This is a genomic window from Clostridium sp. OM05-6BH, from assembly GCF_003481635.1.
Classification (GTDB): Bacteria; Bacillota; Clostridia; order Lachnospirales; family Lachnospiraceae; genus Butyribacter.
In genome coordinates, this window is sequence record NZ_QULH01000011.1 from 40,295 (window position 1) to 90,023 (window position 49,729).

49 protein-coding genes and 2 pseudogenes are annotated in these 49,729 nt (G+C 38.6%); 5 read left to right on the forward strand and 46 right to left on the reverse strand.

Annotation, left to right across the window (positions count from 1 at the left end):
* Positions 1–233: 233 nt before the first annotated feature.
* Both DXB73_RS09900 and DXB73_RS09905 read right to left on the reverse strand, forming a co-directional pair.
* Positions 234–572: a hypothetical protein gene (locus tag DXB73_RS09900; protein WP_022025203.1), complete on the reverse strand. Its 339-nt coding sequence runs from the start codon at positions 570–572 to the stop codon at positions 234–236.
* Between the two features lie 33 nt (positions 573–605).
* The gene (locus DXB73_RS09905; RefSeq protein ID WP_022025204.1) at positions 606–875 is read right to left on the reverse strand and encodes an FYDLN acid domain-containing protein; all 270 of its coding nucleotides are present in this window, start codon (positions 873–875) and stop codon (positions 606–608) included.
* Between the two features lie 305 nt (positions 876–1,180).
* Between DXB73_RS09905 and DXB73_RS09910 the strand changes: the two genes are divergently transcribed.
* Together DXB73_RS09910 and DXB73_RS09915 are read left to right on the forward strand one after the other, a co-directional pair.
* Positions 1,181–1,495: a helix-turn-helix transcriptional regulator gene (locus DXB73_RS09910; protein ID WP_022024634.1), complete on the forward strand. Its 315-nt coding sequence runs from the start codon at positions 1,181–1,183 to the stop codon at positions 1,493–1,495.
* Between the two features lie 71 nt (positions 1,496–1,566).
* Entirely contained in the window at positions 1,567–2,232 is a 666-nt protein-coding gene (locus tag DXB73_RS09915; RefSeq protein ID WP_118691007.1) for a DUF4230 domain-containing protein, read from the forward strand.
* A gap of 179 nt (positions 2,233–2,411) precedes the next feature.
* On the opposite strand, the gene DXB73_RS09920 is transcribed toward DXB73_RS09915, so the two are convergent.
* From DXB73_RS09920 to DXB73_RS10005, 17 genes are all read right to left on the reverse strand, one after another.
* The gene (locus DXB73_RS09920) at positions 2,412–2,885 is read right to left on the reverse strand and encodes a hypothetical protein (RefSeq protein WP_022024637.1); all 474 of its coding nucleotides are present in this window, start codon (positions 2,883–2,885) and stop codon (positions 2,412–2,414) included.
* 7 nt (positions 2,886–2,892) lie between these two features.
* On the reverse strand, positions 2,893–3,972 hold the full coding sequence (locus DXB73_RS09925; RefSeq protein ID WP_118691008.1) for a serine/threonine-protein kinase: 1,080 nt from the start codon (positions 3,970–3,972) through the stop codon (positions 2,893–2,895).
* Between the two features lie 89 nt (positions 3,973–4,061).
* Complete coding sequence (locus DXB73_RS09930) at positions 4,062–5,003, reverse strand: hypothetical protein (RefSeq protein ID WP_118691009.1); 942 nt, start codon at positions 5,001–5,003, stop codon at positions 4,062–4,064.
* Positions 5,004–5,029: 26 nt separating this feature from the next.
* The gene (locus DXB73_RS09935) at positions 5,030–5,431 is read right to left on the reverse strand and encodes a (deoxy)nucleoside triphosphate pyrophosphohydrolase (protein ID WP_118691010.1); all 402 of its coding nucleotides are present in this window, start codon (positions 5,429–5,431) and stop codon (positions 5,030–5,032) included.
* A 19-nt stretch (positions 5,432–5,450) separates the two neighbouring features.
* Complete coding sequence (locus tag DXB73_RS09940; RefSeq protein WP_182448300.1) at positions 5,451–6,653, reverse strand: DUF3427 domain-containing protein; 1,203 nt, start codon at positions 6,651–6,653, stop codon at positions 5,451–5,453.
* 447 nt (positions 6,654–7,100) lie between these two features.
* Positions 7,101–9,014 (reverse strand): CotH kinase family protein, encoded by a 1,914-nt coding sequence (locus DXB73_RS09950; RefSeq protein ID WP_118691012.1) that lies wholly within the window; start codon positions 9,012–9,014, stop codon positions 7,101–7,103.
* Positions 9,015–9,820: 806 nt separating this feature from the next.
* Positions 9,821–12,427: a family 43 glycosylhydrolase gene (locus DXB73_RS09960; RefSeq protein WP_243104027.1), complete on the reverse strand. Its 2,607-nt coding sequence runs from the start codon at positions 12,425–12,427 to the stop codon at positions 9,821–9,823.
* Positions 12,428–12,558: 131 nt separating this feature from the next.
* On the reverse strand, positions 12,559–13,428 hold the full coding sequence (locus DXB73_RS09965) for an AraC family transcriptional regulator (protein ID WP_118691013.1): 870 nt from the start codon (positions 13,426–13,428) through the stop codon (positions 12,559–12,561).
* Between the two features lie 103 nt (positions 13,429–13,531).
* The gene (locus DXB73_RS09970) at positions 13,532–13,783 is read right to left on the reverse strand and encodes an integrase core domain-containing protein (protein WP_243104030.1); all 252 of its coding nucleotides are present in this window, start codon (positions 13,781–13,783) and stop codon (positions 13,532–13,534) included.
* A 101-nt stretch (positions 13,784–13,884) separates the two neighbouring features.
* A complete protein-coding gene (locus tag DXB73_RS09975; RefSeq protein ID WP_118691014.1) occupies positions 13,885–14,163 on the reverse strand; it encodes a transposase in 279 nt (92 codons plus the stop codon).
* Between the two features lie 97 nt (positions 14,164–14,260).
* Positions 14,261–14,428 (reverse strand): hypothetical protein, encoded by a 168-nt coding sequence (locus tag DXB73_RS09980; protein WP_243104033.1) that lies wholly within the window; start codon positions 14,426–14,428, stop codon positions 14,261–14,263.
* Between the two features lie 50 nt (positions 14,429–14,478).
* Positions 14,479–14,625, reverse strand: a complete 147-nt coding sequence (locus DXB73_RS14560; RefSeq protein WP_182448301.1) for a hypothetical protein — start codon at positions 14,623–14,625, stop codon at positions 14,479–14,481.
* Positions 14,626–14,634: 9 nt separating this feature from the next.
* Entirely contained in the window at positions 14,635–15,486 is an 852-nt protein-coding gene (locus DXB73_RS09985) for an HAD family hydrolase (protein WP_347559533.1), read from the reverse strand.
* Between the two features lie 338 nt (positions 15,487–15,824).
* The gene (locus DXB73_RS09990; RefSeq protein WP_118691016.1) at positions 15,825–16,427 is read right to left on the reverse strand and encodes a HEPN domain-containing protein; all 603 of its coding nucleotides are present in this window, start codon (positions 16,425–16,427) and stop codon (positions 15,825–15,827) included.
* Positions 16,428–17,453 (reverse strand): ParA family protein, encoded by a 1,026-nt coding sequence (locus DXB73_RS09995; protein WP_118691017.1) that lies wholly within the window; start codon positions 17,451–17,453, stop codon positions 16,428–16,430. It abuts the gene before it with no gap.
* A gap of 99 nt (positions 17,454–17,552) precedes the next feature.
* Positions 17,553–17,888, reverse strand: coding sequence for a hypothetical protein (locus tag DXB73_RS10000; RefSeq protein WP_118691018.1), 336 nt, complete (start codon positions 17,886–17,888; stop codon positions 17,553–17,555).
* A 41-nt stretch (positions 17,889–17,929) separates the two neighbouring features.
* Positions 17,930–18,265: a helix-turn-helix domain-containing protein gene (locus DXB73_RS10005; protein ID WP_118691019.1), complete on the reverse strand. Its 336-nt coding sequence runs from the start codon at positions 18,263–18,265 to the stop codon at positions 17,930–17,932.
* A gap of 94 nt (positions 18,266–18,359) precedes the next feature.
* On the opposite strand from DXB73_RS10005, the pseudogene istA reads away from it, so the two are divergent.
* Positions 18,360–18,974, forward strand: a pseudogene (gene istA, locus DXB73_RS10010) (IS21 family transposase); the annotation flags it as partial.
* A 68-nt stretch (positions 18,975–19,042) separates the two neighbouring features.
* Here istA and DXB73_RS10015 read toward each other — a convergent pair.
* The 18 genes and pseudogenes from DXB73_RS10015 to DXB73_RS10110 form a co-directional block, all read right to left on the reverse strand.
* Positions 19,043–20,286 (reverse strand): annotated as a pseudogene (locus DXB73_RS10015) (IS256 family transposase).
* A 115-nt stretch (positions 20,287–20,401) separates the two neighbouring features.
* Positions 20,402–23,140 (reverse strand): ATP-dependent RecD-like DNA helicase, encoded by a 2,739-nt coding sequence (locus DXB73_RS14695; protein ID WP_207665555.1) that lies wholly within the window; start codon positions 23,138–23,140, stop codon positions 20,402–20,404.
* Positions 23,141–23,503: 363 nt separating this feature from the next.
* Positions 23,504–23,701 carry a helix-turn-helix domain-containing protein gene (locus DXB73_RS10025; RefSeq protein ID WP_182448303.1) on the reverse strand — a complete coding sequence of 66 codons (198 nt, stop codon included), beginning with the start codon at positions 23,699–23,701 and terminating at the stop codon, positions 23,504–23,506.
* The gene (locus DXB73_RS10030; RefSeq protein ID WP_118691023.1) at positions 23,682–24,179 is read right to left on the reverse strand and encodes an ATP-binding protein; all 498 of its coding nucleotides are present in this window, start codon (positions 24,177–24,179) and stop codon (positions 23,682–23,684) included. The genes DXB73_RS10025 and DXB73_RS10030 overlap by 20 nt, the downstream gene beginning before the upstream one ends.
* A gap of 209 nt (positions 24,180–24,388) precedes the next feature.
* The gene (locus tag DXB73_RS15175) at positions 24,389–25,144 is read right to left on the reverse strand and encodes an NUDIX domain-containing protein (RefSeq protein ID WP_347559534.1); all 756 of its coding nucleotides are present in this window, start codon (positions 25,142–25,144) and stop codon (positions 24,389–24,391) included.
* Positions 25,144–25,776, reverse strand: a complete 633-nt coding sequence (locus DXB73_RS10045) for an HD domain-containing protein (protein WP_118691024.1) — start codon at positions 25,774–25,776, stop codon at positions 25,144–25,146. The genes DXB73_RS15175 and DXB73_RS10045 overlap by 1 nt, the downstream gene beginning before the upstream one ends.
* A 316-nt stretch (positions 25,777–26,092) precedes the next feature.
* Positions 26,093–28,060: an ATP-binding protein gene (locus DXB73_RS10050; RefSeq protein ID WP_118691025.1), complete on the reverse strand. Its 1,968-nt coding sequence runs from the start codon at positions 28,058–28,060 to the stop codon at positions 26,093–26,095.
* A gap of 60 nt (positions 28,061–28,120) precedes the next feature.
* On the reverse strand, positions 28,121–30,325 hold the full coding sequence (locus DXB73_RS10055; protein WP_118691026.1) for a hypothetical protein: 2,205 nt from the start codon (positions 30,323–30,325) through the stop codon (positions 28,121–28,123).
* Positions 30,326–30,349: 24 nt separating this feature from the next.
* Positions 30,350–31,255, reverse strand: a complete 906-nt coding sequence (locus tag DXB73_RS10060) for a DpnII family type II restriction endonuclease (RefSeq protein ID WP_118691027.1) — start codon at positions 31,253–31,255, stop codon at positions 30,350–30,352.
* 1 nt (position 31,256) lies between these two features.
* Positions 31,257–31,970 carry an NgoBV family restriction endonuclease gene (locus DXB73_RS10065; protein WP_182448304.1) on the reverse strand — a complete coding sequence of 238 codons (714 nt, stop codon included), beginning with the start codon at positions 31,968–31,970 and terminating at the stop codon, positions 31,257–31,259.
* Between the two features lie 82 nt (positions 31,971–32,052).
* Positions 32,053–33,519 carry a DNA (cytosine-5-)-methyltransferase gene (gene dcm, locus DXB73_RS10070; RefSeq protein ID WP_118691029.1) on the reverse strand — a complete coding sequence of 489 codons (1,467 nt, stop codon included), beginning with the start codon at positions 33,517–33,519 and terminating at the stop codon, positions 32,053–32,055.
* Positions 33,520–33,607: 88 nt separating this feature from the next.
* The gene (locus DXB73_RS10075; RefSeq protein ID WP_182448305.1) at positions 33,608–34,051 is read right to left on the reverse strand and encodes a TnpV protein; all 444 of its coding nucleotides are present in this window, start codon (positions 34,049–34,051) and stop codon (positions 33,608–33,610) included.
* An 82-nt stretch (positions 34,052–34,133) separates the two neighbouring features.
* Entirely contained in the window at positions 34,134–35,552 is a 1,419-nt protein-coding gene (locus DXB73_RS10080) for a plasmid recombination protein (RefSeq protein WP_182448306.1), read from the reverse strand.
* A gap of 566 nt (positions 35,553–36,118) precedes the next feature.
* Positions 36,119–36,301, reverse strand: a complete 183-nt coding sequence (locus DXB73_RS10090; protein ID WP_243104038.1) for a DNA ligase — start codon at positions 36,299–36,301, stop codon at positions 36,119–36,121.
* 314 nt (positions 36,302–36,615) lie between these two features.
* Complete coding sequence (locus DXB73_RS10095) at positions 36,616–37,830, reverse strand: AAA family ATPase (protein ID WP_118691033.1); 1,215 nt, start codon at positions 37,828–37,830, stop codon at positions 36,616–36,618.
* Positions 37,827–38,150: a mobilization protein gene (locus DXB73_RS10100; RefSeq protein WP_118507865.1), complete on the reverse strand. Its 324-nt coding sequence runs from the start codon at positions 38,148–38,150 to the stop codon at positions 37,827–37,829. Before DXB73_RS10100 ends, DXB73_RS10095 begins: the two co-directional genes overlap by 4 nt.
* Before the next feature lie 38 nt (positions 38,151–38,188).
* Entirely contained in the window at positions 38,189–39,340 is a 1,152-nt protein-coding gene (locus DXB73_RS10105; protein ID WP_118691034.1) for a site-specific integrase, read from the reverse strand.
* A gap of 48 nt (positions 39,341–39,388) precedes the next feature.
* Positions 39,389–39,574 (reverse strand): DNA-binding protein, encoded by a 186-nt coding sequence (locus DXB73_RS10110; protein ID WP_118507866.1) that lies wholly within the window; start codon positions 39,572–39,574, stop codon positions 39,389–39,391.
* Positions 39,575–39,814: 240 nt separating this feature from the next.
* Between DXB73_RS10110 and DXB73_RS10115 the strand changes: the two genes are divergently transcribed.
* Positions 39,815–40,276: a helix-turn-helix transcriptional regulator gene (locus DXB73_RS10115; protein WP_118691035.1), complete on the forward strand. Its 462-nt coding sequence runs from the start codon at positions 39,815–39,817 to the stop codon at positions 40,274–40,276.
* Between the two features lie 550 nt (positions 40,277–40,826).
* Here the strand turns inward: DXB73_RS10115 and guaA are convergent.
* From guaA to DXB73_RS10145, 6 genes are all read right to left on the reverse strand, one after another.
* Complete coding sequence (gene guaA, locus DXB73_RS10120; protein ID WP_118691036.1) at positions 40,827–42,401, reverse strand: glutamine-hydrolyzing GMP synthase; 1,575 nt, start codon at positions 42,399–42,401, stop codon at positions 40,827–40,829.
* Positions 42,402–42,482: 81 nt separating this feature from the next.
* A complete protein-coding gene (locus tag DXB73_RS10125; protein WP_118691037.1) occupies positions 42,483–43,724 on the reverse strand; it encodes a HAMP domain-containing sensor histidine kinase in 1,242 nt (413 codons plus the stop codon).
* 45 nt (positions 43,725–43,769) lie between these two features.
* Positions 43,770–44,657 (reverse strand): response regulator transcription factor, encoded by an 888-nt coding sequence (locus DXB73_RS10130; RefSeq protein ID WP_118691038.1) that lies wholly within the window; start codon positions 44,655–44,657, stop codon positions 43,770–43,772.
* Position 44,658: 1 nt separating this feature from the next.
* Entirely contained in the window at positions 44,659–45,267 is a 609-nt protein-coding gene (locus DXB73_RS10135; protein ID WP_118691039.1) for a GTP pyrophosphokinase family protein, read from the reverse strand.
* A gap of 147 nt (positions 45,268–45,414) precedes the next feature.
* Complete coding sequence (locus DXB73_RS10140; protein ID WP_118691040.1) at positions 45,415–46,209, reverse strand: HD domain-containing protein; 795 nt, start codon at positions 46,207–46,209, stop codon at positions 45,415–45,417.
* A 671-nt stretch (positions 46,210–46,880) separates the two neighbouring features.
* Positions 46,881–47,240, reverse strand: coding sequence for a phage integrase N-terminal SAM-like domain-containing protein (locus tag DXB73_RS10145; protein ID WP_118691041.1), 360 nt, complete (start codon positions 47,238–47,240; stop codon positions 46,881–46,883).
* A gap of 202 nt (positions 47,241–47,442) precedes the next feature.
* On the opposite strand from DXB73_RS10145, the gene DXB73_RS10155 reads away from it, so the two are divergent.
* Complete coding sequence (locus DXB73_RS10155) at positions 47,443–47,661, forward strand: hypothetical protein (protein ID WP_118691042.1); 219 nt, start codon at positions 47,443–47,445, stop codon at positions 47,659–47,661.
* On the opposite strand, the gene DXB73_RS10160 is transcribed toward DXB73_RS10155, so the two are convergent.
* From DXB73_RS10160 to DXB73_RS10170, 3 genes are all read right to left on the reverse strand, one after another.
* Positions 47,636–47,920, reverse strand: a complete 285-nt coding sequence (locus DXB73_RS10160; protein WP_243104044.1) for a restriction endonuclease subunit S — start codon at positions 47,918–47,920, stop codon at positions 47,636–47,638. The two genes, DXB73_RS10155 and DXB73_RS10160, sit on opposite strands and share 26 nt — an antisense overlap.
* Positions 47,921–48,320: 400 nt before the next feature.
* Positions 48,321–48,713, reverse strand: a complete 393-nt coding sequence (locus DXB73_RS10165; RefSeq protein ID WP_022024328.1) for a hypothetical protein — start codon at positions 48,711–48,713, stop codon at positions 48,321–48,323.
* 203 nt (positions 48,714–48,916) lie between these two features.
* Positions 48,917–49,597 carry a TIGR00266 family protein gene (locus tag DXB73_RS10170; RefSeq protein WP_118691048.1) on the reverse strand — a complete coding sequence of 227 codons (681 nt, stop codon included), beginning with the start codon at positions 49,595–49,597 and terminating at the stop codon, positions 48,917–48,919.
* Positions 49,598–49,729: the final 132 nt, after the last annotated feature.

The following is a 49,729-nucleotide window of genomic DNA, read 5'->3' on the forward strand; positions in this document are numbered from 1 at the left end:
AAGAGCAAAACCAGCGTTTTGCTCTACAAGAATTGCTTTAGCAATTCTTGGCGATATCACGCTACATAACAGCAATTTTCTATCAACCAAAAACGAAAATGCGGCAAGGCAATTACTATAGTTCTCTGATGGCAGAAATCGCTCTTTGGTGGCTGCAAAATGCTATAAAGTCATTGACATAATAAGTAATATGTGGTTGTGCAATAACTTCCAGTATGGAAAGTTTGAGTAACTTATAATTGTATCAATACAGCATCAACATCATCCCACAACTGCTGCCACTGACTTGCACTCAGCCAAATAAAAAACTTCATAAAACACTTCCAATACGGATAGTCTTTATCACCTTGCAGCATTTCCACCATCTGCATCATTTCATCATAACGCGTAGCAAACTCTGTTGCATTTCCGGTTCGACGTTTCCACATCGTATAGTGAAACCGCAACGAACATAATGCTGACAAAGAACGACCCTTCTCCTGTCCGATCAATGCTGCATCATCACGCCATGCATCATTCTGTCCCAAAAAGCGTACACACTCCTCAAACCAAGCATCCAACATTGTTGTCATTTCATCTTCTCCATCTTCATACACTATAACTGCTTATATCCAGTTATAGTCTCCACCTGTCAACGCAAGGCTCAATAACTGATCATACTTTTCAATCTCTTCCTCGCCCTCCAGCATTTTGACCAGCTTAGCATCTTCTGAAATCACTGGCATTTCCTCATCCGGTCCAATTTCCATATCCGGCTCTTCCCCACAATACGGACATACAAGACTTGGACCTACCTTAATATCCAAAAATCGACTGCCACATTTTTCACAAGTATATAATCCACAACGGTGTGTTCCATCTGGTACATAAAACATTTCTGTCACTCCTGTCTATAATCTTATCATTGCAATCTTCCCAGTGATCACCTCACTTATAGGTTGATTGTTACTGTTAATGATAAACCGAAGTAGTGTAAAATGCAAATATACATATCTTGTGTTTGATTCATGTATTTGTGAATTATATATGTTCATATGCAGATCGCCACTATTTTGGTGTGGATGTTTCTTGCAAAATGGGTTGATAATTATAAAAAGATTACGTAGAGTAATCAAAAAGTAATTTGAAATATACCACAAGGTTTTATATCATAAATACAGTGCAAAGGAGTGAAATAAAAATGGGAATGAGCTTAGGTCAATTCATTTCAATTCGTCGAAAAAGGATGTTGATGACGCAAGAAGAATTGGCAAAGAAAACTAATGTCTCCAAGTCAGCAATTGCCAAATGGGAAACAGACGGGGGGATTCCAGATCGTGACAATCTGTATAAACTTGCTAATATACTGGGAGTAACTGTCAATGACATGCATCAAATTATACGAAGCATGAAATATAAAGATATTGATCTTACGGTAAATATCACCCCGGATATTATTGAAATTCTCGAATCATATGGATATAAAGTAATTCGTCCAAACGAGCGAGAAGAGTGATTATTCCATTGTCATTCTAATGACATTATACAGCAACAATATATATGTAACACAATACACGGAGGCATGAAATGCAAGAAACACAATTACAGCAAAAAGAGATACTAGCAGAAAAAAAGGAGAACATTTCGAAAAAAAGTATGCACAAAAAAATAATATTGATATCCTTCATTTCAATCCTAGGCATTTTCTTGCTAATCGTCGGGTTCTATGTTGGAAGTAAATACAGTCTTCGAGACAGTTCCGATCCTGTCAAGCTATCCTTCGAAAACATTGGAAAATTAGCAACGCAATCTGCCCACGAAACCATGATTAATGAAATCAATGATTCCCGTAAATTTTGGGGTACCAATATACAGATACCATTCACACAAAATAAATACATCTATACATATAATGTCACTGTAGATGCCGGCTATGATTTTAGAAAAATTAAAGCTCCGAAGTATGTAGGTGAAAAAATAATTATAGAACTACCTAAAGCGGAAATATTAAATGCCAAAGTCGACCATTCTTCATTAAAAGTATATGAAGAAGACAAAAATTGTTTTACACCTCTTACTTTGGACAAAATAAATACACAAGAGAAAAAAATGCAAGAAAATGCCAAACAAAATGCTATTGATAATGGTATATATGATCTTGCATATGCTAATGCCAAAAAAGTAATCACTAATTTTGTACATTCTTTTAAGGAATATAAAGATTGTAATATTGAAGTAAGGGAGGCGAACTGATGTTTGATAACATCAAAACAGTTATTAGAATTGTACTTGGGATCATTATTATTGCTGTTATTCTTTTCTACCTTGGTCTCTTTGTTACTGCCTGACAGGACACTCTGATGTTATCGTACTTACAGAGTATGGTGTATTCCGTTACTTAAAACTGAATGCACCAATTGCCAGCTATTAAATCAACCATCCGCAGACAATTTAAGCAGCCCATTTTTTACAAGCATATCATCAATATCACCCAGATCATATTTGCGATTATTAATTGCCACAATAATGCATGCATCTCGTTTATCCTTGGCATATAACGGTTTCATCCCATACAACTTAAGTGCAGTATTTATTTCATTCAATTGAAATCGTCCCGCCACACAAAATCGAATGATCAAATCTCGATTTTTCGTATGCTTCTCCATATTGAGTATTTTTTCTCCATACGACTCTGACACTCCTGCAAAGGAATAAATATCTTTATAATATAATTTGGAATGACAAAATGCGAGATTTTTCTTATCAATAACATCTTTCATATAATATGTAAACGCCTTCGAAGTTTCTGCAATATAATATCGATTTTCTTTATAATATTTATCCATGCAATCTGGCGTGGTATTTCTTAGCTGAGCATCCAGTTCGTCCGTCGACTTTTCCTGCATAACAATTTCACACTCCTTTTTCCAAATATGTATTAAGCGCACTCAATAATTCTTCATCGCTATATCGTTCTTCCGGATCCAGCTTGATGCATCGATCAACGATCACCCAAACCTCCCCTTTCGCTTTTTCTTCTTTGGGTAATTTACCGGTAATTAAAACATTTAATAATACGCCGAGCGCATATATATCTGTTTTAGGCGTCGACGCTCCATGTCCAAAGCCAACCTGCTCCGGAGCTGCATAATATAATGTCCCCAATAATTTTGTATCTTCAAGTTGATCAGGTGCATATTTTTTGGCTACATTGACATCCAACAAAAACACCTCGTCATTATTACCAAGCATTACGTTAGATGGTTTAATATCTCTATGAATAATAGGTACATCCCGTGTATGCAGGTCGATTAATATCCTAAGTAAATCCCTCGCGATCCGCACTGCCGTATATACTGACATTCTTTCCTGTTGCAGACAATCAGCAAGAGTCATTCCTTCGATATACTCTTCGACAACAACCAAATATCTTGACCCCTGATATATCCCATAGATTTGTGGCATATGTGCTATTGGATGCTCCCGTAAACTCTCATATACCTTTGCATCAAATATCGTGAGCTGTTTTTTTATGTACGTCTTACCCGTTCGATCACATATCAAAATAACATCTTGATTCCCACCAACAGATTCTATTTCTTCATAGCAAAGCAGTGATAATACATCCTCGTCCTTCATCCCCTTATATGGATTCTGCAGAGACATCCGATATTCATCTTCTGATAAATATATGGTCCGCTCTTCTAGTGCGTTAGCAAAGCCACACTTTGTGCACTCCCATTCTCCGCAATCTTCCTGAAATCCTTTCTGCACATTTAGCATTGCACCACACTCATCACAAAGCCATACAATATTTGTCTCTGTGTCAATATTTGGATTGATCAACATCTCGCCACAACCCTTGCACTCCCAGTAGGGAAGGTCATTTCGGTATCCCCTCTGCAATGTCAGATTCGCATCACAACGCGGGCAAAACTCGACAGCATATTCACATTGACTGCGGCGAAAAAGAAAACTCAGCAATTTATTCATACTAATCACTTATCCCTAGCTACTACAATATATTTATGGTTAATATCCCTTACAGCCAGTAAGGAATTTTGCATCTTGTTGCTAATTTACTATTTTTCTTCCACGACCGCCATCTTAGTACCCTTTTTTCCCGACTTTGTAAATTTGCTGACATCAATATTTATCCCTAAGAACACTTTCATCAGCCAAAAGAAAAACAGCACAACCAACAATGGGAAAATGCAGGATGTGATGACCATTACAGCGGTCGCTTCAATAAAATTATTTAGCGTTTTTTCCGCTTTGTTCGTCAATTCCTCAATTTTCTTAGAACCAAACGACGTGATATCCGAAACAATATCCTGCGCCGATTGTTTCGTGTCATCAAGCACTTCTTTTCCACCATTTACGATCGAATTCCAAATAGATTGATTCTTCTGCTCACTGTTCTCCTGTGTTTGTCCATCTTTGTTATTCTGATCATCTGCAGCTTTCTTGGAATCGTCTGCTTGCGTTTCTTGTTTGATCGTTTCATTTGTCTGCTCAGCATCTTTCATTGTGGCATCCAATGTAACCTGATATGTTTTTTCGATCAAATCGGATACAAATACACTTGCCGGCACAGTTGCAAACAAGAACAATCCAAACAGTCCTAATTTAAGTGCCAATTTAACCAAAATATCTTTTGGCCAATAAATTCTTATTATCACAAGCAATAGTGCTATCGGTATCAGGATTTTAAATGCTGCATAGCCTGTTATCGTTAGCAAATATTTTTCCAAAAAAATCGTGCATAAGATCAACAAAAACCATGAAGTAAGATCCGCCAGCTTCGTCGCGATAGGCGTTGCCGTATCTCCCGGTATCATAGTGATCGCTGTCGATGACGCCGTCGACAACGCGGTTAATTTCAAAACATTTGCTTTCTTCTGGTCCAGATATTTGATTGCCTTTTGATGATTCTGGGGATTCGATGCTATATTTCCCACAACAAAAAACGAGCATAGTATCATGCAGACCAGTGTTATCGTAATAATTATTTTTTTCTTCATAGTATGTCCTTTCATAGGGTGTAAGGTTATAATGTTCGTTTAATCTTTTCAATCAATGAAATATCCGCTGGCAACCACTCCACAGAATACAGTTCCTCTTCTGTCAGCCATCTCGCAGCCTCATGCTCCTTCAGCACAAGATCTCCTTTTATAATTTTTGCAAAGAAACACTCCATAGAAAGATGAAAAGTAGGATAGTCATATTCTATTGTATCGATGTATTCTAAAACTTCAATTTCAGTTTCGAGCTCCTCTATAATTTCTCTTTTCAACGCTTCTTCCGGTGTTTCTCCCTTTTCAATTTTACCTCCAGGGAACTCCCAACCATCTTTCATCTCCCCGTATCCTCTTTGGGTAGCAAAGATCATAGGTTTTCCTTCGGCATTTTCTGCCTGTATTACAGCAGCTACAACCCGAATTGTTTTCATAGCAACCTCGTTTCTGTATTTACGTACATACAAAATATTGATAAATATCTTCTCTTACACTATGCTCCAGTTTCAACCGAAAGTTCATAATTGGAAGAGCAATACCCTTATCATTATATATTTCTTTTTGTTCCCACGCAATAGGATGAACACGTCCCATATAATAAAAATCAGTTCCTTCTCCATCGCTCTTTTTGACAAAAAGAAGGATCTTAAGTCCTGAGTCTGAAGATGCGATTAACTTTCTAGACTCTATACTATCTGCAGAAACCCGGCTTCGCGTCATCCAACTAAACACTTGATTGTTTATAAACTCATCTTCGTATTTTGTACTGCTGGCAATATCATCCTTTTTTTCATATGTAACAAAAATAGGACAGGTATTATACTTAATCTTGTAACCGTAAATTGTAGAACTCTCATCCTGTTCCCAATTCAAAATACGACAAACATCTTTACGCGAATATTTTTGATAAAGGGATAACCCCAATTCATCTTGCAGTGGCAAGTATAAATCCGTATATCGTTTCACGCCAAGTTCTATTAAATCATTAAGCTGATCCAAAAAATCGGACTTCTTTATGCCGGAATATAACGATAACATTCGCGAAAATGCCCCCGTATTATTCATTACTAATATATCTAATTTCTCATATTTCTTCTTCTCCGTCTGTGTGTTAAAAAAATGTCCTTGAAGAACACTTATTGCTGATTCGTAAGATTGATCTGATAACTTTACGCAATATTCACGTTGTAAATATTCCGTCAGCTTCTCCTTATCAATCCTTCCATCCTGCATCAATTGACGCAACAATAACAGCTCGTAGATACGCTTTCCATTTACTATATTTTGTGACACAAACTCTAATGTCATATGCTCTTTATCACTTAAATTCAAAGCACAGTTTTTCTCTGCCATTTGCAAAAATTTCGGATAGGAACCGGCATACTGAATAAACAAAAGCGGATCCACCTCACCTTGTACATAAAAATCTACTATACTTGGAACCTTTCCCAAACGTTCTTTTAGCAGAGTATATTTTTCAATTAACATTTTTTTCGGCGTACTTAGCTTATCTATTGCCTCATAAATTCTTTTTTTACTGATTTCGTCAAAGTGAATGCTGGAACTACCTGGAATAACACGAGCCCCTTCCATCACATATCTTCGGATCGTATCCTTATTGTAGGTTCGATCACCTGATAACGCAATTGGAATCATAAGAGGCATCAATAAATGCAGTTTGGAAACCCTTTTGCATCTCTAATAATTTCTTTGTCACAGCAGTACTCCTTTTCCAACTAATTCCTTTGTTTCCATTTATTCATCCAACATTATTTTTCCTTTTTCGCCTTCTCCCGAAGCCTCTGCATCTGCTCTTTTTCTATCTGCTGAATGTTCTTCTGGGGTGTTGGCATACCCTCCGGCAATGTACCGCCAAATTTCCTTTGCGAAGAATGCAATGCCACCAGCGGTGGCTATGGCTTTATTTTAGGAAACGAACTTCTTTTTCTGCTTCTTCCAATACCAACCGGACCATCTTCTTTTTGAATTCAGGCTTATAACGTTTGTTCGTGTTTGCCATTTTTATCACCTTCACTTTCATTTTGATTATATCATTTATTCCAGTGTTGGTGTTACAACTTTATTATACCATCTCATATCTACTCACTCCAATCTTTTTTCCGTTTTCTCAATCCAATTGACGATCCCCGGGATCGTATCCGCCCGGCCTCCGAGGAAATCGACAAGGCACTGATAGCTTGCATAACCTCCCCCAATGGCATCTTCCGTCTTATATTCTGCCTGCTCCGTCCCAAAATATCTGGTAAAGAACTGCGGGTACAACGGCTCATAGATCTCCCTGATCTTCTTGCACTCTGCCAGTGCATGTTCTTTTTCCAGTTCATTTTCACTGAGCGACAGCAACTTATCTTCAAAATCCCGCCGAAACGAATCATTGCTCATCAGATAGACAAACATTTTGACCAGCGGATTGTCCGTCTTCTTGTCGAGAAGCCCATATTTCTTATAGTTGTCCTCAGCCATGGTATTGGTTCCAATGTCCTCCACACCGCTGACCCCTCCGAAATCCAGATCGTAGAAACAAAGTCTCCATCGCCCGTCAGCATACGGATTGTCCGGATCCACCTTCGTGGTCTTCCAAATCGTCCAGTTCTTTCCCGGCCAGTCCCATTTATTGTTCAGCCAGACATTGGCCGCAAAATAGTCCCTGACAGACTCCGGATCGACCAGTTTGGCAAATGCTTCGTAATCCTGCTCATTGCGGAGATTGTCATGGCTGGCGAAGAAATCCAGCACATCCTGCAGATAGTAGGACTCATTGTCCTCCCCCTCCGGCAGTTTTCCTTCATCCAGCTTGTATCCCAGGGAAAGTGCCTCTGCATCCCCCTTATATGTCACGACATTTTCCTTGGCCACTCCATGTGTCTTCTCAAAATACTTGGCCTGATAATCTTCCTGCAGAATATACAGTCCCCAGTATTCCCCATTCAGATAGACCACGCATGGCCTGGATGCCTGGGTCTCCACCTTCAGATCCGCCAGCTGCTTCTGCCAGTAGGTATCATTGAATTTGGTCGTAAACGCGCAATTTCCGCCATTGCGTAGGATCAGCTTGCGGAAACTGGAAATCACCTCTCCCCGGTCATCCACATCCTTATCGCCAAAAAACGGATAGGAGAAATTCTTCTTGCCATACTTCTTTCCGCCACACAGCCGCAGACCCTTCTGCAGATCTGAGCGCGAATAATTGCCCTGAATCCGGATACCACAATCCTGCTGCAACCGGCAGACCGTCGTCTTGCCATCACTCTCAAAATAATCCACATGGGCGGCCCGCTCCCAGTCCTTTCCTCGCTGTTTGTAATTGCCGTCCAGCCTGCGTCCCGTCTCCACGTCCGGACACGAATCCTCCGCGTCCCGGATCAAATCCTCCAATGCCTTCTGATAAATGTCACCCTTAACATAAATTCCGATTTTGGAGTCAAACATATCTGAGGAATTGACTGTGATAGACATAATCGCCAGGTCCTGACCGGACGCATCGCAGCTCTGCTCAATTCCTTGCACATGCTCCGTCATGTCCCCGACAAAATAACTCTGGGTCACCACATCGGAGCTCCGCCCGGAGGACTGCGCCACCGCGCGTACCACCGTCATCTTGTCCACCTCGTCATCCTTCGGATTTCCGATGGTGCTCACAAAATCCTGTTTCTCACTGTCCCATTCCACATTGACGGCATCATACTGTGCCGGATCGATCGCCGAGAGCACATTTGCATCTCCACACCGATCCGTCACGGATATTGCACCCTTATAGGCGATCCTGGTATCACTATCACGCGGATCGGAGCCATCCAGCGTATAATAGATGTCCCCTTTCTCCGTCGAAAGTTCCAGCTCAAACGGATTCTCATAGCATCCGCTCTCCTGTGAAAATGTCAGTTTGAGCGGCTTGGCATCCGCACCTCTCTGGCAGCCTCCTAGAACCAGCGCTGTTCCCAGTGCCCAGAATACACAGGCAATTCTCCCCTTTCCCCGTACTTTCATTGGTCTCATACGTAGTCGATCCTTTCCCTTTTTTATAATGCTACTATAGCGAAAAACCGTGGCAAAATAAACCTAAAAGAAATGCATAAAAGTACACCAAAAAAGAGAGACTTGTCGAAAGTCTCTCTTTTTTGGTGTCGATAACCAGTGTCTGCTGATCAAACAGAAAGACACAGATTTACGACCCTATATCTGTCCAAAATCCGGTACAGATGTAAAAAAGAAAAAAGTATTCGTCTTTGCATCTTAAACAGATTCGTGACAAATACGGATAATGCGATGGATGTGAGCTGGGTTTTCTCCAGCTTGGTGGTAATACAGCTCATGCCGTAACAACGTTTGCTTAATCTAAATGTACGTTCCGCTTCGATCCTGTCGGCATTATCCTTCACTACCTGTTTTACTGCTCTTGTTATTTACAGAATTCTGGAACAAAAACTTAATGAGAAGTACACCTGCGAAGAGTTGATTGATACTATCCGCTCTATGGATATGCTGATTGCACCTGGCGAAGGATATATCCCAACCTACACACGAACTGATATCACTGATGCTCTTCATGATGCTTTTGGTTTCAGAACAGACTATCAGATAACATCTCAAAAAAACATGAGAAAAATTTTAAATCAGACCAAAAAGAAGTAAATATTACCACATACTTTCCAACAAAAGAAACCTCGCAAACGGCGTAATTACGCGGTCTGCGAGGTTTTTTCCTTCTTTCAACTGTCAAAGACAGGATTATAACATATGTTTTAGTTGTAGACAACAAAAAATCTCACATTTCCAAGGCTAATGATAACATGCTTTCATCATCACTTGGTTTTTACTGCCTTGGCCTTAGACCACTTAGTGTACACTGTGACAGCCTTACCATCCTTGTATGCGCGAACACGCTTGTATGCGCGAACACGTACATAGTACTTCTTCTTGGCCTTCAGCTTCTTAACCGTCTTGGCAAATTTGGTGTTACCTTTGACTTTAACTGTCTTTGTGGTCTTCTTAGTAAACTTTGATGATGTGGAATACTGCAGCTTATAGCCGGATGCATTCTTCACCTTTGCCCATCTGATCTTAAAGGACTTCTTGCGCTTGGTGAGTTTGGTGATCACTGGTTTTTTCAGCTTAAAGGCCTTCTTGAGTTTGGTGATCGCTGTTTTTTTCCGGTCAAAGGCTGGCTGAGCTGGTGCAGTTGTCTTTGCAGGAGCTTCAGTTGGCACTACTGTTGGCACCTCAGTAGGCATCGGAGTTGGCACTTTTGTTGGCACTTCAGTAGGCATCGGAGTTGGCACTTCAGTAGGAATCGGAGTTGGCACTTCTGTTGGCACTTTAGTAGGAATCGGAGTTGGCTTTTCCGACTGAGCTACATTGATGGTGACATTGTAGTCGATGGAAGTATATGGAACTTCCTCTCCATTAATCTTTAACGCAAATCGATAGTTAATCCAATCCACGGAAGTGGTCTCCGCAAACAGACCACACTCTTCGGTACCATATACGCAGCTTCCGATGGTAGCTCCGCCCCATCCATTGGCCAGGCCATTTCCACCTTGGCTCTTAGGATTTAACTTCTGACCAACAGGAATCTCCACATCTCCGTCTGCTGTGTGTAATGTGAGACTCTTCACATAGATATCATATTTTGCATTTTTATCGTAATTGACAAAACCAAGATTTAAGACTTCATCTTTCTCAGCAATAGGTGCAGTCTTCATCACATAGTCACCTGATCTCACCACTTCCAGTGTGGAATTCATGGCACCGTTCGCTGTCTGCCCCTGAATGGTCACATCTGTGGCGGTAACATCAGTCACGCTGATATCCTCGGCAGGTCTTGCCACCTTCTCGGACTTGGTAAAATACCAGCTGTCGAACTCGATATCTGCTCCGCTAAACACGAAGAATACATTATGATTTCTTCCATCAAACTTCTTCACTGTCTTGCTGGCAACCTTGGCAAAATCACTATTATCAAACTCAATGTATGCCACTGGCTCACTTTGCACGTTATCCAAGCGAACCTCCACGCGGCCCTTACCCTTCACGTTTGCCACAAACTGATCTGCGCCGTAGGCAAAGTCTGCACATTTAACCATGGTCCAAGCACCAGGAGCCATACTCTTGGCAGCTGGGTTCGCAACCTTGTCGTAAAATACATCTGCCGAAGTCAACATCAGGCTACCTCTCTGCTCTGTATAAGCATCTACCGCCTTGATCTGCTTCACACCCTTTCGGCTTGCCGCAGTAATTGGAATACTTAAGTTTGCAGGATCCATTGGCAGATAATCCACCATCAGACTTCGGAAACCACCGCTGATATGTGCATTATCTTCCAGCATCAATGTGTGATGGATGATGTAATTTACACCCTGATACTTGGCAAAATGAGTATGATTATTGCCCCATGTCATACCGGAATTACCGGTGCTGTTCTCGCCAGAATTATAGAAATATGCCCCCTGATACTTCCAACTGTCTGCATCCAAAGGAGTCTTGGTGGTCATATATGCCATAGAACATTTAGGCGGCTTTGCAATACCATCATAGTCCCACTCCTTGCCTCTATCCTGCCAGTCATTACAGTAGGTATAGTAAAATGTTCCGTCGATATAATTCAGCTCACTGGCCTCGCAGAAATATGGTGCGTCGATAGACACAAACTCACTGTCAAAGGACAACATATCCTTGCCCAGTCTTACCACCTTTGGCACCTTGCTATGAATAGGACTTTCGTTGGTAGTACCGCCACCAAAAGCCAGCCAGCCTACGCCATTGTCATCGATAACAACGCCTGGGTCAAACGGTGCAGGACAATTCTTCAGTCCCGGCATATTTTGATATACAAGCGGCTTTCCCAAAGGATCACTCCAACCCTCCACTGGATCTGTGGATGTGATAACACCTACACCCTGTCCACTATTTGCAAAATACAGATAAAAATGAGTCAGGCCATCCTCCTCAACACGGGAAGTGATGGATGGCGCCCAGGAATTGGCAATCCATGGTGCAATCTCCCCCACTTCGATTCTTCCATGATAAATCCAGTTGACCATATCATCGGTAGAAAATACCACCAGTGAACGAATCTGATCGTAATCATTTTTCGTATCCTCCTGGTACTGCTGATGATCGTTGGTTCCATACACGTAAAGTCTTCCGTTGTACTCTACACAAGTTGGATCCGCACAAAAGATAGATGGCGAGATCGGATTGGCATTGGCTTCCGATTTCCAAGCATTTCCGCTAACCTCATCAATAATATTCCCCTCATCAAGACTCTCCAGAATCTCTCCCTGAGAAGCATCCGACAGCTTACCGGCAACCGCTGCCGAGGCATCGGGAACCATCTTTGCTGTTGGCACAAAGCCCAGTCCAGACACTACCAGACTAAGACTTAATACAATAGGTAATACACGTCTCATAGTCATCCTCCTTCACATGAAATCGATATGTTGATTTCGTAGTAATATGTTGATTTCATAGTAACATGGCGAAAAAAAGGGTGTCAATAGCGCCGCAACTTTGTGCTAATTTCCAGCAACTTCCTTGTGGATTAATATTGTCTTTTCCCGTAAACACTTCGATATTTTGTGGGTGACATGCCATTTACTTTTTTAAATAAACGAGTGTAATAATTTGCAGAACTCATCCCCACAGCCCGCGAAATCTCCTCCACTGACATATCGCTGTAGATCAACAGCTCCTCCGTGTGTCGTATGCGAATCAGATTGCCATACTCCGCATATCCCATACCAGTCATCTCGTGAAAAAAACGACTGAACGCATAGTAGCTCAGACCGCATCTCCGGGATGCCTCGTGCATGTCCAATCTTTCCGCAGGATTCGCCATGAGATAATGGATCACATCACTAATCTGCTGAATCTCCTCTTTGCCTCCGTAGCCCTGATGCAGCTGGATACTGCCGTTCTCCAACAACTTTGCCAAAAACTGCAATATAACAGCGTCCATCTGCCACTCCTCCGCCAGATTGCCCTTCTTATTACAAATTCGATTGTAAAATCGTTTTTGGTACAAGTCGTCCAGAGATTTCCGGTGTTCTCCATCCAACATCAGAAAAGGTTCTGCATCCGGGCTGATCTCCAACACCTGATCCTTCTGAAGACTGGAACTAACCTGATACAGAAAATCGCTGGAAAACTGAATCACCAGATCCTGGCACTCCGTAATGTTGTGATAACCGTGCATACAAAGTGGAGAAAACAAAAAGAAGCTACCAGGCTCCACCTTGTATCTCTGCCCATTGATAATCTGATAGCGCTCCCCAGAGACCAGGTAAGATATCTCACAATACGCGTGACAATGGGTGGGATATTGACGGTCCGCCTCCGTCTCGTAGCCAAAACAACTGATATGATGCTTGGCAGGTTCCTCATTATTTTGAAATTCTCTTTGATATAACATGGTGTGTCCTCCGCTGAGAGTATACGTCTTACTCAAATATAAAAATTTCTTCTATTGGTCCTATGTCAAGATTTAGTACAAGTTAAAATGAGTTTTTCTCATTCTAACCTGCCAGCAATTCCGAAGTTGCCTGTTGATACAATCTTTCAAAATCATCGGGTGACATATAATCGCAATGACTATGAATTCGTTTGGTATTATAAAACGTTTCCAAGTATTCAAATACCAGGCGGTATGCATGTTTGTAATTGCTGATCTTAAAGCGGTTTAGCCATTCCCATTTTATCAGCGAATGAAAGGATTCGATACAGGCATTATCCCAAGGAAAAGCTTTCTTGGAATAGCTTCGATTCATTTTTGCTGTTGCCTTTTTATATTCTTTCGATACATACTGGCTGCCTCTGTCACTGTGGATGATCAAAGGTAATTCGGTGCTGCGTTTTGCTTTTGCTTTGTTTATAGAATGTTTATGGCTTTTTTTAGCACATCAAGTGCGTCCTTGGCATCACGTAATTCTCTCTTCAGACGGGCAATCTCTTTTGCCTCATCCGAAGAATAATTGCCGGATCCACGGCATTCCAGATCACCGGTTTCCCGCAGCTCCTTCTGCCATCTGGACAGAGACTGCTGGCTGATGCCTAGATTTGATGCACAGCCGACCAATCCCAGTTCACGGTGATCATGATAGTACTGGACGGCATCCAGTTTAAACTGTTTGTCAAAATGTTTTGCCATGATAAATTCCTCCTTCAGTACGATACTTTTATTGTATCACTAATCGACGGAATGAAAAGCTCTCACTTTGACTTGTACTATTTATATTCTAACACCACTAAACTCCGACACCCTTTATGTCTTCTCTATGACATCCACTTATCTCAGTTCTCGGTATCTTAATCGCTTTGCCATTCCAATTAGATAACTCTGCAGTAGTTAAACTATCTGCAGAGCCATTTACCAGAAATAATTCGATTGCTTTTCCGTACATAAAATTCTGCATTCCTTTCTTTTCATCTATGATAAGCGTTCAGCCTATACAGGCCTACATTCTTACCCCTCTGTCTTTTCCATGATGTCACGAACTTTTTTCGCCTCTTCACTATCCGTTCCATCACAAATCACAGCGTAAAAATCGTGTATATCCTCATCCTTCAGAATATACTCAACCTGTTTGTTTTCAAGCGCAATGCTTAACAACTTTGCCTTCTATTGCTTATAGTTTGCTTCAAGCCATCTAGCAACACCATCTTCGTCATTCGACAAAATCACCTCTGTGGCATATTGTTTTAAATCATTGTGTGCATTTGCAACAGCATAACTTTTATCAGCCATTTGAAACATGTCTATATCATTTTTTCCATCACCAAACACAATTAGCTTTTCACAATTCAACATGCTTTGTAATTGCCTTATAGCATTTGATTTTGATGCTTCTAACGGCATAATTTCTAACCACTGTTCATTTGTATAAATGTCCGTCTGATATACACAATGATATTTCTCCTTATATTTATCATACAAAGGCATAAGTTTTTTCGGCGCATCAATACAGGTAATATAAAAAATATTACCCTCTTTCAACTCAGGCAATGAATTTACCTCATTTGTTCGAACATCGCCTTTACGGCTTTCGAGAAACCTATTCATACCCTCTGTACACATTTTTCGCACAAACGAAAATTTTTCCACCCCATTAATGTATGCGTAAACAATAGGATACACGTTATTGCTAAATAAATCTTCTAGCACGGAATGTACCGAATCATCAAAATAATTAGCAATTAATATTTTTTCTGTAATATTATCAATCACAAAGGCTCCATTGTACACAATCAACGGAATTTTTGCATTTATTCCTTCGGTCACTTTTTTAGCTGTAACTAAAGAACGAGCTGTAGCATAGGAAAAAATCATCCCTTCTTCAACCAATGAATTGATTACTTGATTTGTGTATTTAGAGGTTACTTCGTTACTTCTCAATAATGTCCCATCTAAATCCGAAACATACAAATCACTCATGCATTTTCCTCCGTCAACTTCAAATTTTTTCTTTCTCATTGTACCATGCACAATTTCAATATTCTACTTATATTTTTTGAAGATTTAATTTAAAATTCCATTTTAGGACCATATTTTAACAAGTTGGTGATTATCCTGACGCCAGCACAATAAAATGTGTTTAGTAGCAAATTAGTAGCAGCGGAAAAGAAAAAGTCCGGGAACGCCCTGTTTATAAGGTTTCCCAGACTTGTGGATACTATTCAAACTCTTGGGCGGAGAGATTTATCTGGCTGTTTCTTGGTACACATTTGTGTGTGTTATTCTTCATATTCATCTTATTTCGCATTTATGTGTACCTCACCTAAAATTTTTAGAGCCAATTTGGAGCCATTCTTCTAAGAGACACAATCATATATTGCTTGTCCTAATTTAAGGATGTAATCCCGTATGTCAATTACATCTTGCAAAAATATATCTTGTCTTCTTGAAAGACTGTCTGTATAGTCTCCCTCATGAACTATTTGATTTCTTCTAATTACAATATTTCTCAAATATGTTGTACAGTCATCTTTAGACATTCCCATTAGATTTGATATTTTCCCCCATTTATCATTCTCGTTCCATATATAAGATAATGCATCTGCAACCTTACTTGGATCCTGAAAAGCTAAAAATCCATGTTTCAATATTATCTTTCTTTCAAATATTAAACTTGCATCTATAATATTATTAATCATATCTCCATATGTCTGTATATCTATTTGAAATGTATTATACTTCGGTGTTGGTGTCCTATTTTCCAAGAAAATCTCTACCATTCCAACTCTTACTACATCATGAACAAACTTGTCAAATGCCGATATACATTGAACCCATTGCCACCTCAATAAATCACTAATATCAACTGGTACTACAGAATGTTCAAAATAGTTGTACAAAGTCTCAACATTTTGCGTGTCTTGTACAAGTTTTACAAATCTTTTATGTGATTGCAACATTTATATTAACCTCATTATTGCTTTAACTATTGTATCATATATTTCATCAAACATCTTTCTTTTTTCTTCCATACTTTCATAAACATTTCCCACCGTTCCCATATCCTCCTTTGTTAGTGCAAATACTGGAATCATTGCCTCATTTGCCCTTTGTATCAATGCACCAAATTCTGGAATTTCTCCTAAACATCTGCTATTAATTATTCCATCTTGCACTAATCTATCAATATCATAAACCATATCATCTTGCGTTAGCTCTTCCAGAAAATCTGTTTCAATATAATCTTTTATTTCTTTAATCTTTCCTGTATAGGGCTGTGCTGCTTTATGATTTCTTAAATTGAAACGTTGTATAATAACTCCTATAAATTTCATATCACATCTTGGCAACGGATACGATGAATCGGTAAATAATTCCCTACTTTGAATTGCCCATTTCTTCCATTTGGGCAATACTTTCTTTAATGTTTTTAATGCCATCACTGAAAATGAATCAGGGTTAGTTGGAACTATAAAAGCATCCGCATACACAAAAAAAGTCTGATTAATTGCACTCAATCCAGGATTCATATCTATAAATACATAATCAATTTCATACTTTTCACAACATTTCTTAATTAATTCATAAAAGGCACCCGGCAGATTTTGCAAAGTAACTATTGCATTGTTACTATTTAAAGCAAGACTTAAGGCTGAATCATATTCCGACAAATCCATATGTCCTGGTATAATAAACAATTTATTATTCTTTTTATGGCAAGGACACTCTATTGCTGTAATTGGTTGCGGCCTTCCAGAAAATGCTACACTAACAGCATCTTTTATATTCATTAACTTTGTTGATTCATTTTCATAATATTCATCAAACATATCTCCTAAAAACATGCCAGTTAAATTACATTGAGGATCACCATCTACTAGTAGCACCTTTTTATTTTGTTGTGACATCTTCCACGCAATATGAAAAGTCGTGGTTGTCTTGCTTACTCCTCCCTTATGATTAAATAATTCAATTATTTTTGCCATATATGCACCTCCACTATCTTAATTATATAGTCATATTTATCCAATATCTCTCAATTTATTTACAATAAATATAGTTTAATATATCATTCATGTTGGTTTTTATACACTCGTTATATCAATTTCAATAGGATTTCCCCATCGATCTACGCATTTGATTAATAGAGTTCCATTTATCAAAGTAAATATCTGATATTCATTTGTATATTTACCATAATAATCTCGTTCAAATTGCGCATCCCCAATTATTTCAATTGACGAATTATTTGTTTCAATTCGAGGTACTACCTTCAGAATATCATTATACCGAGTTTTTCCCATAGATGATACTAAAACTCTTGCCTCATGCATATATTCATTCTCCAATTTAAAATGCATGTATTCTCTAATTGCACATTGTGAATTTGCAAAGGTACTAACATCAACTCTTTCTCCCAAAATAACACCTTCTTTCTGTATAATCTTTAAAAATATTACTATTATTTTTTTCTCAATACATTTGAAACCGTTGATTGGGATACATCTAACATGGCAGCTATTGTTTCCTGGTTTATTTTCTGTTTTGCCAAATCCCTTATAACTTCATTTCTTTGTGCTACTGATGCAATCTCCGGTAATTTATGAATGGTTTCTGAAACCACTCCAGATACCGTTACACTTTTAATAAGTGTTGTTCCATCACTTAACACAGCTCTTGCGATTTTGGCACCCGTTTTTTTATTTGGCTTAAACGCTAAGGATACAACATCTGACATTGATTTACCCACGTTTTTTAAATCTGTATTCTTAAACACATTCATTAAATTTGCAGCCATAATTTCCTTCCCGCTTATTACTTTAATATTAAAATAATATTAAAGTAATATTTTGTCAACTACTTTTTCAACTCTCATACCTAAAAAACTCCCTAGCCATCATCCGGAATTTCAGGAATATTTTGACCGCAAGCAGAAAAATTTCAGTCACAATAAGTCAACGATGCGTTTTGAAACTCCTCTCGGACAACAGGCTCAGCTGGATTGGAAAGAATCCATCAAATTCACTCTGAAATCCGGTGAAATGATCAATGTAAATATTTTTGTCCTGATACTGGCAGCTTCCAGGTTTCGAAAATATCATTTATCACTGGCCAGATCGCAGGATGTCCTGTTTTCGTTTATTGATGATGCATTTGAAACTTTTGGCGGAGTACCTGCGGAACTGCTTACAGATAACATGAAAACGGTTATGGATGAACCGCGGACAGAGTACTCAAAAAGAAAAGTAAATGGACGTTTCCAACACTTTGCTTCTGATTACGGATTTGCAGTAAAACCCTGTATTGCCGGGCGTCCACAAACAAAAGCGAAAGTAGATGCTCCGATGAAGCTTTTAGATGAAATCTATGCGTATAATGGTCTGCTTGATTATCAGGAACTGAATGAGCTGGTTCAGCGACTGAATGAACGGATCAATCATCAGGTACATCCGGGAACCGGGCGGAGACGGTGTGAAATTCTTTCTGTAAATTCAGATCTTCTATGATACTGGTATGTCAAGAACACCCAGAAAATCTGGGTGTATATTTACTCTTGACGATTCGGCTTTTATTGCTATATTGACATTCGCTCAGGGTACATAATCTCGAGTTCGCCACGAACTTTGCCCCAGTTGCGGATTGACATTGTCCACTTTTTGGCCATCTCAAAAGTTCCTAGGTATAGTGTTTCATTAGCGCCTGGGAACTCGGGAATACGCTTCTCTGCTTGTTTAGTCTGCGATAGCATGAATTCAGCGATTCAATGGCATTTGTGGTATAAAAAGCAGTACGGACCTCTTTGGAAAATTTGAAAATCGGGGAAATTGCATCCCAGTTATCATGCCAGCGGTTCATGGCACTCGGATATTGTCCCGACCATTTTTCTGTAACGGTTTTTAACTGCCTTCTGGCAGTTTCTTCATCGGCAGCTGTATAGATTGTTTTTAAATCTTTAGCAAAAGCCTTCATATCCTTGTTTGCAACGTATTTGAGTGTATTTCTTACCATATGCACTATGCAACGCTGCTGCTCTGTTTTTGGAAATGCTGTAGAGATTGCATCTTTGATTCCCGTTAATCCATCAGAGCAGAGAATGAGAATGTCCTGGACTCCACGATTTTTCAGACTGTTCAATACAGACAACCAATATTTACTGCTTTCATTTTCTCCAACAACAATACTTAAAACTTCTTTCATACCATCTTCGTTGATACCGAGAACAACATATGCGGCAAGTTTTCTAATTACTCCATCATCACGGACAGAGAAGTGTACAGCATCAATGAAAACGATAGGATATACCGCAGATAAAGGACGATTTTGCCATTCTTCGATTTTAGGAAGAAGCTTATCTGTAATATCAGATACCATCCCTTCGCTTACTTCAAAGCCTTAAATATCCTCTATCGTTTCTGAAATCTGTCGTGTGGTCATTCCTTTTGCATACATAGAAATGATCTTGTCATCAATCAAAGAAATGTCTTTCTGACGCTTTGGAAGCACCTGAGGTTCAAAGGAGCTCTGTCGATCCTGAGGAACATCGACCTCGAACTCCCCATACTTGCTACGAACAGTTTTTGGCTTTGTGCCGTTTCGGTAGTTTGGCTCGCTGGATCTTTCGTAGCGATCATAATCAAGATGACTATCCATTTCTGTTTCAAGCATATCTTGAATCGTTCCGGACAGAAGATCCTTTAATGCTTCCTGAATATCGTCAGCGGACTGAATATCATACTCCTGAAGCAATCCTTGAATCAGATTTCTCTTTCCCTCAGTCATTGGTTTTGGTTTGTAAACTTGTTTTTTTCTGTTTGCCATAATAAAAGGCCTCCTATGATTTAATATTTTATCATAGAAGACCCGTATATTGTCTAATTTACAGAATTTTTTTCACAGGCTCAAAATTTTAGCTGATTCCATTTTCTTATTACAGTTAAACATTTTTATTTAATAACTTCAACCCTGAATGCCCTGAAAAAATATTGGCATCATTCCTTGCATCCATCTTTTCAAATCGACTAATAACTCTCTGCTGTGACTCCGGACTCCAATATATTCTTAAGTTGTTCCTTGCTCTAGTAATTGCAGTATAAAAAATATTATGTGTAATCATTTCATCAATATCTTCAGTAATGACAACTTTCACTGATTCATATTCCAAACCTTGTGCCTTATGAATAGAAACAGCATATGCTATTTGAAATGGAACTATAGTTTCTATTTCGGTATCATTATCTTCGTCTGAATCTTTACTCTTATCTACATAAAATTTTATTACAGAATTACCCAATTCATTCGGATTTAATAGTTCCAACGCAACATCTTCTATATCGAATTCACTAATAACTTTATCAATTTCAATCGAAAACCAGATTCTATCACCATTCTTTTCAAGTTCGATATCAACAATTTTCCCCTTAAGATTATTGAATAATACCGGTGAAAACCTCTGACTATCATTAAAAAGAATCGGATCCCCGACTTTATATGTCCACAATCCCCACCGGACTCCCTTTGATGGATTATTATTTTGTAAAAATCGATTAATATTATTGATTCCATAAAGTCCATTGTAGTTTAAGCATAGAATAATTTCATCGCTAGAACTTCGCTGAAAAATACTCTCGTTCAACACAGAGGAATAACCATAATTTACAAGATGCTCTGTAACATCTTCCTTCAAAGTCCTTACTTTCGTCCACAATTCAAGCAATTCGCTATTCTTTGCTCGAAATGGCGTAATTAATTTATTCCATGTTTTTTTTGGCAAAAAATATTTTGCAAGTGAAAACCAATTTCCAAAAGATATTGCCTCTATTTGATAAGTATCTCCTACCAAAACCAATAGCTTATAATTTGCCTTTTCAAGAACTTTGCGCATGTCAGAATTGCTTATCATGCTACACTCATCCATAACCAACATGTCATATTCAACATTCACATTGTCTTTTTTCAAAAACATTGCAATAGTAGAAAAATCACAATTCTGTGCTTTCATTTTTCGTCGAAGGTTGTCTACAGCAGGATTCGTATTTGCAAGGAATAACTTTGTTCGTTCATCAAACATTTGTGCTATATGATTTAATAAATATGTTTTTCCAGTTCCTGCCGCACCATATATGAGTGCCACTTTCGAATCTACAAACATTTCTTGCAAAATTTTCTTTTTCTCTTCACAATTAACGGTTTCCGGATTCTCGTTCATCCAGTATGTAGCAAAGTTACAATATCCTGAAATACCTTCTTTTGATAAGTCTATTAATTCCTCTAATATCCGTTTTGTATCTTCATAATGTTCATTAATATACAAATAATTTTTTCCAAAACGACACAAATCACGTGAATGATGCTTTTTGTATAGTCTACGATTATGATCATTTATCAAGCAATCAATATCACCGAGATGTGCTACTTCCTCTACTTTCGTATATAAAAGCCCATTGGAAGTGGTATTAGTCTGTATATACTTTGCCAATAATTGTGATTCATTTTCAGATTTTGGGATACATCCAAAAATATCCTTCATTTCAGGATTATGCCCAATTAATGATGTACAAAACGGCATCGTTTCAAATGGTATTGAACCATGTTTGAGATACAAGTTAGATAAAGCGCTATTCTCTTCATTGCATATCTGGCTCTTAATTACTTTATTTCGCATAATGTATGATAAATATCTGACAACATTTGCACCCGGCATATTATTCAATATCACATTCCTTGCCTTATCCAAAGCATTATAAAATTTCACTGTTCTAGCATTCTGTAATATCCGAGATTTAGTCGCCGCATATTGTACATCAGAAGACATGATAATATCCGTAATGCTTCCACCTGTTTTAGTTAAATAATTCATTAGTCCATGATATTCGGCAAGCCCTTGATTCATTTCAACAGAACAACCAAATATTTTTGCAAAATTATTCAGTTCACATGGTCTAATAGATACTTGATAGTCATTTAAAATATTGACCGGCATTTGTTGATTCTCTACGGTAATTTGTTTTCCTCGTATATCAGCCATCACAGCATAATGATCAGGAAGCATAAATTTTGAAAAAGTAATAAATCGATCGAATTTACTTCCTACATCATTAGCCGGTATTAAGGTATTCTCATAAATTATACATTGATCAACTATTACGGGTTTTGACCTCAGCACATAAAGTCTTTCGCTTCTTTTATAATCTATAACATTGTATATTTTTGTAAGACAATTTTTTACTGCGCGATAATATCCAATTACCGCCTTGTCCATATTTATTGGAAATTTTTCTATATTGTGCAGAATATCTAATCCATGCTGTTTTTTTACAAACTCACGAAGCATAATATAATATTCATAGTATTTTAAGGTAAGACGCTCTGCTCCATCTGCATCAGGTGTATAATGTGATTTAGATTCCTGTAAAAAGCCATGAAATTTTCGTAGAAACAAATATTTGTTATCATGTTTTATAAACTCTAACGCTTTAGGAATAGTTTGCCAATCAGCCATAATATCGGCGCCATTACTATATCCTTTTACTGCAATATGCTCTACAAGATTTCGTGATTGCGCCAAAAGATTTTGAGAAATAATATCTCTTGTCACACCGGAAAACTCCAGCAAATCAATATTACTACAAATAGATCGGTCTATATTCATTATTTGTTCATCAATATATGGCATCCTCATCATCTCCTTTATAAATTAGATTTGTCTATTCAAGACACCTTTTTCTCATCTCTAAGAACCTTTGTACCCGAAAGATAACTCTGAGGCATCTCATCCAAATCTATATGTAACATATAAATTTTCCATCTCTCCAAATTATATCATTGCAATTTTTCAACGACCAAAATGTCTGTTCCGTAATCGTCCCACCTTCAATATTCTTCAGTTTTCATGTTATCTATTTGTATAATACTATCACATATTATAGTAAAAATCAGTTCCTTGCCTTCGACACAATTCGACATATAAACGATATTTCTATATGTCGAATTATAAAAATTGTAACCGTCTCTCCACTTTCTCCATTCTCCATGGCATCTACCTAATACGATATGTCATGTTATTAGTATTCCCTTCCGCTTCAACAACCCCAAGCTCAACCAAAGTCTTCATGTAACGCCAGGCAGTTGTACGTGATTTTTTGGTTATTTTCATTACTTCCTGAACTGTAATCTCTTTTTTTATTTCTAGTTCTCTGATAACATCCACTAATTTTTCAAAATCCTTTAGTTTCAAAACTTGTTTCATTTTGCAACAAGTTATCATTTTCCAGTTCATATTCTTCCAAAATTGCCGGATGAATCGGAATCCTGATCCTCATAGCTCGTCTGTTTTCATCTGTAAAAAATTCTGCTCGTGGAGATCCGTTCTTTTCCAATTCTTCTTGTATTGTTGGAATACCAGAGGAATGACCTTCTGACAAATCCAATTCTTTCAAAAATTCTCCCAATCTTCTGTTACGATAGTATCTTGAAACGAAGCTCTTACCTTCTGCTATCGTCTTTTCGGAAATGGACCTATCAATTCCCGGAAAATTCATAATGTTAATACAATCTGGCTCTATCTCAATTGTCACCGGCTCACAGGACATATTGCCATGTATAATCTCATCCAAAACTCTTGTAGTTGTTACAAATTCAATTTTTCTTGCATTATTAGTAGTTAAACGATTTTCTTCTTTGTAATTTTCATAACTGTCAACAACATAATTCATAACTAATCCCTCCGATTTTACTATTTTTATGTATAAAAAAAGCTACCCTCCTTAAATTTACTTTAAGGACGATAGCTGATAGCTTCGTGTTACCACCTTAATTCATCTATATCGCACAATATAGACCTTAGCAAGTACGGAAATCTCTTTCGATACTCTGACGCTATAATGGGCGTTCCCAATGTAATGACATAGCAATCTTCTTAATATTACATCACAATTTCACTATCAAAATATTGTTCCTGAAAATGAAGCTGTTGCCTAATCTCATCTTTTGAAAACATCATTCCGTCAGGCACAACTACCCACTTTTCTTCTATATCATCTTTTCTATGAACAATAGCAATAATTTTACCTGTAAACTTGCCTACTGGTTTATTTACACCTAATATATAAGCGTCCTGCTCTTCTCCATCTGGTGCCATAACTCCTTCAATATAACCATAATTTATTGGATAATACATATCCTTATATTCAGGATGATAACTTCCTAATGGTCTATCGACTGTGACAGTTACTGTTGCTCCGACTATTGAATTACTTTTAATCCATAAATACTTTTCTATCAATTTCGGCTGTATTAACGGATATGTCCAGTTCTCAGGCAAATCATCCATAAGCACAACTTTCTCCATTTCGCTATGTAATTCTTTCGCAAACTCTGTTATCTCTGCAAAACAAAGCAGTCCAAATGTTTCCTCACCGGTATCATTTACTCTAGTCTTACCTGTCACCGAATATACACATATCGATTTTATCTCAAATTTGATAGCTCCAGTCTCTTCCTGCAACTCCCTTTTTGCTGCTTCAAAAATATCCTCCCCAGCTTCTCTATGCCCTCCCGGCACTTCATATGTATCTCTTTCTTTATGCTTGCAAAATACCCACTTGCCGTTACTCTGTGAGATAATCACTGCAAATTTCAATAGTTCATCATTAACTGTATCATAAAACTTTACTTCCATCACTTTTCCCCTTCCCATTCCAGCATGAACTCATTCAGAAATTCCTGCATTACAACCTGTCTATGTTCTGCCAGTTTCTTTCCCTCAGTCGTATTCATCATGTCTTTTAACAAGAGCAAATTTTCATAGAAATGATTGATGCTTGTAGAATCTTGATTATTCCGATACTCTTCTTTGTTCATTCCCATTTTAGGTTTTATTTCCGGATCATAAATCTTTCTTCCCCTACTACCATATGCAAGTGTTCTGGCAATTTCAATAGCTCCTATAGCATCAAGTCTGTCTGCATCCTGCACACATTTTCCTTCTATGGTGTCAGGTACGACTAAATCAGCTCCTGCAAATGAAACTTCATCTATAATTTTGCATACTGCCTCTATCCTTTTACCATCTATTTTGTTAATTGTCATAAAATCAACTGCATTTTTCTTGGTATCATAAGTGTCCGGAGAAAGCTTAATATCGTCCACATCATGTAACAGAGCCGCCAACCACACTGTTTTAACATCTGTATTTTCCTGTTTTGCGATTTTAATAGCCAGTTTATATACTCGTATCGTATGATAATAGTCATGACCACTACTGTCTCCCGAAAATATACTTTTTATAAATCTCTTTTCATTATCTGTCATCTTTTCTCCTAATCAACCTAGCAACGCAATATATTGATTTATGAAAGTCATACTCACCCCACAAATAGAGCCAAACCAGAGCCATTTGATAAGGCAAATGCCGGAAACCCGCATAAATACAGGTTTTCGGCATTTTAGTCCGCTATTCAAACTCGGCAAGTCATCGCTTTATCTTAAACTATTTTGTTTAAGTTTTATTTGAAATCTGTGGATATTTTACTTCATTTACATATTTTGTTTTGGCTTACTGATTTTCTGTTGCCAAATCGTTGCCACTTCATTATAACATTCACACAATTTATTGCAAGGCATTAATTTATTGTTCATAGGATTCTTGCAATTCCTCAAATCCTTCCGAATTGTTTAAATACATCATTAAATCCTTTAGCAAAATCATATTGCATACGTGTTCTCCTGTATTAGCTGAGTGCAATTGATGAGTCACTCCATGATATTGTCGCAAACTTTCATTTCCATCAACCACTAAAGATTCAATAATAAAATTATCCCTATAACGTTCTCCCGCTTCCCATGCAACCACCAAATCAATATCACTTGTATTTTTCAACCCGGAATCTATATCTTCAACAAGTCCGTCAACCGAAAATTTATATTCCAAAACCTGTGGTCCAGACACAATCTCCTCTTTGTCCTGCAGCATTTCATCAAGTACGTCCTCCGAAACCCCCAATGGATTATGCGTCTTATCAAACAACTGTACATCTCTATTATTTGAAATCACAATTTTAAATAAACTATCATAAGTCGTCCGTTCATTGGTTGACATTATTCTAATCCCACGCACTACTCCACCTGCAATGAGCTGATTAAATAATGCAATAACATCCTGCTCACGAGTTGGCACTGATGTAATTGCAATTTTTTTAACTGGATCAAAGAAATTTGGATTTTCCAATTTCAATGGACATTCCTGTTCATGTTGAGTCATTTCATCTTTCCACTCAGAAAGAACCATTTGACGACGCAAATCAGGTGCGGCTCCTGTGTTCGCTTTAAAACAGGTTCTTACTTTCATTAAAGGTTTGTCCATAAGCTTACGGCTAAGCTCTTTTCCCAAATCTGTAATTTCCTTTTTAAATCCCTTTCTTCCCAAATCAGCAGAACAATTTTCAAAATGAACAACAATATTTGCTTGTTTCTGGCGTCCAATATTTTTCGTCAATGGAATTTGAATCAATTCCCCCTGTGGCATATTATTTGCAGCTAATTGAATTCCTCCATATAATACATGGCTACCTTTTCTAATTCCTATTGCCTTATCTATCTTATCCCATACAGATAAAGAATAAACATAGGCAAAAATCACTGTTACATTGTATTTTTTTACCAATTCTATTTCCTCTTTATCTAGCGGCAATTTTTCACATATTTCATCGCAATTCCACTTGTCATACACAGCATCTAAATTAGAAAATTTTGCTGGCATTTTACTTCCTGGAACAAAACGATTTTTCTTGTATAAATCATCCATTTTTGCATTAATATCGTCCACTTTTTGTACTTTGTTTAAAAATTCTATTACACTCAAATACTCCGGCGAATCTTTTTCAGCATGGGTCATCCTCTCTTTTTTATCTACAACTTCAATAACAACTTTTACATCCGACACTTTATTTATCTGTCCCAATCCAGTTTGAACCCTTAGCACCTTGAGCCAACTATCGGCATTATCTAGTCCCATCCACGAAAGGTCTTTAGGATAACTTTCAGAATCACATTGTATCGTCATAGAAGTTCCACGGTCTATGGTATCAAACCATGGATCTTTTACATTTTCATTATCCTCTACCACCTTGGGATTGTCCGACGGTGATGGATCATCCAACCAACTTCTTGCATCTTTCATCACGCCACCGGCTTTAAAATCTGGTGTTTTAGTATAGATTTGAATATAATTAAATCCATATGCTAAATAGGTTGTGCCAACTCCTTTATGTCCACGAAACCCATCCGGTTTAAAAGAAAAATTAGGTGCTAAAAATTTCATATATTCTGACTCTTTAAAACCAATACCATTATCCGTTACAGATATTGTATTTTTCATCAAATTAATAGTTATATGAATTTCTCCATCGAATTCTTCTTTTTCTTTACGCTTATCAATAGCATCTAAGCTATTTTGAATAAGTTCACAAAAGGGATCATACCAACCCACATATGAATTTAAAATATTTCGTATTTCTCTTTTTACCGAGCTAATCACAGCCTCCTCCGATCCTCCATATTTTGTTAATAACGGATCAAACGATGTCAATTTACCCATTTTATTTCATCTCCTTTATTCTTTGCAGTATTAATGATTCTATTCATACCATTGATATATCTATCTCAAGTTTCTTACCGTCTGATATAACCTGTGTAGCTCAACAATGTCCATATCTAGAATAGGTTCATACATAAATGAATTTATGTGAATATGCTCTGGTGTCATTATATTTACTTCATTCAAAATTTTTATCTCTTCATCATTACCAAATTGTCTAAATCCATTGAATAGTTGCCTTGTCTGATTATTACTTTCATGAACAAATTCAATAAATTCCGTACTCCCCCCCACATTATCTTGTTTATTTTTTGTCCATCTTAATTGACCAGTATAATTCCCTATTTGTTGAAACATGTATTTCTCTGCTTCATGACGTATACCGATAGATAATACAATTTTATTCTCTAGTTTTGTATCTTCCGTTGTAATATTGTCACAAACCAAGCTAAGCTTACTCAACACTGTAGCACTTTTTTCTACTGATTCTCCGAATTGGTTTACACCCGCATATTGTTGAAACAAAGGTTCAATATCTCCAAAGGTAATTCCCATCGAATCATCCTTTTCATGCAACAATGATGTTAAAAATAAATAATCACTTTCAGTATTAGAAATATTACGATCCACTCCAAACTCAATCAAATTTCTTACAAATGGTAACAATGCAAAAATATATTTATCAGTAGGTTTATTTTTCCAGTTTTTAAATGGTTTATCCTGATAAAATTCTTTTTTCAATTTCAGATTATTGTCAGAACACTCTGCTACAAGTCGATTTTCTCTAGCAACAGATAATCTGCCTGCAACAGTCCTGTAAAAATCAAAATTGTGTGTCATAATCAGCATGTAAATATTAGATTCTTGTGCTAATTCATATAAATATTCTATAATAGCATATTTATTCTTATAATCAAATGAATCTGCAATATCATCTATAATAAGAATAACCTCTTCTCCTGTACTCTTTATCTGCTCAATATCAAAAATAATATTTAATAAATATAATGCCCTTTTTTCACCTTGACTCAGTGTGTCTAATTTATCAAGCTCGCTTCTATCAACAGCTTTAACAACATCGCCTTTAGTAAACGAGAATTGAACCTGTGGCATACTTTCACCTATGATCGCACCTTTCAGATTAACAACTTTCATAGTAAACGGAACTGAAAAACGTTGTTCAAATATATCTAATGCTTCTTTCCACGGTGTACTATCAATCTCAAGATTATCTATTTCATGTGAAAGCGAATTATATTTATCACGCAACTCGCCAAACAAAATATTATTTTTCTTAATATACGATCCCCATAAACTCTTTTTCAGGTCTATCAGCTTATCTACTGCAAGATACTCAATTATTTCAGGATTAACTTCTATAATATCCTTTAACGTCATTCCTTTTGAATCGCTAAGGAGATTTTCAATTGCTTTATACGCCGGCATTTGTTGTATCTTTGCTTCAATTTCATTAATGTGTTGTTCTAATGCATCAACACTGCTAATAGGTTGTTGGCCTGAAAGTATTATCTTATTATCCTTTGAGAAAAAAGCATCTTTAAACAACGCCTTTTTCAAATCTTTGAGCTTAGGTAATGTAAGATTTCCCTTTTCTAAATAATCGAATGAATCATATATTTCATTTGATGCAGACACAAAATCATAAATGCCCTCTTGAAACTTTGTATCCATAATTTTTTTCAAAACAGTATCATCAAATATCTCCGAATATTTGATATTTCCACATTCTATTTCAGGCTCATAAGAAGCTAGTTCGTCTAAATTTGAAAGTATATCTTTCTCCGCAAAGCCAAAATCTTCTACAATTGCAGGCTCTAATTCATATACGCTTTTACCCAAATATGTCTTCTTTATTTTTAATCCTGAGTCCTTTTCTAATGATTTCAATAATTTTGTGCGAATTTTAAAAACATCCTTTAATTGTGTCTGAACATCACCTCTAATAAGTAACGAAGATATGTCTGCTTCGTATGAATTTTCATACGATTTAATAACAAATACTTGTTTTTTACTTATGTCCTGGCCATCAATCTTCACTATAGCAGAACCTTGATTTCCAAATATTGCATCTGAAATATCACTACTCTTCCCCTTCTGAATTAATTGAAAAGTTTTTGCAAACGATGTTTTCATAAGTCCGTTTCTTGCATATATAGAAAAAGTTCTTCCTTTTTCAAAGCTGAACTTATAGTTCAGCGAATCAATCCCAAAGCAATTTGATAATTCTATTTCCAATTTATTCATTATATTTCCTCCCCACTTATTTCTCTATTTGCAATAGAAATCCAGAATGGCTCCCAAGTTTGATAAAGTGTTCAAATTAAGTACATAATCTGATGCAGAATAAATTCTCTCTAGGTCCTTTTGGCGAGCAATCCAGCCTGCACCATCAATAATGTTTATAAAAATCATTTTATCATTATCATGCATATTTCTGTTAATTACTTCCTTAGCAACATTTATCATAGTTTCCCGTTTTGTTGACTGACCACTACCGGTAGTTACCATATAAGAAACCTCTATTAAAATTTGCGGCTTCTGTAAATTAGGAATCACAAAATCAATATTTCGATCAAAAATTTTCTTTCTGCATACATATCGATTTCCTATATGTTTCTGTAACATCTCTTCAACTAAATTCTCAACTTCTCTTCCCACCTGTGTACTATATGTTCCTTTAAATGAATTTTTTATCATTTCTGGCAATACCTTTGGTGATGAAAATGCTTTTAATTTCTTAGTATCAATTAAAAGTTGATCTAAGACAAAACGCGGAATATCATTACTATAGTCCCTTTCTCCCAGCAGCAATCCGCATATTTCTTTCATATAAAACTCATCGCTCAACATCTTTGTTCTGGTTTCATTGATACTCCACTCAGAAACAAACTTCTGACCATGATTACGCCGTATCATTGAAACAACTCGTTTAAAATTTTCCTCTGACAATCCTAGCAAACTAGTTAAATTGTGCAAAGAATCCTTTTCTTCAGCAATATAGCTTTTCAATCCCTCATATGTACTAATCGCTTCAATCCTCTTATAAATTTTTCTAGTTTCTCTTTGTCTAATTTTTTGCTCATGTTCCATTTTGTCTTCAAAACTTTCGTCTATATAAAAAGAAGTCATTGAATCTACAAAATCCGAAAACATGATTTTTTCTGGTTTATTCATATTATTTTGTTCCTTTCACATACTGCATTACTCTATTGAGCATATTTTCACCAGAATATCGCTCATACTCAACAACAACATCATCCAACCATGCTTTTGATACTTTTGTCTGGTTAGTATCACTTAGATGTGTTTTATATAATGCTGCAATAAACTCTTCCTTACAAGAAAACGGTTTTAATGTTCCTCTACTATTTTCTTTCCAATTTGCAGGACGAATATTGTATATTTGCCCCTTTTTCCTTTGACATTTCAAAGCGAAATCCTGTGCCGGTCCCGTTATTTCCCATACCTTTTTGCACCACATATCTTGAATAGAAATGTTACCCTGATCATCACTTAAATATGCAAATATAAGATAATCACTATCTAATCTCCATGGTTTTTGTCGGATAGAATCAACATATCCAAAATAATTTGCAACATCAAAAGCTGCATTTCTGGTTGCATAATAAGTTTTCATCTCACACAAATTCTTTTCGTCCGATTCCGACAAGTAAAAATCTGGAAAAGTCTGTCCCTTTGCACTTCTAAAATATATGTCGTTCTCCTTCAAAAACTGTCCCAACCACTCTTGAAGTGCATTGCCAATTATATCGTTCTGCTTAATGACAACCTCTGTTCCATTAAGTGACATTTTTATTTGTCCAATTGCATCATTAATATTTTGTTTTTTTAACAACTCAATTATTTCAGATGCCGTTATATATTTCATTATATTCACCGCCATTCTACTTTTCTTTTTATTATAACATACATTTTCATTAAATACACAAAAAGCAACCGCAATAAGGGATTTAAACCCTTAATGCAGTTGCAATCTTTTCTGAGATAGCTTCTATTACTGGCACACAAACCGTATTGCCTAGTAAATCAAACGCCTCACTCTCCTTAACCACACCTAAATCATACGTCTCCGGATCATACCCACATAGTCTTTGACCTTCTCTTATGGTTAATTTTCTAATTCCATCCCCATCTATGACTCCCAACTTTGAAACATCCATCGCTACCAGAGTAGGAGCTAATTTTTTCGGATCAAGAACCTTCGAAAATTCAAATGACAACTTTCCCGCCACAATATTGTATCCCTTTGGCTTGTTTAGATCCGGTTTTCGCTGACCGTCTACTAATGCTTTAGGGTGCTCATATGCCAAATATCCTTTTTTTACTAGGTCATCTAGCATTTCTTGTAAATTATCAACATCATAAAATGTTCGTATTTGATTCAAAGTTAACGGCATACCATCCATCCACTTTATTCCAATTTCTTTTGCCCATTTTTTCTTTCGTCGTTCTTTTAATAAAATATTTAACAGTTTTCTCTGTTCTTTAGTGGTTTTTCCCTTCAAATCAATATCCCACGAATGAATATTGTCTTTTCCCCCTCTTTTATCCTTTATTGATTTTCCTAAAACTTCATCTGGAGAATAGTTAGCAAATAAACATTTCGAAAATTTACTTTTTACTGTTGGCAATCCTTTCTCCATAATGTCCCCAAAATTTGCTGTCGTCACATCAAATTCGTTTAAATCAATTTTTTTATTAAGCGTCCCAACAATATATATTCTTTTTCTACTCTGTGCAAGTCCAAAATATTGTGAATCCAATACTTTCCAAGAAACTTGATAACTTAAAGACTCTAATTTATTGATAATGACCCTCAACGTATTCCCATTATCATGATTAACCAAGCCCTCAACATTTTCCAGCAAAAATGCTTTTACAGGATTATCTTCCATAATACGATCTCTCAATATACGTTCAATTTCAAAAAACAATGTTCCCCTCGTATCTGAAAAACCTAAGCCTTTCCCTGCCGAACTAAACGGTTGACATGGAAATCCTGCAAGCAGCACATCAAAATCAGGAATATCTTTTGTTTTAACCTGCGTAATATCCCCATATATTTTTTCATTTCCAAAATGATTTTGATACGCCTTAATTGCATATTTTTTAATTTCTGATGTAAACACACATTTTGTTTCGAACCCACTTTTTTTCATTGCCTGTTCAAAGCCCAAGCGTATTCCACCTAAACCAGCAAACAAATCTATCACTCGTATCGTCTTTTGCTTCATCTGTTGTTGTCTTGCTATCTCCATCATCAACAAGTTAACACATCTTTCAGAAAAAGAAGATCCTATACCGTAGTATTCTATTTCTTCTTTTTGTTCGTTTGTTAAATATACTTTATATCCATTCTTTCTATCACTTGCAGGAATAGCCTTTCTTCCTGCATGAGTTTGTTTTTCAGCCACCATGTAATCATCCTCCATTTCATGATTATATAGTATCATTTTTCCTTTAATTTTACAACCCTTAAAATTGCATTTTCAAGGAACCAATTCTCTACCTTTTCTTCAGTTTTCTCTCCACCTCCCCTTCCACATTCGCCTTAATCCCATTCACCCGTCTCACCCATTCCATCGGATCCTCCGCTTTCATCCGTTCATCCACGCCATCCTTCTCCATGATCCGTTTCAACGCCAGATCCACTTCCCGGTGACACTCCTCGTCCACCTCATGCAGATACCGATTCCAAGTTCCATTCTGCAGCATCATCCGATATTCATGTGCTTTGTGTTCCCACATATATTCTGCCCGGATCAATCCATACTTTCCAATGGAATAGTCTGTTTCCTGCTCAAATGTCAGATCAGGATAGTAACAGCCATCCTCTGCCAAGTGATAAATCAATCCGTTTTCCTCTATCACTTCCGGCAACACCTGCTCCCCTAAATCTCTTGTAGAAACTTCTTCCATCTTCCTCATATCCTGTAATTCTTCTCTCATCGTAATTCTGTCATCCTTTCTTCCTAACGAATAAGAGAAAGTTATCTCTCTCTTATCCCAATTATCTAAATTAAATGCCCTTTTATCGTCTGTGTAAATGTTCTTCTCCTTTACCCGGCAGTATATCGGCGATCCTCTCCTTAAAGGCATCCCACAGATTCCTACCATTGATCTTCAGCTCTCGCATAAATCCTTCGGCTTTATCAAGAATCTGTCGAAGCGTATTGTTTTCACTTTGAATCTTCTGATTCTCATACTCCAACTTCTCTTTTTCATATCGTATTTTCACTATTTCATCAAAAAATTCTGCCTGCCGGTCTGTCACCGCTACACTGCTATATTTATAATACAAGTCCTCTGCCGTTTTCAGATGAGAAGTAACTTGTCGTTTGGCTTCCTCCGTTTCTTCTATTACACGATCACGCTCCGCCCTGACAACACCTGTTTCTGCCTGCATTGTCTCCATCTCATCCTTTGCAGTAGCCAATGCCAGTTCCATACTTTCCTTATCCGTCAGCAGCTTTTCAACTTCATCCTGCAACTTGCCGTGCTGATTTGCAAGCAGCTTGTAATCCCCTTGCAATAACCGATAGTCTCCCTGAAGTTGATCACATTCCAAGCGAAGCGTTTCCTTGCTATTCAGCAAATTTCCGTGTTCTCTTTGCAATGCATCATACTTCTGTTTCAGTTCATTACTCAGCGACAAATAATGTAAATATCTATCCTCTGCTTCCTCCTGCTTAACCTCCCATTGTCTGTAAGATTGCTCCATCTCCGCCATTTGCTTTCTCTGTGTACGCAACTTTTCCCAATTTGATTCCATACATCTTTCCTGCTGTTCCATAGTATCTGCCTTGTCCTGAAGTCTTCGTTCTAATTCTTCTACTTCCTGCTTTCGCATCTTTTTCTCATAGTTGTACACTGACAAATGCTTTTCATGAGTCCCTAGTTTCTTCCACCCAAAGCCACGTTGCTGCATTAGAGTTACAAGATTTTCCTTTTCGTTTCGCACCCATTGCATACTTTCCGTATCATTCCGTCCTGTTCCGGCAAAACCAAGTGCTTTCATAGCACCCTTTAAGGACACCTTTGTTGATATGCCTCGTTTATTTCCTTCGGAAAAGGGAACAAAATCGATATGAAGATGCGGAGTCTGTTCATCCATATGAAGAACTGCATTGAACACCCGCAGACTCGGATTTCTTTCTTCAAATCCCCTCATGTATTCTTCAAGGATCTGTCTGACCACTACAGTCTCCTCCATCATACAGTTGGAATCCTTCATATTCCCAATCTGAACAATGACCTCCGTGAACAAATGCTCCTGATGACCATCCTTTATCTTATTGTAATAATCTTGAATTATTCGATCTTTCCGTTTCTGCTTAGCATTATATTCTTCCACAGCCTCGTCAAACAGTTCGTGATAAATTCCCCTGAGGTCTCTCTGCACAAATACAACATTTTGACTTATCCTGTCGGCATCTACATTCTCTGCCACAAATACCCTGTTATTATGTTTTAGGCATCCATTGCCTATCGTTACCGAAATCGTTCTCTCCATATGCGATCAGTCCTTTCTTTTTATCCATTAATTGCTTCTGTAAAAATTCTCTGCTCATTGTTTTATTCCTCCAATCTGCTTTGCATTTTTTAATCTCGATATCATCAATCAGCGCATTATTTCTGTGCATGATAAAGTTTCGAAGAAGCCTCGCTTCCCTTAGTTGAATTTCTAAAGTAATTCTTTCTCTGGGATTTCATATTCCAGTCAAAGTCAAGCCGCTAGGCGATGACTGAGATGGAATATGTTTTGTTACTTTTGTCAAAAGTAACGCAAAGGCGCTTTTGGCTGCGACGCCTCCAAAAATGCAACCTGCTCCGAACGGTAAACCGTTCTTCTCAGGCTTTGCGCCCTGCCGGGAGCTTAACTTCCGCATCCAGTCAGTGAAAATACCGCTGCATTGCACCGATATTTTCCTGCCATCTGCTCGTAAGTCCTACTCCAATCTCTTAGAAATACTACTTTTACCTCGTAAAGCTGTCTTATCTTATTCTCTCCGCATACTACTTCAATCCCTTATATTCTCTAGCTTTCGCCACTTTGTCCATTACAGATAAAAGAGCATCCACCGTGCTTTCTTCCCACCCGGCTAACCATATCAGTGTCCGGATTTCTTCCTGCAACAGATCTACATCACGCGGAAATTTCAGCATCTTTTCCATCTGCCGGCTTTGATATTCCGTCAATCCAACCACCCCGTTTCATTCAGATGTGCTAGTGTAAAGTGATAGTTTTTCCCGCTTTTGCTAGTGTAAAGCTATATCAATTTCTGAAAATGATAGTGCAAAGTGATAGCACCGTCTACTCCTTCTCCGGCACATATATATTTTTTGATAGCAAATTTTTAAAAAGATATAGTTTTTTCTATCTTTTTCGCTGAAAATATATAGAAACTGCTATCTATGCATCCATCTGTGACGGTCGTGACGATGGTGACGATATTTTCACTACACCCCGGCATCAAAAATACCGTCACAACCGTCGCATATCGTCACGCTTTCTAACTTGCAGGAGAATTTATCGAATTCTTTACAAGTTCCTCATCTTTTACAACATAGTCTGTTACATTATCTTTCTTCTCAAGGGATATCACCCGACCATTGTGTCCACGGCTGGCAGCATAACGAATGCCATGATCCAGATACAACCGCTCCACACTAACATTCAATTTTCGTGTCAGAACATTCGGCTGCATATTCAAACCACTTAATTCCTGAAGCAGTTCTGTGGCTGTTCCCTGCCACGAATGCCGCAGACTCATAAATTCCACGATTTGTTCCAACACTTCATCCGGTGGCTCTTTCCAAAGCTCCGTTTCCGCTTTCACCAGTTTCCATACACACTGCTCTCTTTCAAATTCAAGCGACAGTTTCTGGTCTGGTTGATCACGCCCGGCAATCTCCAATGTTGCTTTATTCTGCGTACGCTTTTCCTTCTGCATAACAAACGCTCCATCCGCCGCCCCAAGCAGACCGTTGGTGCCGGAGATCATATCGAAACTATCCGAAGATTCCAGTTTTCTCGTATGATGAACCAGCAAAAGACAAATTGCATGTTCATCGCTGAATTTCTTATGCCGGGTAACAATATCATAGTCACTAGCATAACTGTATTTGTCTCCGCCAACCTCCCGGACTTTCTGCAGCGTGTCAATAATGATCAGCCGTGCATCCTTATGTTCCGCTACAAACCGGCTCAATTGTTCTTCCAATCCCTGATTTAATGTCTTGGATCGTGTTGCCAAATGAAAAGCATCTGTACTTTCTACCCCAAACATTCTTGAAAGACGTTTCTGCAGTCTGCCATAATCGTCCTCCAATGCAAGATACAATACAGTTCCACCATTGACAGGATAATCCCACAACTGTATTCCCCGGCTCACATGATATCCAAGCTGTGCCATAAAAAATGACTTTCCAACCTTCGGTGCACCCACAAACAAATACGTCCCATTGTAGAGTAACCCATCCACGATCGGCACTTTCGGCGGATAAACGGTATCGTATAGTTCTTCCATTGTAACCGTCTGCAGAATGTCCTGTCTGGATTTCCCCGGACTGACTTTTTTGTCTGTTATCCCCACATTTCCTGTGGCTTGCAGATTGTTTTGTCTCTGATCATCTGTTATAATTTCGTTGTGTTTATTACATAACGGCTGCTTCCCATCTGCGCCAACAGATGATCCCGGAGCAGTCGCTTTTTTCTTATTCATCATTCCTCTTCCTCCTTCATTCCATCGAGAGTAATCGCCACAAGCTGTAAAGTATAAAGAAATTCCTCACTCAGTTCCGCTGCGTTCTCTATGCGTTTTAATTCTTGATAGATCTGTAACATCTGATCCCGCAATGCTTTATATACCCGTGGATTTCCCTGCACAACAATGTCCTGGCACTGCAGCCTGCGGATAATATAATCCTGCTTGGTCAACCCGGATAATCGAACCATGCGGTCAATCTGTTCACTTTCCTCCTGCGACACTCGAAATGCCACTGTCTTATGTCTCCACCTTCCCTGATGATCTAATCTTCTATCCATCGTAGTCCAACCTTCCTTTCTGTCACCGTAAAATGTTATCACCCTTTATAACCGGCATCTTCTGCGTCCTTCTTGATCTGATCAACAGATATTTCTTCCTCAATATTTCCAGTCAGGACAATATCTGTTATCCTCTCAACATCCAGCCGGTTCGCCATTTCCGTCTGTTTATTCGGGAACAAATGAGCATAACGATAGGTAATGTCAATACTCTCATGCCCCACCCGGTCAGCGATCGCCAGTGCAGAAAATCCCATTTCTATCAAAAGTGAAATGTGCGAATGTCGCAAGTCATGAATGCGGATTCTTTTCACCCCTGCCGCTTTGGCACCACGATCCATTTCATGATGCAGATATGACTTTGTGATCTGAAAGATCCGTTCGTTTTTGCCAATGTCATATAACATTCGAATATAGTCCTGCATTTCCTCACAAAGAAACTTCGGCATCTTGATCGTGCGGTTACTTTTAACCGTTTTAGGAGAAGTAATGACATCACGTCCTTTTAAACGCTGATATGATTTGTTGATCGTCACTGTCTGTCTTTCGAAATCAAAATCCACCGGTGTCAGTGCCAGCAGTTCTCCCATCCGAACACCACACCAATACAACATTTCAAATGCATAGTATGACCTCGGCTTGTCCATCATAGCATCCGCAAACTTCAGATATTCTTCCTTCGTCCAAAAGAGCATTTCTTTATGTTCTTCACACCCCATCGTACCGGCTTTCTGTGCCGGATTACTCGGTAAGTGATAGAATCGCACCGCATGATTAAATATCGCACTAAGCTGGCTGTGAATCGTCTTTAAGTATGTGGGTGAATAGACTTCCCCATTCTCTCCCTGATATCCCAAAAGTTTACTCTGCCAGGCGATCACATCCTTCGGCTCTATCTCCGCAATCTTGCGGTTGCCAAAATACGGCAGTATCTTCGTCCGTATAATATGGCTCTTGGATTCCCATGTGTTTTCCTTTACCCGTTTCTTTTTATCCGCTTCATAGACTTCAAAAAAGCTGGCAAAGGTCATATCAAGCTTCGATTCGCTTTTCAGCATCACCTCCCGTTCCCACTGCTGCGCCTTCCGCTTCGTCTTAAAACCTCTTTTCTGCGTCTGCTTTCGTTCGCCCTGCCAGTTGGTATAACGATAGATCACACGCCATTTATCACCGTCTTTATACACAGCCATAGCATCATCTCCTTTCCAGCTGCACTAGGATTACCGTATCTACAGCAGTCAGCCTTCTTCGCCGTAGCATAACTTCTTGCGAAAGAAGCTGGTATTCACTCTCCCGGATATCGTCAGATAGCCAAGCTCCCGCATCTCTGCATTAAGCTCCCGGACCACCTTGTACGCATAGGATTTGGACACCTTTAACTCTTCCGCCACTTCCTCAACTGTCATAAAATTCTTCTCCATCAGCATCACCTCCCTTCCAATGTTAAGGTTCATATACTAACTCAATTTGTTTAAGTTGTTGTTTGACATAATACTAAACATTTTAATTTAAGTCAAGTGGTTTTCAGGAAAATATTAACTTTTTTTGTTTAGTTATTCTTGCTATCCTGATTTGCTCATGATATACTCTACTTAAACAAAAATGTTTATCATTTTATTTGCAGAAACAAAATGGCAACAGCAATAAATTGGAGGACACATACCATGGCAATCGGACAAAGGATCAAATTTTTTCGCAACCGGAAAGGGTTTACGCAAAAACAGCTCGGTGAAATGCTCGGATTTCACGGCAAATCATCGGATGTACGCATGGCACAGTACGAATCGGAAGCACGCATTCCAAAACAGGCACTGATAAAAGAAATGGCTGACCGGCTGGAAGTTGACACAAAAGCATTAACTGTACCAAACATTGACAACTATTTAGGACTCATGCACACATTCTTCGCATTAGAAGATATGTATGGGCTGACCATCGAAGATCATGACGGCAATATCTGCTTTAGCTTTGATCCGGCAATAACAGAACCTCACTCAACACTTAATGACTACCTCAAAACATGGCTCCGGCAGAAAAACAAACTGGAGCATGGGGAGATCACCAAAGAACAATATGATGAATGGCGGTATAAGTATCCGGCACTGGAAACTCTGCAGAAAAAGTAAAATTTTTCCTATGTTACCAAAAAAAGCATCGTGACAAATATGCTTTAATTTGATAAAATTAATTTGCACATTGATACAACTATGCTAATAATCATTATTATCTTATCCACGAAAGCAGGGCTTCCTGTTGATTATATTTCACTCCTGTTTACCTCGATTCAAACTTGGGTTGTTGTGAAAGGAGATATCAAAATGACGAATTTGTTTGATTGGATTGTGAGCGGTGCATGCGGAGTGGATTCTTCAACTACTCGGCATTTAAAGTGAACAAGATAAAAATGATTTGGGCATCGCTTGGAGGTTCAAATCCTCCCCGCTCCGTTTAGGACTTTCTTAACATGAAAGTCCTCTTTTTATTTATCTCATCTACTAAACCACAACAAAAAACCTTACCGACTTCAGTCCTCACAACTGAAAATCAGTAAGGTTTTTATATGCAATAAAATAATTTACTCAATGAATAACGAAAAAATGTTGCCAAATCGTTGCCATGTTCTAAACAAATTTGTTTGGAGCAGGCATAAATTATAGCTTTATTTTCCCATACACATTATTCAAACTCTATCGTTCCAGGCGGCTTGCTCGTCAGATCATAAAAGATACGATTTACGCCTTTCACCTCATTAATAATTCGCGTCATGACTGTCTGCAGCACCTCAAATGGAATCTGTGCGCTTTCTGCCGTCATGAAATCGATGGTCTGTACTGCACGCAGGGCAACCGCATAGTCATAGGTTCTTTCGTCTCCCATGACACCAACGCTTCGCATGTTGGTGAGTGCTGCGAAGTACTGGTTTGGCATCCAAGGTGCTTCTTTGCCGTGTTCGTTTTTGTAGGCTTCTGCAGCCTTATCCACTTCTTCACGATAGATGAAATCAGCGTCCTGTACGATGCGAACTTTATCAGCGTTTACCTCGCCGATGGTACGAATGCCAAGTCCCGGACCTGGGAATGGCTGACGGAATACGAGTTTTTCCGGAATGCCAAGTTCCAAACCTGCCTTACGCACTTCATCTTTGAACAGATCACGCAAAGGCTCGATGATTTCCTTGAAATCTACGAAGTCCGGTAATCCACCTACATTGTGGTGGCTCTTGATGACAGCGGATTCACCGCCAAGACCGGATTCTACAACATCCGGGTAAATGGTTCCCTGTGCCAAAAAGTCTACCGCACCGATCTTCTTTGCTTCTTCCTCAAAGACGCGGATAAATTCTTCACCAATGATTTTGCGCTTATGCTCCGGCTCGGTAACCCCTGCCAGTTTGCTATAGTAACGATCCTGTGCATTGACACGGATAAAGTTAAGATCGAAGTCTCCTGCCGGTCCAAATACCTGCTCAACCTCGTCGCCTTCATTTTTACGAAGAAGTCCGTGATCTACAAATACACAAGTAAGCTGTTTACCGATTGCCTTGGAGAGCAGACCTGCTGCAACAGAGGAATCTACACCACCGGACAATGCCAAAAGCACTTTGCCATCGCCAACTTTTTCGCGGATCAGCTTGACCTGCTCTTCTACGAAGGAGTCCATACGCCAAGTACCCGCACAGCCGCAAATGCCGCGTACAAAGTTGTACAGCATTTCTGTTCCCTGCTGTGTATGAAGCACTTCCGGATGGAACTGGATCGCATAAAGATTACTTGCTGTATTTTGAGCTGCCGCTACCGGGCAGTCTGCTGTATGTGCAATGATTTCAAAACCTGGAGCAACTTTTGAAATATAATCAAAATGGCTCATCCAGCACACGGTGTTTTCATGAATCCCCTTGAACAAAGGAACTTCCGTATTAACAGCCACGTCTGTTTTGCCGTATTCGCGCACAGGTGCTTTCTCGACTTTACCGCCAAGAACATGCTGCATTAACTGAGCACCATAGCAAAGTCCCAACACTGGGATTCCCAGTTCAAAAAGTTCTTTAGAATAAGTAGGGGCACCCTCTTCATAGCAGCTATTCGGTCCACCTGTTAAGATGATTCCTTTCGGATTCATCGCCTTGATCTTTTCTATATCAGTTTTGTAAGAATAAATCTCGCAATATACATTACATTCTCTGACTCTTCGTGCGACCAACTGATTATACTGTCCGCCAAAGTCCAGCACGATGACTAATTCCTTATTCAATGTAGTACCTCCTTGTGTTTTAACAATATGGTTCTATCATACATTATTTTCGAATTGGTTACAAGAGTGAGCTTAATTCGTTTATTTCGGCAAACTGACACGAAAAGTCACCATGCCATCTCCCGCTTTTGCAGTAATAGATCCCTTATGACTATCGACGATTTTTTTTGCAATGGACAGACCAATACCCTGCCCTCCGGTTTTGGAAGATCTGGAACTGTCACTGCGATAAAATCGGTCAAACATCCGCTTAGTATCCGGAAGCTCTTTTTCGGTAGTATTTTTCACAACTAATACCGCACCATGTTGTGTTTTAGTAAGACGCCATACGATCTTGCCCCCGTCATTGACATATTTCGCAGCATTTTCGGTAAGAATGGATACCAACTGTGCAATCTGTTCACGATTCACGCGAATCGTAACCCCCTCTTCCAGGTGCAGCTTTAATGTTACCTTCTTTTGTGTTGCAACTTCTTCAAATGGCCTGGTTGTTTCTTCTAATAGCAGCTTAAGATCTGCTTCTTGTTTTTCACTCTTTTCTTGAACCTCATCTAACTTTGCGAGAACGAGCAGTTGATTGATAAGCTTTCCCATATGTTTGGTCTGATCAATAATATTTTGCGTCCATTCATTTCCATCACCTTTGTACTGCAGTACCTCCGCATTTGCTGAAATAATGGCAAGCGGTGTTTTGAGTTCATGGCTGGCATCGGTGATAAACTGTTTTTGCCGGTTGGAATTGATTTCAAACGGACGAACTGCGCGTTTGGAAGCGATGGCAAAAATAACCGTGATCAAACAGGTGAGTAGTGTTGATACCGTGATGGTGATCGTCACTGCCAAGTGATAAAAACTCTGATTTTCTTTGCAGTCCAGAAAGATAATGGAACGCACTTGACCATCTTTATACTCTTTGCGGTAACGATAGCTGCCTACCAGACCTACCTTTCCCCTGCGAAGCATCGCTATCTTAGTCATTCGAACTGCCCTTTTCTCATCAACCGCCGCAATGTGATCCATATTTACGTTGGTCACTTTTTTGTCTTCATCCAAAAAAATCCGGAAAAATCGAGTGCGATAAGACGAATCCTCATTATAATTGTTAAAATATCTTTCAAAGGCCTGACTGTTTTTTTGCTGCTGTTTGTAATCTTTTAATTGTGGGACGGTACCATTATTTTCACTGATCATCGCTGTGATCTGGTCCGCCTGACGATTCCGATATGCTCCAAAACACATAACTAGAATGATCGTCATAACCATAAATGCAGCGACCACAGACGCAAAAACAATCCCGATCATTTTCAAGCGCATTTTTTTCATAAGTCCAGCCACTCCTTCCTACTACAATCTATTTATGGTTAGCTTCTATGCAGTCTTACGAAGCTGTATGATTTCTTCCTCTTGCACCAACTGCAGATTGCCATGGATCTGCACCAATTTATTGTTGATATAGGCAATATATAGTGCAATTTCTTCCGTGTCAACTTCTCCCGGAAATACTCGTTTTACAATTTCTTCTTTGGAATAACTGACATTTTCCTTTTCCAAAAATAAAGCAAGGAGCTTTGCTTCTTTGACGCTTAATATCAAACTGCCGGATTTTGCGGACAGTTCATTGCTCTCCAAGTCAAGTGTTACGTTGGCAAGATTCAATACCGTCTGCTGATACTCCTTATTGCGGCGCACCATTGCTTTCACCCTCGCAACGAGTTCGCCCATTGCAAACGGCTTGGCGAGATAATCGTCAGCTCCCATATTCAGTCCCTCGATACGATCTTCGGTCTCTGCTTTGGCAGTCAGCAGCAAAACCGGCGTATAATCTTCTCGGTCGCGCATATTTCTAGCCACTTCCGTCCCTTCCATACCGGGCATCATAATGTCAAGTATAGCAATATCAAAGTGCTCTTTTTGCAGTACCTCGTCTGCTGCCAGCCCGTCCATCACGGCCGTCACCTCAAATCCTTCCATCTTAAGGATCTCCGAAACTGCCATCGACAATCCCAACTCATCTTCCGCGTATAATATTTTTCCTTTTGTGCTCATATCCTTATCCTCGTTTCTGCATAGATTTCCATGCAAATATATCATGTATGCTAGTCTTTGCGTAATAACCATACATTCCTGTCTTTGCGCAACAGCCGTACATACCTGCCTTTGCGCAATTGCATACGTACCTGTCTTTGCGCAACAGCCATACATACCTGCCTTTGCGCAACAGCCATACATACCTGTCTTTGCACAATATCCGTACATACTAGCCTTTGCGTATCATGTCCCGCAATGTCTGCATCGTCAAGTCTGTGGACGCCATTTCTCCGGCACAGCGCTTCAGCTCTCTCTCGATCAATTCCACATTATCAATGTGTTTCTTGTACTTCATTTCATGCTCCAGGCTTGCCCAGCAATCCATCGCAATCGTTCGAAGCTGTACCTCTACTCGAATCGTGCCGCTTTCCGCTTCCGAAAACGGACATTCCAAGATCACGTGATAACTACGATAGCCATTTGGCTTAGGATTTGCAATATAATCCTTTTCTTTGACTACGCGGAACGTGCCATCTTGTTTCATGCGCTCGACTATATCGTACACCTCTCCCACAAAATGTGTCACTAAGCGAAATCCCACAATGTCGGAAACATTAGCAAGTGCAGAATCGGCCGTTGTCTCAAATCCTTTTTTATGTAACTTTTCCTGCATCCCCTCTGCCGTCTTAATACGGCTTCGAATATGTTCTACAGGTGTCTCCCCAGCTTGTTCCGCATAGGCATCTACCAACTTTCGCAACCATTGCAATATCTCCTGTTCCAGATTCTGCAGCGGTATATAATACTGTCCATAATAGGCACTTTGGTTTTCCTCCATAAAAATCCCCCTTCCCACAATCCACCTAAATTTTCCTATTGGATCGACAAAAATTAGACTAGAAGTATAACAAATCTTTATGAAAAAAGTGTGAATCTTTTTTTCCTTATACGCAATACTGCTAACTCGCCCCTGCAAAAGCCAGGATCACACAGTCTGCCGATTTTTTTCCGCCATCGCCTGTAAATGTTCCTGCATGATCTGTCTCATTTCCTGAAATTGCAGCATAAGTCCCTCGTTTGGACTTTGGAACGCTAACAATCGATCCAAATAGCCCTGTTCCTTGACAATTTCATAGCTTTGCGGAAACTCCAATTCAAAAACCAAAGCAATATGACCTGCCAAATTATCAATCGGCACTTTTTTCGTGTCTCTAAAAATCGCCTGTTTCTGTCGAAACTGCTGCATGACTTCTTCCGTGATGAGGTGTGCGTGGATCTGTTCCGTTGCCACATTATAGATTTCTTCCAGCGGAAAATCCGTAGCAACCTTTAGGATATCAATCTTGTCTGCATCCCGAATCACCTTTGCAAACAACATTTCACGATCATTCAACTGCGGATCGATTCGAAAAGCACTGTGCCAGTAAATCGCCTTCTTGATCAGCTCTTCATTTTCACCAGAGTTATCCATAAAGCGTGCCAATAATCCGTCCTGAAATAACAATTCCACACCAAAATGTGCATGATCGATCGATTGACTGTCTACAAAAGTATGAAAACGGCGAAGTTGTTCAAACCGTCCGATATCATGTAACATTCCGATCAGCCATGCCAATGCAATATCTTCCTCCGAAAGTCCTAATTTTTCAGCAATCTGTTCACTGATATCTGCCACTCGATAGGTATGTTCCACTTTTAATCGGATTTTTTCATCGTGTATATCATACCTGCCTGTATACTCTTGGAACACCTGCTTTACTCGTTCTCTATCTATCACCACAAAATTACCCCTTTCTCTTTGCAATCAAGTTCATTATGAACCTTTCTGTTTCATTGCGCAAGACATTACGTTTGCAAGCCAAATATGGAAAAGTGAAAGAAATTGAAAACGGCACAGACACTCCTATACTATGTTTTTGATAGCATAAAACTATTATTTGTCGTCTTGACGGACAAAATCTGCAAATTGGTTTTGGAGATCGATTGGTGGGACAAATCCTTTTAAAGCCTTTATTTTTCCTTGAAACAAATTAGCCTGTGATGAAGTTGTCTTGGAACTATTAATCTGCCCCTGTAAATAGTCAGAAGTAATCATATATTCAGCAAATGCAGGTTTGTGTCTATGCTTACAACGGACTTATTTATAGCCATCGTCAGCTTATGTCTTACATGCTTTGCTCTTGGTTATACCGTTGGTTCTAAGAGCAATGATAAAACACAAAAATGACCGCCAAGCCCTGGTAAACTAAGCGGTCATTTTGACTAAAACATATCAGGCTAACCGTCTATCGGTAGCACCTTCTTTATCAGTATACTAACATCTAACCGCTCATATGTCAAACATATATTCTATTTTAATCAGTTCTGCAAATCCGAATTTGTAAATTCTACATTTTTATGAAATCGATCCCACCAATAATTAATGATTTGAATCTACCATTCTATGCCAAATTAAAAAACGGCACCTGATATGCTTATTTGCCACCTTTCCATCAATCTTAAGCAATATATTTTCTGATAATCCACCAAATACTGACGCATCGTTTCCGTTGTGACTTTGCGAATTGGCTCATGAAGGTAGTTCAACAAATGATTGACCGTGGTACGATAATATTTCGTTGTCCTTTCAGAGCAACCTTCAATCTGTTTTGCCGTCAAAAACATTTCAAGAAACTCATGATTAGAAATATTTTGACGGCACAATTCATTTTCCGAAAATGTCTTTACAATTACCTCTTGCAGTTTCTTCATCTGCGCAATTGATAAATATGCTGACATCTCATTCAAAACTGTTGCTATTTTCTCGTTCATGTTAGTAAATCCTCCTAATATACCAACATCCTGCAACCATTCTGATTCATTATTTTATTCTCTTTATTGTATGTTAAACCCCGGTTTAACTGCTTTATCCAAAATATTCCTGCATCAAGGAATCAAATAAAAGCTTTGTTTCGTCCAACGATTTTTGAATCGCAACTTTTGATTTGTAACACAAAAGAGAGGAGAAAAAATCATGAGACAAACTGCAGGTGTCGTATGCGGCATAATTACAATTTTAATCTATGGAGTAGCGTTACTGCTAGCACTAGCAACGCAACAACAGGTTCAACCAGATGACAGATGGAAAGTATGGCTTACTTTTATTGCTGTAGCTGCAGTATTTTCAGCCATCCACCATGCACTTTGGTCTATCATCGATAACCAAGTTATGCTCTATCCAACCCCTCTTTAGGTTTCAAGACATGTGCATGATTATTAACCCAACACTTTCCAGAGACCCTATAAGCAATTGGTTTATCTTTGGATCCATAATTACCACCATCTTCAGCAAGCAAAACCAACTCGTCATCAAAAATATAATCTGACACATGCCCTTGAATACCGTTTGCGCCATAATAGGGATATTTTCCTTCTTTTCTATCTGATGCCGTAATTGGTACTCTCATTGAATCAAGTATTTCACAGCAATCCTCTAAAAATAATATATCCATCTGTCTCTTCCTACAAATTCATCCATACCGCAGTTGATTTTCTGACATATGTTTGTTATAATATTCTCGGTGCTACCCTATTCGGTAGGCGGTTAGCCTTCTCCACAGGAGTTATAGCCTTGTGTTTACATAGAAATCCTTTCAGGAAATCTAACGAGGAGGTTTTGTGCCTATGCTTACAACGGACTTATTTATAGCCATCGTCAGCTTATGTCTTACATGCTTTGCTCTTGGTTATACCGTTGGTTCTAAGAGCAATGATAAAACACAAAGATGACCGCCCTTCAGTCTGGTAAACTAAGCGGTCATTTTTGATCCATATATCAGGCTAACCGTCTATCGGTAGCACCTTCTTTATTAGTATACTAACATCTAACCACTCATATGTCAAACACATATTCTATTTAATCAGTTCTGCAAATCCGAATTTGTACAAATCCTTATGTAATTGCAATATATAATTTGCCGTTACAGGAATATAATCATAGTTTTTGTGAATTGTGTTCAACACATCTCGATATCCTGCAATCTCAGACTCATTTCTGCTCGCAGGAGTTGTCTTTTCAAGAACCAGATTTTTCAATCGATCCTCCGAAGTAAAGATGCCCTCAATTCTATTAGAAGCCTCTGTACTTTGGATCTTTGCCAATTCGACCAGCTCATTTAGTTCATCTCTATGAGCTTCAATAAACAATCTTTGCTCTCCCTTAAACTCGTGAATCAAGGTCAACTGTTTGACTATATCCGGGCTAAGAAGCTTTTGCCAATTCTCCTTATAATCAATGATTCTCACTTTTAATTACCTCATCCATCCTTCAATTTTACCGGTATATAGGCTGCAAAATTTTCTGTCAACATTATGAGACACAAACAGCAGGCAACATTTCGTTCCCTGCTGTTAAAAATCCTATCATCCGACAAAGATACTCCTGCCTGGAGATCAGTCTCACCATAATCAGTGTTCTGGCAATCAACTGATTTTCTCTCTGTCTTTGATTATTTACTAGGAATCATCCTAGCAATACGTCCAGCGAATTCGTTAATATTCTGCGTCTGCAAAATAACACGTCCCGGACCTACTAACCTGGTCAGGAAAAGACCTTCGCCACCTAAGAAAATATTTTTAAGACCTTTGACTGTCTCAATCTCGTAGCTGACAGAACGCTCAAACGCCACAACATTACCTGTGTCTACTTTAAGCACCTCTCCCGGCTGCAGATCTTTAATGACTTTGTCACCATCGATCTCCAAAAATGCCATACCGACACCGGACAGATCCTGCAAAATAAAGCCCTCACCGCCAAACAAACCGGCAGAAAACTTTTTCGTAAATGCGACATTTAAATTTACTCCCGGTTCTGCACAAAGGAATGCACCTTTCTGGCATACCATTCCACCTGTCTCGCCAACGTTGATAGGCATGATCTCACCGGCTACGGTTGATGCAAAAGCAATGGTTGTGCCCGGTGCCTGTGCTGTGTATCTCGCCATAAACATGGACTCACCGGCAAACATTCTTCCAACACCCTTCATAATTCCACCGTTGGTGCTCGTGCTCATTTCAATCCCGTCAGACTGCCAAACCATTCCACCTGACTGTGTGTACATTGACTCTCCGGCCTGATCAAACAAAATTTCCACTGCCGGCATAGTGTTTCCTACGATTCTGTACTGCATAAATACCTCCGTTTCAAATGCTTTTTCATCTTTCCATGTATATTCTAACATTTTTTCACTATACCAACAATATATTTTATTACTTATACTTCCCATACCGGAAGTTATTTCAAAACCACATATTGCTTATTA

What these genes read in the sequence shown, in the direction of transcription:
- DXB73_RS09900 (WP_022025203.1), bottom strand. Translation starts at nt 572, where the DNA reads ATGACAACAATGTTGGATGCTTGGTTTGAGGAGTGTGTACGCTTTTTG.
- DXB73_RS09905 (WP_022025204.1), bottom strand. Translation starts at nt 875, where the DNA reads ATGTTTTATGTACCAGATGGAACACACCGTTGTGGATTATATACTTGT.
- DXB73_RS09910 (WP_022024634.1), top strand. Translation starts at nt 1,181, where the DNA reads ATGGGAATGAGCTTAGGTCAATTCATTTCAATTCGTCGAAAAAGGATG.
- DXB73_RS09915 (WP_118691007.1), top strand. Translation starts at nt 1,567, where the DNA reads ATGCAAGAAACACAATTACAGCAAAAAGAGATACTAGCAGAAAAAAAG.
- DXB73_RS09920 (WP_022024637.1), bottom strand. Translation starts at nt 2,885, where the DNA reads ATGCAGGAAAAGTCGACGGACGAACTGGATGCTCAGCTAAGAAATACC.
- DXB73_RS09925 (WP_118691008.1), bottom strand. Translation starts at nt 3,972, where the DNA reads ATGAATAAATTGCTGAGTTTTCTTTTTCGCCGCAGTCAATGTGAATAT.
- DXB73_RS09930 (WP_118691009.1), bottom strand. Translation starts at nt 5,003, where the DNA reads ATGAAGAAAAAAATAATTATTACGATAACACTGGTCTGCATGATACTA.
- DXB73_RS09935 (WP_118691010.1), bottom strand. Translation starts at nt 5,431, where the DNA reads ATGAAAACAATTCGGGTTGTAGCTGCTGTAATACAGGCAGAAAATGCC.
- DXB73_RS09940 (WP_182448300.1), bottom strand. Translation starts at nt 6,653, where the DNA reads ATGATTCCAATTGCGTTATCAGGTGATCGAACCTACAATAAGGATACG.
- DXB73_RS09950 (WP_118691012.1), bottom strand. Translation starts at nt 9,014, where the DNA reads ATGAGACCAATGAAAGTACGGGGAAAGGGGAGAATTGCCTGTGTATTC.
- DXB73_RS09960 (WP_243104027.1), bottom strand. Translation starts at nt 12,427, where the DNA reads ATGAGACGTGTATTACCTATTGTATTAAGTCTTAGTCTGGTAGTGTCT.
- DXB73_RS09965 (WP_118691013.1), bottom strand. Translation starts at nt 13,428, where the DNA reads ATGTTATATCAAAGAGAATTTCAAAATAATGAGGAACCTGCCAAGCAT.
- DXB73_RS09970 (WP_243104030.1), bottom strand. Translation starts at nt 13,783, where the DNA reads ATGAATCGAAGCTATTCCAAGAAAGCTTTTCCTTGGGATAATGCCTGT.
- DXB73_RS09975 (WP_118691014.1), bottom strand. Translation starts at nt 14,163, where the DNA reads ATGGCAAAACATTTTGACAAACAGTTTAAACTGGATGCCGTCCAGTAC.
- DXB73_RS09980 (WP_243104033.1), bottom strand. Translation starts at nt 14,428, where the DNA reads ATGCAGAATTTTATGTACGGAAAAGCAATCGAATTATTTCTGGTAAAT.
- DXB73_RS09985 (WP_347559533.1), bottom strand. Translation starts at nt 15,486, where the DNA reads ATGAGAAAGAAAAAATTTGAAGTTGACGGAGGAAAATGCATGAGTGAT.
- DXB73_RS09990 (WP_118691016.1), bottom strand. Translation starts at nt 16,427, where the DNA reads ATGTTGCAATCACATAAAAGATTTGTAAAACTTGTACAAGACACGCAA.
- DXB73_RS09995 (WP_118691017.1), bottom strand. Translation starts at nt 17,453, where the DNA reads ATGGCAAAAATAATTGAATTATTTAATCATAAGGGAGGAGTAAGCAAG.
- DXB73_RS10005 (WP_118691019.1), bottom strand. Translation starts at nt 18,265, where the DNA reads ATGGCTGCAAATTTAATGAATGTGTTTAAGAATACAGATTTAAAAAAC.
- DXB73_RS14695 (WP_207665555.1), bottom strand. Translation starts at nt 23,140, where the DNA reads ATGCCATATATTGATGAACAAATAATGAATATAGACCGATCTATTTGT.
- DXB73_RS10030 (WP_118691023.1), bottom strand. Translation starts at nt 24,179, where the DNA reads ATGAATTATGTTGTTGACAGTTATGAAAATTACAAAGAAGAAAATCGT.
- DXB73_RS15175 (WP_347559534.1), bottom strand. Translation starts at nt 25,144, where the DNA reads ATGGAAGTAAAGTTTTATGATACAGTTAATGATGAACTATTGAAATTT.
- DXB73_RS10045 (WP_118691024.1), bottom strand. Translation starts at nt 25,776, where the DNA reads ATGACAGATAATGAAAAGAGATTTATAAAAAGTATATTTTCGGGAGAC.
- DXB73_RS10050 (WP_118691025.1), bottom strand. Translation starts at nt 28,060, where the DNA reads ATGGGTAAATTGACATCGTTTGATCCGTTATTAACAAAATATGGAGGA.
- DXB73_RS10055 (WP_118691026.1), bottom strand. Translation starts at nt 30,325, where the DNA reads ATGAATAAATTGGAAATAGAATTATCAAATTGCTTTGGGATTGATTCG.
- DXB73_RS10060 (WP_118691027.1), bottom strand. Translation starts at nt 31,255, where the DNA reads ATGAATAAACCAGAAAAAATCATGTTTTCGGATTTTGTAGATTCAATG.
- DXB73_RS10065 (WP_182448304.1), bottom strand. Translation starts at nt 31,970, where the DNA reads ATGAAATATATAACGGCATCTGAAATAATTGAGTTGTTAAAAAAACAA.
- dcm (WP_118691029.1), bottom strand. Translation starts at nt 33,519, where the DNA reads ATGGTGGCTGAAAAACAAACTCATGCAGGAAGAAAGGCTATTCCTGCA.
- DXB73_RS10075 (WP_182448305.1), bottom strand. Translation starts at nt 34,051, where the DNA reads ATGAGAGAAGAATTACAGGATATGAGGAAGATGGAAGAAGTTTCTACA.
- DXB73_RS10095 (WP_118691033.1), bottom strand. Translation starts at nt 37,830, where the DNA reads ATGATGAATAAGAAAAAAGCGACTGCTCCGGGATCATCTGTTGGCGCA.
- DXB73_RS10100 (WP_118507865.1), bottom strand. Translation starts at nt 38,150, where the DNA reads ATGGATAGAAGATTAGATCATCAGGGAAGGTGGAGACATAAGACAGTG.
- DXB73_RS10105 (WP_118691034.1), bottom strand. Translation starts at nt 39,340, where the DNA reads ATGGCTGTGTATAAAGACGGTGATAAATGGCGTGTGATCTATCGTTAT.
- DXB73_RS10115 (WP_118691035.1), top strand. Translation starts at nt 39,815, where the DNA reads ATGGCAATCGGACAAAGGATCAAATTTTTTCGCAACCGGAAAGGGTTT.
- DXB73_RS10125 (WP_118691037.1), bottom strand. Translation starts at nt 43,724, where the DNA reads ATGAAAAAAATGCGCTTGAAAATGATCGGGATTGTTTTTGCGTCTGTG.
- DXB73_RS10130 (WP_118691038.1), bottom strand. Translation starts at nt 44,657, where the DNA reads ATGTACGGATATTGTGCAAAGACAGGTATGTATGGCTGTTGCGCAAAG.
- DXB73_RS10135 (WP_118691039.1), bottom strand. Translation starts at nt 45,267, where the DNA reads ATGGAGGAAAACCAAAGTGCCTATTATGGACAGTATTATATACCGCTG.
- DXB73_RS10145 (WP_118691041.1), bottom strand. Translation starts at nt 47,240, where the DNA reads ATGAACGAGAAAATAGCAACAGTTTTGAATGAGATGTCAGCATATTTA.
- DXB73_RS10155 (WP_118691042.1), top strand. Translation starts at nt 47,443, where the DNA reads ATGAGACAAACTGCAGGTGTCGTATGCGGCATAATTACAATTTTAATC.
- DXB73_RS10160 (WP_243104044.1), bottom strand. Translation starts at nt 47,920, where the DNA reads ATGGATATATTATTTTTAGAGGATTGCTGTGAAATACTTGATTCAATG.
- DXB73_RS10170 (WP_118691048.1), bottom strand. Translation starts at nt 49,597, where the DNA reads ATGCAGTACAGAATCGTAGGAAACACTATGCCGGCAGTGGAAATTTTG.